This window comes from Pseudonocardia terrae, assembly GCF_021343995.1.
Classification (GTDB): Bacteria; Actinomycetota; Actinomycetes; order Mycobacteriales; family Pseudonocardiaceae; genus Pseudonocardia; species Pseudonocardia terrae.
Genome location: NZ_JAJTTE010000049.1, coordinates 1 through 49,216 on the forward strand (window position 1 = coordinate 1; position 49,216 = coordinate 49,216).

Genomic DNA, 49,216 nt, shown 5'->3' on the forward strand with positions numbered 1-49,216 from the left:
ACCGTTGCCCGCCGGTTCTGTCGGCTCCGCGGTCGCAGGCGACGATCACGCCGGGCGTCATGATCGCCGTTCAGGACCGAAAGCGGCCGCGGGTGGCCGGGTGTGGTCCCCACCGGTGATCACGGGTAGAGCCGAGCCTGCGGTCGGGATGAGCTCGCTGCCGTCCTGGACCGCTCGCTGCCGTCCTGGACCGCTCGCTGCCGTCTTGGACCGCTCGCTGCCGTCTTGGACCGCTCGCCGCCGTCCTGGACCGCTCGCCGCCGTCCCGGACCGCTCGCCCCCATCCCGGACCGCTCGTCGCCGTACCGGACCGCTCGCCGCCGGATTCGGCCGGTTCCGGTCCCGGCGATCATGAGCTCCCCGACGCGACCGCCGGCCGTCGGAACACCCCGACGGCCGGCGGATCGTCTCAGGGTGTCACCAGGTCACGGGCAGCTCGGTGACCCCGCCGGTGAGGTGGTCGGTGCGGACGCCGATCTCGTCGAGACCGGCCCTCAGGCGCAGGCCGGGCAGCCGGCGGGCGAGGGTGGCGAAGACGGTCCGCAGCTCCACGCGGGCGAGGCTCGCGCCGATGCAGAAGTGGACGCCGTGGCCGAAGCCGAGGTGGGAGTGCTCGTCCCGGTCGGGGTCGAAGGTCTCGGCGTCGGCGAACGCCGAGGGGTCCCGGTTCGCGGAGTTGATCGACAGGATGACGGCGTCGCCGCGCCGGATCGTCACGCCCGCGACGTCCAGGTCGGTGTGCGCGTAGCGCAGCAGGCCGAGGTCGCCGGGGGCGCCGAGCCGCATGATCTCCTCGACCGTGGCGTTGACCCGGCCGTCCGGGTCGGCGGTGAGGTGGTCCCAGTGCTCGCGGTGGGTGAGCAGGAACAGGGTGCCGAGCCCGATCCGGTTGACCGTGGTCTCGTGGCCGGCGAAGAGCAGTCCGACCGAGAGCCGGATCATCTCCCCGTGGTCGAAGGCCTCGTCGGCGGCCTGGGCCTGCACGAGATCGGAGATGACGTCCTCGGTCGGGTTCGCGCGCTTGGCCTCGGCCAGCCCGGCCATGTACCGGCCGAACTCGGCGCGGGCGCGGTGGGCGTCGCCGTCCTCTGAGTAGGTGGCCATCCGGTCGGACAGCGACCGGAAGTGCTCACGGTCCTCCTCGGGCACACCGAGCAGCCGGCAGATCACCGCGACCGGGAGCGGGAGCGCGAGCTCGGTGTGCATGTCGACCGGCTCGCCGGCGTCGTGCAGGGCGATCATGCGGTCGATGTAGCCGTCGACGAGCTCCTGGACGTGGTCGCCCAGCCGCAGCATGCGCTTGGCGGAGAAGGCCGGGGTCAGCAGCCGCCGCATCCGGGTGTGGTCGGCCTGCTCGGTCTCGTAGGAGCCGGTCGGCCCGTCCTGGACGGCGGCATGGGAGATGCGGGCCGCGCGTTCGGGCTCGGGGTGCGAGCGGCCGAGCCGCTTGTCGCCGAGCAGCGTGCGCACCTCGTCGAACCGGGTGACCAGCCAGGCGGGGTCGCCGGCGGGGGTGGTCACGGCCGCGACCGGGGCCTCCCGCCGCAGCACCTCGTACAGCGGCGCGAGGTCGAGGATGTTGGGGCGGGCGAAGGGCAGTCGGCGGTCCGGGCGGTCGCGGTCGGCGTGGTCCGTGGTGGGCGGGGCGGCGGCGGTCATGGGTCTCCTTCCGGAAGGACGCACCCCCGACCGTACGATTTTATGGCAGTGCCTGCCAATTAAAGGACGCCAGGGACGTGCCGGACACCCCCGTAGGCTGGCCCCTCCGCGACGGATCCGGAGGCGTCCATGGGGGTGACGGAGCCGCGGGTCGGCACCCGCCGGGGCCGGCCGCCGGTCAGCGAGGAGCGGCGCCGCGCGCAACGTCTCGAGATCTCCCGGCACGCCGTCCGGCTGTTCCGCGCGCACGGGGTGGCGGCGACATCGGGGGAGCAGATCGCCCGGGCGGCGGGCGTCTCGGAGCGCACGCTGTGGCGTTCGTTCCGCAGCAAGGAGAGCTGCGTGGAGCCGCTGCTGTCCCAGTCCCTGGAGGCCTTCCAGGCCGTACTGGTCACCTGGCCGCCCGGCGTCGCCCTCGCCGATCACCTGCGCGACGGATACATGGTGGTGCCCGAGGACTCGTGGGCGGACCTCGACGCCGTCCTCGCCGTGGTCCGCCTGACATGCGACGAACCCGCCCTCCGCGCCGTCTGGCTGGTACTGCACGAGCGCGCCGAGCCGGCCATCGCCGCCGCGCTCGCGGGGCGGTTCGGGCTGCCCGCCGACTCGTTGGAGGTCCGGGCGCGGGCCGCCGTGGTCAACGCGGCCCTGCGGGTGGCGACCGACGACCTCGCCCGCGCCGCCGAGGAGGGCGTCGAGGTCGTGCACCGGCACCGGGGACTGGTTGCCGAGGTCCTGCGCCTCGTCGACCGTCCCGACGCCCGCTGAGTCCGTCTCGGACTCCCGCTATCTCAGGAAGCTTGATATCGTGCCGGGGTCGCACCGAAAGCGGAACCCGGAGGACACGTGAACATCGACCGGCTGGTCGCGATCGACGTGCACACCCATGTCGAGCAGGACGGACACGGCTGCTTCTCGCTGGACCAGGAGCTGATGGACGCCTCGGCGCAGTACTTCCGCGCCGACCAGGACCGCACCCCGACCGTCGCCGCGATCGCGGAGCACTACCGCGAGCGGAACATGGCCGCCGTCGTCTTCACCGTCGACGCGGCCTCGGGCACGGGCCACCCGGCGCTGTCGAGCGAGGAGATCCTCGACGGCGCCGCCGAGTTCCCGGACGTGCTGATCCCGTTCGGCTCGGTGGACCCGCACGCCGGCAAGGCCGCCGTGACCCGGATCCGCGCGCTCGTCGAGCGGGGCGCCCGCGGCTTCAAGTTCCACCCGTCGTTGCAGGCCTTCGGGCCCAACGACTCGCGCTACTACCCGCTGTACGAGGCGATCGCCGAGGCCGGCGTGCCGGCGCTGTTCCACACGGGCCAGACCGGGATCGGCGCGGGCCTGCCGGGCGGGCACGGGATCAAGCTGAGGTACTCCGCCCCGATGCTGCTCGACGACGTCGCCGCGGACTTCCCCGACCTCACGATCGTGATGGCGCACCCGTCGGTGCCGTGGCAGGACGAGGCGATCTCGATCGCCACGCACAAGGCCAACGTGTTCATCGACCTGTCCGGCTGGCGGCCGAAGTACTTCCCGCCGCAGCTGGTGCGGGCGGCGAACACGATGCTGCGGTCGAAGGTGCTGTTCGGGTCGGACTTCCCGGTGATCACCCCGGACCGCTGGCTGGCCGACTTCGCGGACCTGGAGATCAAGGACGACGTCCGGCCGCTGATCCTCAAGGACAACGCCGTGCGGGTCCTCGGGCTCGGCTGAGTCACCGTCGGTGGAGCGTCAGAGCCCGTAGAGCCTGCGGGCGTTGCCGCCGGCGATCATCGCGGCGACCCGGCGCGCGTCCGGTCCGGTGGCCTCGTCCTCGGCGACCCAGCCGCCCAGCACCCGGCCGACGGCGCGGCGGAAGGCGCGCGCCGCGACCAGGTACAGCTCGGGCAGCCCGAAGGCGTCGGAGGAGTAGAGGAGCTTGCCGAACGGGCCGATCTCCAGCGCCTCGGCGAGCACCTCCGCCGCGCGGTGGCCCACGTAGGTGGAGGCCAGCCCGACGTCGAACCAGACGTGCGGGAACACCTGGGCCAGCCAGGCCGCCTCGCGGTGGTACGGGTAGCAGTGCAGCAGCACGATCGGCGTGCCGACGGCCGCGGTGGCCCGGCAGAAGGCCGTGAGCAGCACCGGGTTCGCCCGGTGCAGGTCCTCGTCCGGGTCGCCGAACCCGGTGTGCAGCTGTAGCGGCAGCCCACGGTCCACGCCGCACCACAGCGCGTGTCGCAGCAGGACGGGATCGGTGAGTCGGCCGCCCTCGCGCAGCCAGCCCTGCGCGGCGGCGGTGACCTCGACGGCCGCGGGCCGGTGCGGCGGCACGTCGAACCCGTGCCGGTAGGCCAGGATCGACTTGCAGGCGACCGCGTCCGCGGTGCGCCGGGTGAGCGCCTCGACGAGGACGTCGGCGTAGTCCGCGGGGACCACGCGGGACCGGACGACGTCCTCGGCCACGGCCTCGAGCCGGACGACCTCGGCGACGGGTGCGCCCGCGGCCGCGGACAGCGCGTCGAGCCCGAGCAGGTCGGAGGCGCGCAGGCCGTGGTCGACGAGCAGCGCGTCCGTGCCCGTCGCGGCGAGCAGTCGCCGGGTCGCCTCGGCCGCGCCGAGCTCGCGGCGGCGGGCCAGGTACTCGGGGGGCGGGGCGTGCCGCGCGAGATCGAGGACCGGTGCGCACTCCCTGCGCACGGCGAGGCCGAGCATCGAGTCCCACGGGTCGTGTGCGGGCACGGGAGCCTCGGTGAGCAGGGCGCCGAAGGCCGCCTCGTCGAGCTCGTCGGGGACCACGCTGTGGCAGTGGTGGTCGACCAGCCGCAGCTCCTCGGCCCAGCTCGTCATCACTGTCGTCACCACCGCCACCGGGTCGCGTCGATGATCTCCGCGGCGGTGCGTCCGACGAGCGCGCCGGCCTCGGCCCGCCGGACCGCGAGCAGCGTCTCCGTCAGCGACGGGCCGAAGGCCGCGGTCAGGGCCGGCTCGGCCTCGAACGCCGCGGCGGCGGTGGCGAGATCGGTGGGCAGCCGTTCCACGGCGAGGCGCGCCCGCTCGTCGTCGGACAGGCCGGCCGGGTCGGCGTGCACCGGCTCCGGCAGCGTGCCGCCCTCCTCCAGGCCGGCGAGACCGGCGGCGAGCAGGCCCGCGACCAGCAGGTACGGGTTGGCCGCCTGGTCCATGCACTTGATCTCGACGTTGGCCGCCGTCGGCTCCTCGCCCTGTGAGCCGGTCACCAGGCGGACGGCCGCCTCCCGGTTCTCCCGGCCCCAGCAGGCGTAGGCCCCCGCCCAGTGCGAGGGCAGCAGCCGCAGGTAGCTCGCGACGCTCGGCGCGCCGACGGCGAGCAGCGCGGGCAGGCGCCGCAGGATCCCGGCGGTGAACGCCTCCGCCTCGGGGGTGAGGCCGAACCGGCCTGCGCCGCCGGCGAAGACGTTGCGGCCGTCCTGGGTGAGGGACAGGTGCACGTGCCCGCCGTTGCCGACGCCCGGGTCCGCGACGCTCGGCGCGAAGGACACGGCGAGCCCGTGCCGGGCGGCGACCGCGCGGATGGTGGTGCGCACGAGGACGACGGTGTCGGCCGCGGCCACGGGTGCCTCCGGGGCGACCGACAGCTCGAACTGGCTCGGCGAGTACTCGGGGTGGAACTGCCGGACGTCCACACCCTCGGCGGCGAGGGCGCGCAACAGGTCGACGCCGTAGTCCGACAGCTCGACCAGCCGGGACATGCCGTAGGCGGGACCGGTCGCGGCCGGTTCGGGCCCGTGCGCCCCGTCCCGGTACACGACCCACTCCACCTCGAAGGCGCTCCGGGCGGTCAGCCCGGCCGCGGTCAGGCGGTCCACCGTCCGGGCCGCGAGCAGCCGCGCGCAACCCGGGTGCGGCTCGCCCTCCTGGGTCCAGCGGTCCGCGGGGGCCCACGCCCACCCGGGTTGGGCCGCGAGCGCGACGACCCGGTCCAGGTCCGGCAGCAGCCGCAGGTCCCCGGTCGGGTTCGCCACCGGGGTGGCGGCGATCGAGTCGTCGTGGCCGAAGGCGTCGAACACCGGGGTGGCGCCGACGCCCCAGGCCGCCGCGTGCTCGAACGCCGCGAGCGGCACGCCCTTCACGCGGGTGATCCCGGCCGTGTCGACGAAGGTCAGCGCCACCGCGGCGATCTGCTCGACGGCCATCCGCTCGGCGAGGCTGCGCGCCCGCGCCGCCCGCTCCTCGCGCTGGGCGAGGTCGAGCTGTCCGGTGTCCATGCCCGACGATCGTGCCAGCTCAGCGGCGGTTGCGGTCCCCGTTCGCACCGCCGGGATGCAGCCCGCGGCCCGCGGTCACCGCCGCCACCGGCTGCGGCTCGGCATCCGCGACCGCGGGGGTCACCGGCGGAGCGGCTGCTCAGGCGTCAGGGGCCGGGGGCGCGAGCCGGCGCCGGCCCTCGGCGAGCGAGGACAGGTCGCCCTCCTTGAGTGCGGTCCAGAACCGCAGCGCGGCGTGCTCCATCTCCAGGCCGAGCTCGAGGGTGAGCATGCGCGGCCGCAGGGACTCGTCGCCGCCGAAGCGCTCCTTCATGTCCTCGTAGACGGCGATGCGGTCCTCGTGCTGGCGGATCTGGTCGCGGGCCAGCGCCGAGACGTCCCCGGGGTCGCCCGCTTCGTTGAAGAACAGCTTGAGCTCGGCGATGTCCCGCATCTCGAAGTGTTCCTCGGTCGGCGAGGCCAACCAGGTACGCAGGGTGCGGCGGCCCTCCTCGGTGAGCGAGTAGGTCTTCCGGCGCCGCCCGGCGTCCTCCGTGGACAGCTCGAGCAGCCCGAGGGCGGCGAGCCGGTCGGGCTCCGAGTAGAGCTGCGCGTGCGGGAAGTTCCAGAAGTAGCCGACCGAGTGCGCCACGCCGCGCTTGAGGTCGTAGGGCGTGGACGGCCCGCGCAACGCGATCATCCCGAGTACGACGTACGAGGTCGGCGACAGCCTGATCCCGCCGCCCCCACGGCCCGACGCGCGGGTCTCGCTCACCGCACCCCACCTCCGCCCGGGCGGCGGCCCGTCCACCGCTCGGATCGATCCAGCCTACGGACCGGCGAGCGCGCAGCCGCCGACCCCGGCTTGTCCAGAGACCATGTGAACTGTACCGTATGTTTCAGATGGTCATGGAGGATCGATGGATCTGTCGACGGCGTTGCGATGGACCGCGGAACGGTTCCCGGATCGGCCCGCCGTGCGGGGCGAGGGTCGCCACCTGACCTACCGGCAGTGGGACGCGCGGACGAACCAGCTGGCCAGGGCCCTGCAGGGCCGCGGGGTGGGGCCGGGTGACCGGGTCGTTCTCGTGCTGCGCGGCGGGGAGCCGCTCGCGAGCCTGCACCTGGCGGTGCAGAAGCTGGGCGCCACCTCGGTACCGCTGTCCACCCGCTTCGCGCCCGAGGAGCTGCGGTACTGCCTGGGCGACAGCGGGGCCGTGCTGCTGGTCGTCGACGAGCCGCACGGGGAGCGCGGGGCGGTCGCCGGCGGGGCGGCCGGGGTCGTGCTCGCGACCGTCGACGAGCTCGACCGGACCGCCGCCGGCGAGCTGGACTCCGACCTGGGAACCACGCCTGCGGAGTCCGCCACGAGCGTCGTCCTGTACACCTCCGGGACCACCGGGCGGCCGAAGGGCGTGCCCCGCACGCACCGCGCCGAGCACGCCGCCGCCGTCGCCCACGCCGTGCAGACCCAGCAGCGGCTCGGCGAGGTCGTGCTCGGGGTCATGCCGATGTTCCACACGATGGGCCTGCGGACCCTGCTGGCGAGCATCGTGGTCGGCGGGACCTGGGTCGGTCAGTCCACGTTCGACGCGGACGGGTCGCTCGGGCTGATCCTCGCCGAGGGCGTCGGCTCGCTCTACCTCGTCCCCACGATGTACTGGTCGTTGCTGCGCACCGGCCGCCTCGGCGAGGCCCGCTCGGTGTCCCGGATCGCGTACGCCGGCGCGGCGATGGCCCCCGCGCTGGCCGAACGCCTCGCGGCCGAGGTGCGGCCCGCGTCCTTCGTCAACCACTTCGGCAGCACCGAGATCTACACCTTCACGATCAACCCGGACGTCCCCGCCAAGCCGGACTCGGCGGGCCGGGCCGGGAGCTTCTCCCGGGTCCGGCTGGTCGCCCCCCAGGTCGGTGCACCGCCGGACGCCGTCGTGGCCGACGGCGAGCAGGGCCAGGTCATCGTGTCGCTCGACAGCCCGGAGGCCTTCGGCGGCTACTGGAACCGGCCCGATGCCGACGACAAGGCGATCCGGGACGGCTGGTACTACACCGGTGATCTCGCCGTGGCGGACCCCGACGGCGACCTGCACGTCTCCGGCCGCGTCGACGACATGATCAACTCGGGGGGCGAGAACCTCTACCCGGACGAGATCGAGGCCGTCCTGGCCCGGTGCCCGGAGATCGACGACGTCGTGGTGGTCGGGCTGCCCGACGAGCGGTGGGGGCAGGCGGTGACCGCCTTCGTGGTACCGGGCCGCGGGACGGACGCCGCGGCGGCCGCCGAGAAGGCCCTCGCCTTCGCCCGCACCGCGCTGCCGTCGCTCAAGCGGCCCAAGAAGGTGATCGCCCTCGACGCGGTGCCCCGCTCCGCCGTCGGCAAGACGCTGCGCCGGGTCCTCGTGACCGGCGACTACGAGGCGAAGGGGGAGGCCCGTGCCTGACCTCGGCCGCGAACGGCCCGCACCGGTCGACAGCGCCGCGGACCGCTGGGTGCCCGCCCGCATCGAGGACGCCGCGCTGGTCAGCGGCACCGGCGCGTTCCTCGACGACCTGGATCCCCTGCCCGGCACCCTGGTCGCCGCGGTGGTCCGCTCCACCCAGCCGCACGCGCGGTTGGTGTCGGTCGACCTCGGCCGGGCCCGCGCGCACCCGGGCGTCGCCGCCGTCATCGGGCCGGACGAGGTCCGCGCCGCGGTGCGGCCCTTCCCGCTGTCGACCGCGACCCCGATGCCCTATCTGCCCACTGCTGTGGACAAGGTCCGCTACGTCGGCGAGCCGATCGCCGTCGTCGTCGCGACGGACCGGTACACCGCCGAGGACGCCGCCGAGCTCGTCACGGTGGACTACGAGCCGCTCGCCGCGGTGGTCGCGCCCCGCCCGGCGCTCGCCCCCGACGCACCGCTGCTGCACGAGGACGCCGGCAGCAACGTCGGGACGGACCGCACCTTCACCTTCGGCCCGGTCGAGGAGGCGTTCGCCGCCGCGGCGCACGTCGTCGAGCAGGACTACGACTTCCCGCGCTACTCCTCGGTGCCGATGGAGTGCTACTCGGTGATCGCGCAGTGGCGCGACACGGGCGACGGCCCGACCGTCGAGGCGTGGGCGAACTTCCACGGCCCGTTCACCATGGTCCCGGTCATGGCCGGTGCGCTCGGCCTGCCGACCTCCCGGGTGCGGCTGCACGTCCCCGCGGACATCGGCGGCAGCTTCGGGATCAAGGCCGGCATCTACCCCTACGTGGTGCTCATGGCGCTCGCGTCGAAGCACGCCGGCACGCCGGTGCGGTGGACCGAGGACCGCATCGAACACCTGCTGGCCAGCTCGACCGGCGCCGACCGGGCGATGCACTGCGCGGCCGCCGTGGACGCCTCCGGCACCGTCACCGCGCTGACGGTCGACCTGGTCGACAACGTGGGCGCCTACCTGCGCCCGCCCGAGCCGTCCACCCTGTACCGCTGCTTCGGCAACATCACCGGCCCGTACCGGATCGGCGCGGTCGGGATCCGGGCGCGCGCGGTCGTCACCAACACCATGCCGACCGGGCTCAACCGCGGCTTCGGCGGCCAGCAGCTCTACTTCGGGCTGGAACGGCTGATGGACGCGGTGGCCGCTGCGACCGGCCTCGACCCCGTGGAGGTGCGGCGGCGCAACCTGGTCGACCGGTTCCCGTACGAGACGCCCAGCGGCGGCGTCTACGACTCCGGCGACTACGCGGCGGCCCTCGACCTCGCACTGAAGAACGCCGACCTCGACGAGCTGCGCGCCCGGCAGGAGGCGGCCCGCGCCGACGGCGTCCACTACGGCATCGGGGTCGCCCTCGTCGTCGACCCGTCCGGCACGAACATCGGCTACGTCGGCCTCGCCACCCCCGCCGAGCAACGCAGGCCCGGGCGGGACAAGTCCGGGTCGACCGAGCACGTCCGGATCGCGGTGGACATGCAGGGCCAGGTCACGGTGATGCTCGGCAGCGTTCCGCAGGGCCAGGGCCACGCGACCGTCGCCCGCTCCGTCGCGGCCCGGCGGCTGGGTCTCGCCGAGGAGCAGGTGCGCGTGGTGGTCGACATGGACACCGCCACGACCCCGTGGACGGTCACCTCGGGCAGCTACTCCTCCCGGTTCGCCCCCCTGGTGACCAGCGCGGTCGTGGAGGCCGCCGACCGGATCGCGGCGACCGTGCGTGCCGCCGGCGGGGTGCTGCTGGACCTGCCGGCCGAGGAGCTCGAGCTGGCCGACGGGACGGTCCGGCACCGCAGCGACCCGGAGCGGGCCGTGCCCTTCCGGCACGCCACCGGCGTCGTGCACTGGGACCCGGGAGCGCTGCCCGAGGGGGTGCCGGCGCGGCTGTACGAGGAGGCCGCCTTCACACCCCGGCAGGCGCGGGCCGCCACCCGCGACGACCGGATCAACTCCTCGCTCTGCTACGGGCTCGTCGCCGAGGTCGTGGCGGTACGGATCGATCCGGACACCCTCGAGATCACGGTCGACCGCGTCTCGTCGGTGCACGACTCGGGCACGGTGCTCAACCAGACCCTGCTCGAGGGCCAGGTCCACGGTGCCCTCACGCACGCCCTCGGCGGGGCGATGTACGAGGAGTTCACCTACGCCGACTCGGGCCAGCCCACCGCAGGCACGTTCCTCGACTACCTCTGCCCGACGAGCGCCGAGACGGGCGGCGCGTTCGCGGACCTGCGCACCGACCACGTCGTCAACCCCTCGCCGGTGACGCCGCTCGGGGCGAAGGGCTGCGGCGAGGGTTCGTCGATGAGCTTCCCGGCGGCGTTCGCCAACGCCGTCGCCGACGCCCTCGCCCCGCACGGCATCACGCTCACCCGGCTGCCGGTGCACGGCGAGGTCCTGCACCGGCTGTTCGGGACGACCAGCACGAAGGAGACCCACTGATGGCGCTGACCGGCGGAGACGTCCTCCTCGAGCGCAGCGGCGACGGCCGCGTCGCCCACCTGACCCTCTCCCACGGCAGGTACACCGTGGTGACCTGGGAGATGCGCCGGCTCGTCGCCGAGCGGTTCGCGGAGATCGAGGCGGACCCGCAGGTCCGGGTCGTGGTCGTGCGCAGCGACGGCCAGCACTTCACCTCGGGCGGCGACATCGCGGGTTTCATGGAGGTCGACCCCGTCGACTTCACCGACCTCGGCCACAACGTGACCGCGGCCGCGCGCAGCACCCGGCCGGTGATCGCGGCGATCGACGGCTACTGCTTCGGCGTCGGCCTCGAGCTGGCGCTGTCCTGCGACATCCGGCTCGCCACGCCCCGCAGCCAGTTCGCGCTGCCCGAGATGAACCTCGGCATGATCCCGGGCTCCGGCGGCACCCAGCGGCTGACCCGGCTCATCGGGCTCTCCCGCGCCAAGTTCCACATCCTGACGGCCACCCGGATCCAGGCGCAGCAGGCGCTGGACTGGGGCCTGGTCGTCGCACTGCACGAGGATCGGGAGGCCCTGTACGCCGCCACCGACGAGCTCGCGCGGACGATGGCGGACTTCTCCCCGGCCGCGCAGCGCACCGCCAAGGAAGTCCTGGACAAGGGTGTCGACGGGCCGCTCTACACCGGCATCGAGCTCGAGCGGAAGGCGTACGCCATGCTGCGCTCCACGCACGACTTCGCCGAGGGCGTGAAGGCGTTCGGGGAGAAGCGCAAGCCGGAGTTCACGGGGCGCTGAGATGAAGGCCGCGCCGTTCGCCTACGTCCGGCCCGCCGGGGTCGACGACGTCCTGGCCGAGCTCGCCGACGGCACCGGCAAGGTGCTCGCCGGCGGGCAGTCGCTGGTCCCGGTGCTCGCCATGCGCCTCGGCCGTCCGGCCACGCTGGTCGACATCACCGCGGTCCGCGAGCTGCAGGACCTGCGGGCGCACCCCGACCGGCTGCGGATCGGGGCGGCCGTGCGGCAGCGGACCGTCGAACGCGCGGCGCAGGCCCGCGCGGTGCCGCTGCTCGGGCTCGCCCTCCCCTTCGTCGGGCACCGGGAGCTGCGCAGCCGCGGGACCGCGTGCGGCAGCCTCGCGCACGCCGACCCGGCCGCGGAGCTCCCCGCGGTCGCGTGCTGCCTCGGGGCGACGATCGAGGTGGCGGGCCCGCAGGGCCGGCGGGCCGTCGGTGCGCGGGAGTTCTTCCGGGGCGCGATGACCACCGCGGCCGGCCCGGAGGAGGTCGTCGTCGCCGCCGAGTTCCCGGCCGCCGGGCCGGGGGAGGGCTTCGGGTTCGGCGAGATCGCCCGCCGGCACGGCGACTTCGCCCTGGCCGGGGTGGCCACCGCGGTGCGCGTCGGCCGCGACGGCGCCCTGGCGGACGCGCGGCTCGCGGGGTTCGGGATCTCCGACCGGCCGGTGTTCCGCGACGTCACCGCGCTCCTGCGGGAGGCCGGCTCTCCGGTGGAGGCCGACGCGCTGCGGGAGGCGACGACCGTGCTGGCCGACGAGATGGTCGACACCGGCGGCGACGCGCACGGCTCCACCGGCTACCGGCGCCGCCTGTTCGCCGTGCTGGCCGCCCGCGAGCTCGCCACCGCGCTGCGCCGCGCCACCCCCCAGGAGTGATCATGACCCAGCTCGACGACCGTGCCACCACCGGCGCCCGGTATCCCGCTCCGCGCCCGCAGCGGGTCGAGGCCGGCGAGCTCGCCGAGGTCACGCTGACCGTCAACGGCACGGAGACCACGGTGGCCGTGCCGGCCCGCATGCACCTGGCCGACGTCCTGCGCGAGCGGCTCGGCCTGACCGGCACCCACCTCGGGTGCGAACACGGGGTGTGCGGGATGTGCACTGTGCTCGTCGACGGCGAGGCCGCGCGCGCCTGCCTGCTGTTCGCGGTGCAGTGCGACGGCGCCGAGGTCGTGACCGTCGAGGGGCTCGGTACCGCCGACGACCAGCACCCCCTGCAGCGAGCCTTCTCCGCCCACCACGGCCTGCAGTGCGGCTTCTGCACCCCCGGCATGCTCATGAGCAGCTACGACCTGCTTGCGAACCCGCCCGGGGAGACGGGGGAGGGGCCGGCCGAGCAGATGTCCGGCGTGCTGTGCCGCTGCACCGGGTACCGCGGCATCCTCGCCGCGGTCGCCGACGTCGCCGAGAGCTGTCCCGACGGCCCGCCGCCACCGCGCAACTGCGGCGCGCGCACGCTCGTCGGCCGGAGCGCCGTGCCTCCGGTCACCGGTTCCGGGACGGTCGCGGGTGGCGTGCCCGAGGTGCCGGAGGAGATCCGGGAACCGGGCGGCGCCCCCTCCGCGACGGTGACGGTGGCGAGCACGCTGCGCTCGCCCGTGGAGGAGGTGTGGCGGGTCCTCGCCGACTTCGACCGACTGGCCCGGTGCCTGCCGGGCGCGCAGCTCGTGGAGACCCTCGACGGGGATCGCTACCGCGGCCGGGCGACGGTCGCCCTCGGTCCGGTGCGGCTCGCGTTCGAGGGCCTCGCCCAGGTCGTCGAGCGCGATCCGAAGGCGCACCGGATGCGCGTGCTCGCGCAGGGGGCCGACACCGGCGGCAGCGCCACCCGGGCCGTGATCAGGCTCGCGGTCGACCCCGCCGACGGCGGGGCGCTCCTGCGCGCCGACGCCGACCTGCACCTCTCGGGCCGGATCGCCCAGTTCGGCCGGGCGCTCGCCGGGGACGTCGGGCGGCGGATGTTCGAGCAGTTCGCCGAGGCCGTCGACGAGACCGCGCACACCGGCCGCGCCCCGGAACTCCGCGCCGGGCCGAGCCCGGTCGCCCTGGCCGCCGCGGCGCTGCGGGACCTCTCCCGCCGCGCCCTCCGCGCCGGACGCGACCGCGTCACCACCTGGTTCCACGCCCGCCGCCGACACCCCTGACCGCCCTCGGTCCCGGGCACCGCGAGTGGGCGGGCGCGGGCCGGCTCAGGCGTGTCGGTACGGCCGGCGGGGTGATCGGTGGACCGCGTCTCACGGGGAGGCCGCGGGCTGGCCGGACGGGACGAGGGCCGCCGGCCGCCACCCGCGCAACGAGCTGACCAGCGCGAGCTCGTCGGCGCGGAGCAGGTCGCCGGGCCGCAGCGCCCGCTCCCGCAGCCGGCCCGCGGCCACCAGCAGCCCCCGCTCGACGCCGGGCAGGCAGCCGCCGCCGAGCGGCGGGGTCCACCACTCGTCGTCGAGCCGGACGGCGAGGTTGGCGGTGCAGGACTCGGTGACCTCGCCGCGCTCGTTGACGAGCAGGACGTCGTCGGCGCCGGGGTGGCGAGCCAGCCGCACGGAGTAGGGCTCGCGCCGGCTGGTCTTGTGGTGCGGCCAGCACTGCGTCGCGTCGACCGGCTCCGGGTCCACCACCAGCCGGACCGGCCCGACGCCGGGCGCGGGGAGGTCCTCGACGTCGACGCCGACCGTGCCGTCGCGGTAGCAACGCAGCCGGACGCGGGCGTCGGCGCAGCCGGTGAGGCGCGCGATCAGTTCTCCGCGGACGGCGGCCTCGTCGAACCGGAAGCCGAAGTACGTCGCGGAGTCGCGCACGCGGGCGAGGTGGGCGTCGAGCGAGCGCAGCCGGCCGGCCTCGTGGCGCATCGTCTCGATGAGGTGGAAGTCCTCGGGGCGCGCGTCGAGCACCCGGGCCTTGGCCTGCAGCTCGGCGTACTCGGCGGCCGGTTCCGAGCCCCACGTCACGCCGCCACCGGTGCCGTAGGTCGCCGTGCCCCGCTCACGGTCGACGACCACGGTCCGGATCGCGACGGAGAAGCGGGCGCGCACGGGCTGCTCGGCCGGCGCCACGACACCGATCGCTCCGCAGTAGACGCCGCGCGGGCTCGCCTCGACCTCGCGGATCAGCTGCATGGTCCGGGCCTTCGGCGCCCCGGTGACCGAACCGCACGGGAACAGGGCCCGGAAGGTCTCCGTGAGCCCGACGCCCGGACGCAGCTGCGCCGTGACGTCCGACGTCAGCTGGTGGACGGTGGGGTACCGCTCGGTCCCGAGCAGGCGCGGCACGGTCACGGTGCCCGGGCGGGCGAGCCGCGCGAGGTCGTTGCGCACGAGGTCGACGATCATCACGTTCTCGGCCCGCTCCTTGGCGCTGCCGCGCAGCCGGGCCACGGCCTCGTCGTCCTCCGCGGTCGTGCGGCCGCGCGGGGCGGTCCCCTTCATGGGGCGCATCAGGATTCGATCGCCACGGGTCTCGAAGAACAGCTCGGGGCTGGCGGAGGCGACCACGAACCGGCCCGTGTCCAGGTAGGCGTGGTGGGCGCCGCGCTGGCCCAGCGCCAGGTCGCGGTAGAGCCGGGTGAGGTCGCCGGAGACCGGCGTGGTCAGTCGCGTGGTGAGGTTGCACTGGTAGGTCTCGCCGGCGGCGATCCGCGCCCGCACGGTCTCCACGGCGGCCCGGTGCGCCGCGGCGTCCCACTCCGCGACCCAAGGTCCCGCGGCGTAGGGAACCCGCGGGCCGTGCGTCACGACCGGCGCGGTCTGCGCCTCGCGGGTCAGCCCGAACCACGCGAGCGGCAGCCCGTCGACGGGCTCGCGGGTCGCCAGCGTCGGGTCGAGCCCGCCGGCGGCCTCGTACGTCACCATGCCGAAGGCCCACCAGCCGGCGTCGGTGCGCCGCTCCACCTCGTCGAGGACGCCCGCGACCTCCGTCGGCCGCCATGCGACCAGCTCGGCCTCCGCCCGCGGGAAGAGCCGGGCGGTGCCCGCGACGAGGTCGTCGACGCGGGCCCAGGGTCCGGACACGGGCGGGCCTCCTCGGAGGATCGGACGGGCGTCCAGCATGCCGCGCTCCCTCGCGCGGCCCGGCCCGGGCTCCCCTACGCTCGCGGGGCGTGAGCCGGACCGTGGCCGACCAGATCATCGAGGTGCTCCGCCAGGCCGGGGTGCAGCGCATCTACGGGCTCGTGGGGGACAGCCTCAACCCCGTGGTGGACGCGCTCCGGCGCACCGAGGGCATCGAGTGGGTGCACGTCCACAACGAGGAGGCGGCCGCGCTCGCCGCGGCGGCGGAGGCGCAGGTCACCGGGCGTCTCGCGGTCTGCGCGGGCTCCTGCGGACCCGGCAACACGCACCTGATCCAGGGCCTCTACGACGCCCACCGTAGCGGGGCCCCGGTCCTCGCCCTGGCCTCGCACATCCCGTCGACCCAGATCGGGACGGGCTACTTCCAGGAGACCCATCCCGAACGCCTCTTCGTGGAGTGCAGCGCCTTCTGCGAGCTGATCGCGCGGCCGGAGCAGCTGCCCCGGCTGCAGCGGATCGCGATGCAGACCGCGGTGGCCGAGCGCGGTGTCGCGGTGATGGTGCTGCCCGGCGACATCGGCGCGCTCCCGGCGGCACATCCGACCGGGTTCGGCGACGTCACCCCGCCCGATGGGGTGGTCACGCCGGCGCGGGAGCGGGTCGAGGCGCTCGCCGAGAAGATCAACGCAGCCCGCAGCGTGACCCTGTTCGTGGGGGCGGGCGTGCGCGAGGCCCGCGGCGAGGTCATGGAGCTGGCCGCGCGGGTCGAGGCGCCGATCGGCCACTCCCTCGCCGGCAAGGAGTGGATCCAGTACGACAACCCGTACGACGTCGGGATGAGCGGCCTGCTCGGGTACGGCGCCTGCTACGAGGCCACCCACGAGGCCGATCTCCTGCTGCTCCTGGGCACCGACTTCCCCTACGACGCCTTCCTCCCCGGGTCGCGCACGGTGCAGGTCGACCGCGACGCGCGCCGGCTCGGCCGGCGCACACCGCTCGAGCTGGGCGTGCACGGCGACGTCGGTGCCACCCTGCGCGCCGTGCTGCCGCTGGTGCGGGAGAAGACCGACCGCACCTTCCTCGACCGCATGCTCCGCGAGCACGCCGCCACGCTGGAGAAGGTGGTCGCCGCCTACACCTCGCGCGTGGAGGACCACCGCCCGATCCATCCCGAGTACGTCGCCGCGGTCCTCGACGACGAGCTGGCCGAGGACGCGGTCGTCACCGTCGACACCGGCATGTGCAACGTCTGGGCCGCCCGCTACATCACCCCCAACGGCCGCCGCCGGATCCTCGGCTCGTTCCGCCACGGCACGATGGCCAACGCGCTGCCGCACGCGATCGGCGCGACCTATGCCGCGCCGGGCCGCCAGGTCGTGTCGATGTCCGGCGACGGCGGGCTGACCATGCTGCTGGGCGAGCTGCTCACCGCGCACGAGCACCGGCGCCCGCTCACGGTCGTGGCCTTCAACAACGGCAGCCTCGGCATGATCCGGCTGGAGATGATGGTCGCCGGGTACCCGTCGTTCGAGACCGACCACGGCGTGGCCGATCTCGCCGCGATCGCGCGCGCGTGCGGTGTCGAGGCCGTGGCCGTCGAGGACCCGCGGGAGCTCCGCTCCGCCCTGCGGTCCGCGCTCGACCATCCCGGACCGTCCCTCGTGGACGTCCGCACCGACCCGAACGCCCTGTCCATCCCGCCGCACATCACGGCGAGCCAGGTCCGGGGCTTCGCCCTCGCCGCCACCCGCACCGTGCTCGACGGCGGGGTGGGGAAGATGCTGGAGCTGGCCCGGAGCAACCTGCGCTCGATCCCGCGCCCCTGATCCCGACCCTCACACCAGCTCGGAGTCCCGGACCTTCTGGAAGCCCCGGGCCATCCGTCGCTTGGCCGGCGGGAGGTGGTTGACCACCCGCAGGGCGGTGCGCTGGGCCAGCACGCTCAGCGGGCCGACCACGGGGCGGCGGGCGGTGCCGTCGTCGTTCATGAACTCCAGGGACTCCTCGACCGCGAGCGCGGAGTACCGGCGCATCAGCTCCTCGTAGCCGCCGACGGCCTCGTCGCGGGTGAGCTCGCCGTCGCGGACCCGGACGAGCCGGTCCCGCAGCTCCCGGGCATCGCGCAGGGCGGTGTTGGCGCCGGCGCCGCGGCCGGGCGTCATGGTGTGGATCGCGTCTCCGACGAGCGTGACGCTGCTCGGCCGCCACGCCGGCACCGGCTCCGACGTGCGGATGCTCAACGCCAGGGCCGCGCTCGGGTCGGAGGTGGCGACCAGTTCGCGCCAGCGCGGGTCCCAGTCCTCGGTGAGCGCCAGGGTCGTCGCGTGCAGGTCCTCGCCGCGGCGGTCGAGGACATCGGCCGGCGCGAGGCTGCGCGAGGTCGACAGGCCCCAGGACAGGTAGTCCGTGGTGTTGTCGTAGCGCAGGCCCGGCCAGCGCTCGATCAGCGCGGCGTCGCTGGCGCCGAGGCCCTCCCGCGGGGCGCCGTCGTACCACGGCAGCCGCATGGCGTGCACGATCCCGAACTGGCCGCGTCGGTCGAACAGCATCGACATGCCGTTCCTCGCCCGCTCCGGCAGCAGCTCGGCGTTCCGCTCGGTGAGCGCGACCTTCCCGCCGATCGCGACCAGCCCGGTCTCGACGTGCCGCGCGTGCGGCAGGTACTGCGTGCGGACCCGCGAGTTCGCGCCGTCGGCACCCACCAGCAGATCGCCCGTGGCGGAGTCGCCGTCGGCGAAGTGCGCGGTGACCGTGCCGTCGTCGTGCTGCTCGAAGTGCGTGAACGTCTTGTCGAACGTGATGACGTCCTCCATGCCGGTGAACAGCACCTGGCGCAAGGTCATCCGGCTGACGTTGTGGTCGCGGTCCTCGGGTCGGTCCCCCGTCTGCGGCAGGTCCTCGAACCGCATCCCGACCAGCTCGCGGAACCGCTCGGTGTACATCGTGAGGTACGTGTACGGCAGTCCCGTGGTGGCGACGAACGTGGCGAACAGGTCCTGCGGCAGGCAGGCCTTCAGCGCCCGGGCGCCGTTGGGCGAGATGCCCACCCGGTAGCCGTTGAGGCCGCCCGTGCGGGTGCGGTCCCGCTCGTAGACGGCGACCTCCAGGCCGGCCTGCCGCAGGCCGTGGGCCAGGCACATCCCTCCTGTGCCCGCCCCGATCACGATGGTCTTGAGTGTCGTCGACATGGCTCCCCCCGGAGTCGTCGCTCAGGTGTCGTGTCTCAGGTGTCGTCGTTCTGGTGACGACGATCTGGTGTCGATCAGGCGTCGTCGAGCTGGCGTTGTCGAACCGGCGTCGACGGTCCGATGTCGACGGTCTGGTGCCGATCAGGTCTCGTGCGTCTCCGGCTCGAACTTCGCGGCGAGCTCGAGCAGGTCCTCCCGGTTCCAGGTCAGCGCCCCGCTGCGCAGGTCGTCCACGACGTCGGCGACCCAGCGGACGTCCGTCTCGAGGAGGGCGACGGCGTACTCGCCCTCGATCAGCACGAGCCGGGGCAGGTGCCCCGCCTCGGCCAGGTCGGCACGCAGCTGCTCGAGCTCGGCCCGGCGGCTCGCGAGCCGGATCTCCAACGCCCCGAGTGCTACTTCCGGCGTGATCAACGGCAGGTAGGCCAGTGCCGCGGTGAACTCGGGGAAGTCGCGGCGCGGGGCCGCGAGCATCTCGACCGTCCACTCCACGGCCGTGCGCACCCCGGTCTCGGTCGCGGCGTACACGGTGCGCTCCGGCCGGGCCTGCTCGCGCTCGGTCGCCCGTTCGACCAACAGGCCGTCGCGCACCAGCCGGTCGATCGTCTTGTACAGCTGGGACCGCTGTCCGATGTTGATCACCTGGTCCTTGCCGCGCTCCCGGATCAGCTGCTGCATGCGGTACGGGTGCATCGGCCGCTCCGCCGCCAGCGCGAGCACGGCGAGGGCGAGTCCGGACCGCTGGGTCATAGTGGCGACGGTACTAGTGTCGGTGCCACTAGGCAAGGTCGAGTCGGCCTCGGGCCGCGGGGAGCCGGCTGGGACCGGGAGAAGTCATCGTGGCGAGGTCCGGGTCAGCTGTGATCATCGGCGATGGACGGGGAGGGTCGGAAATCGACCGTCCCCGTCCACGACCCGTGATCACGAACGAGCGGAGGCCGTTGATCGCCGGCCACGGACGACACGGCGTCGGGTCTGAGGGTGCGCCCCGTGTGTTCGGCACCCACGGAGGGATCACGGCCCGGAGGGCCGCGGCAGTGCCATGATCAAGGGCAGAGGAGGGCTTTCGGCACTTCCGGGCACACCGTTCCGTCCGTGATCACGGGTCATGGACGTGGACGGTCGGAATTCGACCTCTCACGTCCACGAGTCACGATCATGGTGGGGTCGGCGCGAGCTGACCGCTGGTCGGAGGGCAGGTCGGTGGCCAGGGCTGACCCGACCGAGATCGTCGGTCGTGGACGTGAGAGGTCGGAAATCGACCCTCCCCGTGCACGACGGTTGATCATGGTGTCGGGGCAGCCGTGATCACGGACGGAGTGGTGCTCCGCGCCCCCCGCACCCCGGACGGAGTGGTGCTCCGCGCACCCCCCGCACCCCCTTTGCCCTTGATCACCGGGGATGGACCGGGAGGAGCAGCCTCAGCCCGCCTCACCCTCCAGCGACAGCACGTGCCCCATCCGCTCCTGCTTGGTGCGGAGGTAGCGGAGGTTGTGCGGGGAGGGGCTGGCGGGCAAGCCCACCCGCCCGACGATCTCGAGCCCGTAGCCGTCGAGCCCGCCGTACTTGGCGGGGTTGTTGGTGATCAGGCGGAGCCGGGTGATGCCGAGGTCGGCGAGGATCTGGGCGCCGACGCCGTAGGAGCGGGAGTCGACCGGCAGGCCCTGGGCGGTGTTGGCGTCGACGGTGTCGAGGCCGCTCTCCTGCAGGGCGTAGGCGCGGATCTTGTGGGCGAGCCCGATCCCGCGGCCCTCGTGCCCACGCAGGTAGACGACCGCCCCGGCGCCCTCGGCGGCGATCGCGCGCAGGGCCTGTTCGAGCTGGGCGCCGCAGTCGCAGCGCAGCGATCCGATGATGTCCCCGGTCAGGCACTCGCTGTGCACCCGCACCAGCGCGCCCTGGGCCGCGCGACTCGCCGCGGCGGCGTCGCCGTACACCAGGGCCAGGTGCTCGGTGCCGTCGAGCGTGGAGCGGTAGGCGACGGCGCGGAAGTCGCCGAACACGGTCGGCATGGCCGAGGTGGCGACGTGCTCGACGAGCTGTTCGGTCGCCCGCCGGTGCCGGACCAGGTCGGCGATCGCGAGGACCGGCAGGTCGTGCTCGGCGGCGAAGGCGCGCAGCCGCTCGCCGCGGGCCATGGTGCCGTCGTCGGCGACGATCTCGCCGATCACGCCGACCGGTTCCTGCCCGGCGAGCCGGAGCAGGTCGACGGCGGCCTCGGTGTGCCCGGCCCGGACGAGGACGCCGCCCTCACGGGCGCGCAGCGGGAAGACGTGCCCCGGTCGGCGCAGCTCGTCGGGCCGGGTCGCCGGGTCGGCGAGGGCGCGCAACGTCCGGGCGCGGTCGGCGGCGGAGACCCCGGTGCCCGCGTCGAGGTGGTCGACGGTCACGGTGAACGCGGTACCGTGCGCGTCGGTGTTGTCGGTGACCATCGGCGGCAGGCCCAGCGCGTCGGCCCGCGCGGCCGGCATGGGTGCGCAGACGATGCCGGTGCTGTGCCGGACCACGAACGCGAGCTGCTCCGCGGTGGCGGTCGCGGCGGGGAGGATGAGGTCGCCCTCGTCCTCGCGGTCGGCGTCGTCGGTCACGATCACCATCCGGCCGGCGGCCAGCGCGGCCACGGCCCGCTGGACGGCCCGCGTGCCGGGGAGGGCGGGGGTCGGAGACGTCATCGTCAGTTCCTCACGGTCGGATCCTCACCCGGGACGGGCGGAATCGTCGAGCACACGATGACGGTAGGAGAGTGCGGGCCACCCCGACTATCCGATGTGAGCCGACTCCTATCCGTGGAGCGCGGGCCGTTCGGGGGAGACGCCGGACACAGGCGCGTCGCGGCTGTTCGCCGGCGGTCCTCGGATATCGGCTCCCGCGCCCGGCGGCCTACCTCCGTCGGCATGGACGACACGACGCACACCGAGGTGCCGGCGGCGGTCCCGGCGGGGCGCATGCGCGAGGTACTGGGCCACTTCGCCTCCGGCGTCGTGGTGGTCACGGCGGTCACCGTTCCCGGGTGGTGGCCACACGATCGTCGTCGGGCGGGTGCAGGACCTGGGAGCCGGCCCGTCCCCTGCGCCGCTCCTGTTCCACCGCGGTGCCTACGGCATCTCCGCATAGGGCTCACAGCGGACGGGACGCGGCCGTGAGCGTCGCCTTACACCCGTTCATGCCGGTCACACGATCAAGAAATACGCGCTCCGTATACCGATTTCATGACCTCGAGCAAACGCGCCACCATCTACGACGAGATCGGCGGAGCCGACGCCGTCGCCGCCGCCGTCGACCGGTTCTACGTCCGGGTGCTCGGTGACCCGGCCCTGGTCGGCTACTTCGACGGCATCGACATGAAGCGGCTCAAGGCCCACCAGCGCAGCTTCGTCGCCGCGGCGATCGGCGGCCCGGAGCTGTACTCGGGCCGCCCGATGAAGGAGGCCCACGCCCGCTTCCGCATCCAGCCCGACCACTTCGACCTCGTCGTCGGGCATCTCGTCGCGACCCTCACCGAGCTGGGGGTTCCCGCCGAGACGATCGGCCAGATCGGGGAGAAGCTGGCCCCGCTCAAGTCCGAGATCGCGCCGCCCGAGAACGCGCCGGCGGCCGCTCCTGCCCGGCGCCGCTGGTTCGGCCGGAAGGCGGGCTGACGGTCAGCCCCGACTGCGTACGGACGTGCGGCCGCGCGGGCGGTTCGGGCCGCCCGCGCGGTGCAGGCCGCTCGGCAGCTCGTGCCCGACGGCACGCTCGGCGACCCGCGCCGCGTGGAGCGCCGCCGTGAGGTCGAGCCCGGTGCCCACGCCGGACTCCTCGAGCAGGTAGACGACTTCCTCGGTCGCGATGTTGCCGCTCGCGCCGGGGGCGAACGGGCACCCGCCCAGCCCGCCGACCGACGCGTCGATCTTCGTGACCCCGGCCTGGGCCGCCGCGAGCACGCAGGCCAGACCGGCGCCGCGCGTGTCGTGGAAGTGCACACCCACGTCGACGCCCGGTACGGCCTCGCGCACGGCGTCGAGCAGCTCCACGACGCGGCCGGGCACGGTGGTGCCGATGGTGTCACCGAGGCACAGCTCGTCGGCGCCGAGCTCGACCGCCCGGCGGGCCACCTCCACGGTGCGCTCCACCGGGGTGCGCCCGTCGAACGGGCAGTCCCAGGCCACGGCGATGATCGCCTCCAGCCGTCCGCCGGCGCCGTGGGTCAGTGCGGCGATGTCGGCCACCGCCTCGACGGCCTCCTCGGTGGTACGGCGGGCGTTGGCGAGGCTGTGCCCGTCGGAGGCCGAGACGACGTACTCGATGTTCGCCATCCCGGCCTCGACCGCGCGGCGCGCGCCGCCACGACCGGCGACGAGCGCCGAGAAGTGCAGCTCGGGCCAGCGGTGCAGCTCGCCCGCGACCTGCTCGGCGTCGGCGAGCGCGGGCACGGCCTTCGGCGAGACGAACGACGTGACCTCGACCCGGCGCACCCCGGTGGCGGCGATCGCGTCGAGCAGGGCGAGCTTGGCGTCGAGCGGGACGGGGGCCTCGAGCTGCAGGCCGTCGCGCAGGCCGACCTCGCGCAGGTCCACGGAGCGGGGCAGGGAGAGCACGGTCACCTCCGAATCAGCGGGCTCAGACGACGCCCGCGGCGCGCAACGCCTCGAGCTCGCCGACGTCGAGACCGAGCAGCCCGGTGTAGACCTCGGCGTTGTGGGTGCCGGGCTCCGGCGGACCGGCCCACCGGACGCCACCCGGGGTACCCGTGAGGACGGGCATCACCCCGGGGCCGAGGACGTCCTTGCCGATCGCCTCGTCGTAGTGCGGCACCAGCATGTCCCGGGCCCGGAACTGCGGGTTCGCCACCACCTCGGCCACGGTGTCCACCGACCCGACGACCACGCCGGCCTCCTCGAGCAGCTGCGTCAGCTCGTCGGTGTCGTGCCGCCCGGCCCACTCGGCGACGATCGCGTCGATCTCGTCCTGGTGCTCGCCGCGGGGCACGTGCGTCGCGAAGCGCGGATCGGACACCAGGTCCTCCCGGCCCATCGCGGTGCAGAGCCGGGCGAACACGGTGTCCTGGTTGGCCGCGATGATCAGCCAGCGGCCGTCGCGGCTGCGGTAGAGGTTCGACGGCGCGAGCTTGTCCAGGCGGGTGCCCGACGGCTGCCGGACCAGGCCCGTGGCGTCGTAGTCGGGGATCACCGACTCCAGCATCGCCAGGCAGGCCTCGGCCAGCGCGACGTCGACGACCTGGCCCTTCCCTTGCCGAGGGCCCTGCTGCCCGCGGGCGTAGAGCGCCGCGAGCACGCCCTGCATCGCGAACATGCCGGCCAGCGAGTCGCCGAGCGACAGCGCGGCGCGCGGCGGCGGCCCGCCGGGGAAGCCGTTGAGGTAGCGCATGCCGCCCGCGGCCTCGGCCACCGACGCGTAGCCGGGCCGGCGGCTGAGCGGGCCGGTCTGCCCGTACCCGGAGACCCGCGCGAGGACCAGGCCGGGGTTGCGGGCGGAGAGCACGTCGTAGCCCAGGCCCCAGCGCTCCAGGGTGCCGGGCCGGAAGCTCTCCAGGACGACGTCGGCGGTGTCGACCAGGCGCAGGAACAGCTCGCGGCCCTCGTAGCGGCGCAGGTCGAGGGTGATGCAGCGCTTGTTGCGGGCGTGCACCGTCCAGAAGAAGTGGTGGCCGTCCTGCTCGGCCTGCCCCCACACGCGCAGCGGATCGGGCCGGTCCGGGGCCTCGACCTTGATCACGTCGGCGCCGTGGTCGGCGAGCAGCCGGCCGCAGAACGGGCCGGCGATGAGGGTGCCGAGCTCCAGCACCCGCACACCGCTCAGGGCGCCGGGCACGGGCTCGGGGGTTCCGTCGTCGGGCACGTCCGTGACGGTAGGAGGCCCGCGGCGGGCGGGCTATCCGGAGACGGTGACCGGATATCCGTGCAGTGCTATCCGGCGCGTTCCCGCAGGGTCTCGCGCGGCAGCTCGCCGAACCGCTCCCGGTACTGCTGGGCGAAACGGCTCTGGTGGAAGAAGCCCCAGCGCAGCGCGACGTCCGTGACCCTCGTCGACGCCGGGTCGCAGCGCAGCAGCTCGGCGCGGACGTGGTCGAGGCGGATGCGGCGCAGGTGGTTCATCGGCGACTCGCCGAGCTCCTGCTGGAAGGTCGCGTGCAGGGTGCGGACGCTCATGCAGCCCACCCGGGCGAGCTCCTGCGGGGTGAGCGGCTCGTCGGCGTGCTGTTCCATGTAGTCGAGGACCGGTCGCAGCCGGCCCGAGCGGGCGGGGTCGGCGGGCGCGAGGAGGGCGTCGGTGTACTGGTGGCGGCCCGCGTGCAGCAGCTGCGTCATCACGAACGCCTCGTACTGCTCCCGCGCGATCGGCATGTCGGCCAGGCCGCCGGGACGGTCGAGCTCGCGCACGAAGAACTCCACCGACGCCAGCAGGGTGCGTCCGGCGGCCGTGGTCAGGTCGATCCCGTAGTCGAAGTCCAGCACCTCGTGCACCGGCCGGTTGAGCTGCTCGCTCAGGTGGTCCTCCAGGCTGCGGCGCGGGATCTTGAGGATCAGTTGCTCGGCGTCCGGCGACCAGCGGACGGTGTTCTCCTGGTCCGGGAGCAGCACGATCCCGCTGGTCCGCGCGGTGGTGGTGGCGCGCCCGCCGTCCGTCCGGTTGGCCTCGGTGCGGCCCTCGGTCGTGAGGTTGACGTGGTAGCAGTCCTCGGTCGGCGGCATGACGAGCTTGGCCGCGGACTTGTAGGTCAGGTAGCCCAGCGTGAACAGCCGGTCCGAGGTGGCGTTCAGCGTCATCTCGAGCCGGTCGTCCGGCGCCGTCAGGTCATGGTCGAGGTACACCCGGGTCACGGCCTCGCGGGCCTCCTCCAGGCTGCGGGTGTCCAGGATCGGGTACCGCGTGAGACGGGCAGGGACCTGCACGGGCTCGGCAACGGCCTCCATCCGGACACCTCCTCGTGTCGTGGGCGCGGCGCGCTCCCTCACCGCGCTGCGGGCGGCGGGGCAGCCGCCCGATCAAGGCGCCTCCGACAGTAGGGAACCGCGGGCGGCCGCTACTAGCCCGAGAGCGCATCGCGCTATCCGCTGAGTGCAGGGCCGGGCGGCGGCGTTGTGCCCCTGATCTCGCACGGAACGGATCAGCGCCTGCGGTCCGCGGATATCGGCGGCCCCCGGCGGATCCCTACCGTCCCTCGTCATCCGCCGCCGGATCCGCGGCCGCACCCCGAACCAGTGGAGAAGGAGAGGTCGATGACGACATCCCTCGAGGAGCTGAAGCTCTTCATCGGCGGCAAGTCCGTCGACGCCCGCTCGGGCCGCACGTTCGAGTCGCTCAACCCGTACACCGGCGAGCCGTGGGCCCGCCTCGCCGACGGCGGCCCGGAGGACGTCGACGAGGCCGTCGCCGCCGCTCGCGCCGCCTTCGAGGGCGAGTGGGGGCAGATGACCGGCTTCCAGCGCGCCGCCATCCTGCGCAGGTGCGGCGATGCCATCGCCGCCAACGCCGAGCGGCTGGCCCGCCTGGAGGTCAACGACTCCGGCAAGCTGCTGCGCGAGATGCTCGGCCAGCTCACCTCGCTGCCCCAGTGGTACTACTACTTCTCCGGGCTGGCTGACAAGGTCGAGGGCCGCACGGTCCCGCCGGTCAACCCGAACTACTTCGGGTTCACCACCCGCGAGCCGGTCGGGGTGGTCGGGGCGATCACGCCCTGGAATTCCCCGCTCCTTCTGCTGACGTTCAAGCTGGCCCCCGCGCTCGCTGCTGGCTGCACGATGGTCGTCAAGCCGTCGGAGCACGCACCCGCCTCGACGGTGGCGTTCGCCGAGATCCTGCACGAGGCGGGGCTGCCGGCCGGGGTGCTCAACGTCGTCACGGGCTGGGACCGGTCCACCGGCGAGGCCCTGTCGACCCACCGGGGCGTCGACAAGATCGCGTTCACCGGCTCGTCGGCGACCGGGGCCAAGGTCGCGCAGGCCGCGGTGGCCAACTTCAACCGGGTCACCCTGGAGCTGGGCGGCAAGTCCCCGCAGATCGTCTTCCCCGACGCCGACCTCGACGCCGCGGCGAACGGCCTGGTCGCGGGCGTGTTCGCGGCCACCGGGCAGACCTGCATGGCGGGCTCGCGGCTGATCGTGCACGCCGACGTGCACGACGCGCTGATCGAGAAGGTGGTCTCACGAGCCAACGAGATCAAGCTCGGCGACCCCACCGAGGCCGACACCGAGATGGGGCCGGTTGCCAACCAGCCGCAGTACGAGAAGGTGCTCGGCTACCTGCAGGGCGCGGCCGCCGAGGGGGCCACGTTCGCCTGCGGCGGCGAGCCGGACGCCGAGCGCGGCGGCCTGTTCGTCAGGCCGACGGTCGTCACGAACGTGACGCCGGAGAACACCATCGTCCGCGAGGAGGTGTTCGGGCCGGTGCTGGCTGCGTACACCTTCACCGACGAGGACGAGGCCCTGAAGCTGGCCAACGACACCCCGTACGGGCTCGCCGGCGCGGTCTGGACCAAGGACGTGCACCGGGCCCACCGGGTCGCCGCGAAGCTGCGCGCCGGCACCGTGTGGATCAACGCCTACCGCGTGATCGCCCCGAACATGCCCTTCGGCGGCTTCGGCGCCAGCGGCCTCGGCCGCGAGAACGGCGTCGACGCGATCAACGAGTACACCGAGAACAAGTCCGTGTTCGTCGAGCTCACCGGCGGCACCCGCGACCCCTTCCAGCTCGGCTGAGCCGGCACCCGCCGACGACCAGGAGACGACCATGACCGTGACCGCCAACGAGCGCCTCGGCCTCGCCCCCACCGACCCCCGTCCGGCGAGCGAGACCCGGCCCGCGCAGGACCGCACCGAGACCAACCCGCTGTTCGGCGACCAGAAGATGAAGCTGGGTCTGTTCGGCACCAACTGCTCGTACGGGCTGATCATGAGCCACGCGCCGTCGAGCTACGAGATCACCTGGGAGCACACCAAGGAGATCGCGCAGCGCGCCGACCGGCTCGGGTTCGACGTCCTGGTCCCCGTCGCCCGCTGGAAGGGCTTCGGCGGGTCGACGAACTTCAACGGCAACTGCTTCGAGACCTACACCTGGGCGGCCGGGGTCGCCGAGGCCACCGAGCGGATCGCGGTCGCCGCGACCAGCCACCTGCCGACGATGCACCCGATCGTCGCGGCCAAGCAGGCGACCACGGTCGACCGCATCTCCGGCGGCCGGTTCGCGCTGAACATGGTGATGGGCTGGGTGCCGCCGGAGATGGAGATGTTCGGTTCCGAGCAGCGCGAGCACGACGAGCGCTACGCGTTCGGCCAGGAGTGGCTCGACTTCGTCAACAAGCTCTGGACCGAGGAGGGCACCTTCGCGATCCACTCGAAGTACTTCGACGCCGAGCTGCTCGAGGCCTATCCGAAGCCCCACCAGGGCCCGCGGCCCGCGCTGCTCAACGCGGGCAACTCGCCGTCGGGGATCGAGTTCTCGGCGCGCAACGTGGACTTCAACTTCGCCTCGCTGGACACGCTGGAGAACATCAAGGCGTACGTGGAGAAGGTGAAGTCCAAGGCCCGTGACGACTACCAGCGGGACATCCACGTGATGACCTACGGCCTGGTCGTCTGCCGCGACACCGAGGACGAGGCCAAGCGGGCCTTCCAGCAGGTCGTCGACGAGGGCGACTGGGGGGCGGCGGGCAACGTCATCAAGATCGCCGGATCCGGTGCGTCACAGTCGTTCGACCATGCGGTCAAGGAGATGCAGGAGCGGTTCATCGCCGGCTGGGGCGGTTACCCGATCGTCGGCACCCCCGAGCAGGTCACCGAGGAGCTCGGCAAGCTCAACGAGGCCGGCATGGAGGGCATGATCTTCGGGCTGATCGACTACAACGAGGAGCTCAAGTACTTCGGCGAGAACGTCATGCCGCTGCTGAAGGAGGCGGGGCTGCGTCACTGACCGAGGTCGCCACGTGGACCGAGCCGCCCCGGCCCGTGCCTGGCGGGTGGTTGTGCCGGGCGGCCGGTTGTGATGGGGGCCGGTCGCTTGGGGAGGCTGGGTGTGGTGGGCGGCCGGCCGTGGTGGAGATGCGGGCCTTGTTGGGGCGGCCGGCCGTGGCAGCACCGATGATCGTCGTGAGCGGCACAGGTTGGTCGTCCGGGGAGCACTGGTGTCACGCTCGCAGTGATCATGGATGCGGACGGTGCTGTTCCGACGCCGAGATCAGTGTGAGTGGCACGTCGTGGCACCGCCGGAAGCGCTGGCGTCACGCTCGAAGTGATCATGAGTGCGGGCGGTGCTGTTCCCGACGCCAAGATCAGCGTGAGTGTCACGTGGTGTTCCCCCGGGAGCGCTGGCGTCACGCTCGTCGCGATCATGCTGTCGCGAGCGGCACAGCACGGTCATCCCGGGAGCGCTGGCGTCACCCTCGTCGCGATCATGCTGTCGCGAGTGGCACAGCACGGTCGTCGCGGGAGCGCTGGCGTCACCCTCGCAGTAGTCGTGGGAGCGGTGGGCGATCTGGCGTGTCGGTCCCCGTTCATGATCGATGGCCGACGTAGCAGTCCTGCCGACAGCGCTGACCGCGCGCTCTTCGCGATCACGGAAGCGCGGCTGACGAGTTGACGTGTCGGCCCCGGTTCATGATCGATGTGAGCGTGACGTAGCAGTTCTGTCGAGAGCGCTGATGGCGCGCTCGTTCCGATCATGTCGTCGCGAGCGGCACAGGATGGTCGTCCGGGAAGCGCTGGTGTCACGCTCGCCGCGATCATGGATGCGGGCGGTGCGGTTCCCGACTCCAAGATCAGTGTGAGTGTCACTTGGTGGCCCCGCGGGGAGCAGTGGCGTCACTCTGACCGCGATCATGGGCGCGGCCGGCGAACTCAGCGTTCCGCCGGCCCATGATCGGTGTGAGTGTCACGTGGTGGCCCCGGCGGGAGCACTGGCGTCACGCTCGCCGCGATCATGAACGCGCGGCGAGCGATCTGAGCGCGTTGGTTCGGTTCATGATCGTTGTGAGCGAGACGCGACGGTCCGCCCGACAGCACTGACGACGCCTTGGTGACGATCTTGGTGATCTCGGCGGCCGGGGCGGGCGATCTAGCTCTTGCGACTAGCCTCGGAGACGTGGCGGTGCGGCGGCCGGGGCCGGCTCGGTGGGTCTGGTACGCGGTCGGCGGGCGGTTGCCGGGGCGGTACCGCGAGTGGGTGCTGTACGACGCGACCTGCCCGACCTGGGTGGCCCGGCACCTGCTGCGCACAGCGGTCCCGCTGGTGCTCGTCTCGGTGCCGATCGTGCTGTTCGTGCCCGGCCCGCTGTGGGTGCGGCTCTGCGGGCTGCTGCTGGGCTGGCTGGTCTCCGCCCAGTTCGCGATCTTCCTGCTGCACGACTCGGTCGACCACCGCGTGCGCAAGGCCGGCTACCCGCCGGGCCACGCGCAGGCCGTGCGCGACGCCGCGGTGCGGGCGGTCCGCGAGCAGGCCCGGGCCCGCTACGACTCGCGGTACCGGTAGGGAGGCCGCGGCGATCCGGCCGCGCTGCTGGACCGGACCGTCGCACGGGGTCAGAACGGGCTGCCGGGCACCATCGGCGGGGCGGGTGGCGCGGGCGGCACCCCCGGAGCGGTCGGTGCGCTGAACCCGCCGACCGGGCCGCAGAGTCCGGCCGGAACGGGCGCGCTGGCCTGCCCCACGGCCACACCGGTGCCGAGGCCCGGCAGGTTCGTGCAGGTCACATAGGTGGGCGGGCTGAACTGGGCGAGGGCCGGTGCGGCCCCGCCGACCCAGACCAGCACCCCGCTGGCGGCGAGGATCAGGCCGGCCCGCAGCGCGGTGCGGGGACGCCGGGAGAACGTGCGACTCATCCGAGGAGCTCCTTCGTCGTGTGGGTGTCGGTGCGGATGGGGGCGGGCAGGAGGGTGGCCACGGCGAGGCACACCAGCAGCGGCAGCGCGGGGACGTGCCAGAGGAAGTCGAGCGCGCTCTGCGTGGCGAACGCGCCGAGGACGGCGAGCGCACCGGCCGCGCCCAGCGGGAGACGACGGCCGGTGCGGGTGGCGGGCCCACCCGAGCCGAGTGCGCCGGCGCCGCCCCGCGGCCGGTGGCCGTTGCGGGTGGCGGGCGCACCGGAAGCGGGTGCGCCGGCGTCGGCCGGCGGGAGGCGGCTGTCGGTTCGGGGGGCGGGCGCGCCGGCGACGAGTGCGTCGGCCGCGCCAGGCGCGAGGGGGTGGCCAGGTCGGGTGGCGGGTGCGCCGGCTTCGAGTGCGCCGGTCGCGCCCAGTGGGAGGCGGCGACGGGTCCGGGTGGCGAACGCGCCGGCTGCGCCCGGCGGGGGACGGCGGTCGGTGCGGGTGGTGAGCGCGTCGCCGACGAGTGCGCCGGCGCCGGCCAGCACGAGCGCCAGGCCGACGAGCCCCGTCTCCGCGGCGATCTGCAGGTACTCGAGATGTGTGAACCAGGCGTGCACCAGTCGTCCGGCGTGGTCCACGTAGGTCAGGTCCAACGATCCGGGGCCGACGCCCGTCAGCGGGGCGGAGGCGAAATGCGCCAGCGTCTCGCGGGCCAGGTCGACCCGGTCCGCCGAGGCGCCGCTCAGCCGGGTCTCGGCGATGGCGTCGACGGCCACGCCCGGGTCGCCACCGGTCGACGAGCCGCTGACGAGGTCGGCCAGGCCGAGGAGCAGGGCGGCCACAGTCGCGCCGCCCGCAGCCCGGCGCCGTCGCCCTGCCGCGAGCAGCACGGCGGCGCCCGCCGCGAGCCCCGCGAGCGCGAGCAGCGGTCGTGACGGCGACCCCTCGGGCAGGGCGGGCAGCAGCGCGGCGCACGGCAGCGCAACGGCCGGGAGTACGGGCAGCAGGCCCCGGACGCTGCGACGCCCGGCGGCGGTCGCGAGCAGCACGGCCAGCCCGACCGCCAGGGCCAGCACGGCGCCGCGGCTCATCGCGACCGCGAGCCCGAGCAGGAGGGCGGCGACCACGGCCCGGCGGAGCAGCGGGCGGTGTGCGGGCGCCGCGACCAGCGCGAGCAGCAGACCGGTGACCAGCGCGGCGCCGGCCGCGTTCGCGTAGGTGATCGTGGCGGCGGCGCGCCACAGCCCGGCGGAGGGCATCGAGAGTGGGGACAGGTGCAGCGCCGTGCCGACCCACCCCGAGGCGGCGACGACCACGACGAGCGCGATCGCGACCGTCTGCAGTAGGCGCCGGCCCTCGCCGCCGAGCCCGGCCGCGACCCGCAGGGCGACGGCGAGCAGCAGCGCGACGGCGACCGTCGGGACCGCGGCGGCCACGGTGCCGTCGAGCTGGGCCCGGAGCAGCGCCCACAGCGCGAAACCGGCCCAGCAGGTCGCCCCGAGCGAGAGCGGTCGGGGGACCCGGTGAGCGCGGTGGAGGAGGGCGAGGAGACCCGCCCCGGCGACGAGGCCGGCCACCACCGTGAACGGACCGGCGTAGAACGCGCCCTGGGCCAGCACCGCGACGCCGAGGGCCGTGCCCAGCAGCGCGGCACGGCCGTCCCACCCGGTGGCCGGGTGGACGAGTGGGTCGGCGACGGCGGTCCGTGGCGCGGCGACGATCATGACGTGTGCTCCCTCACGAACCGGGAGCGTGCACCGTCCGCAGCGGCAAGGCCCTTATCGGACAGCGCTTCCACACGACCGTGTGGCACCCGGCCGCGTGGTCGGCGACGCCTCGTGAGCGACGCGCCGGACCGCTGTCGCTCAGCGTGACGGGCGCGGGGTCAGCCGACCGCCTTCCAGAACGAGTGGGTCACCGCCGAGCCCGCGGGGTCGGGCCACATCACCTGGGTGAGCAGGATGCCGGTGAGGTCGCGGGCGGGATCGTTGCGCCAGGAGGTGCCGAGGCCGCCGTCCCAGCCGTAGCGGCCGTCGGCCTCGACGGCCATACCGAGGCCCCAGCCGGAGCCGTCGAGGAAGATCCCCGCGCCGGCGCGCTGCTCCTCGGTCAGCCGGTCGTAGGTCATGGCGGCGACCGTCTCCGGGCGGAGCACGGGATCGCCGCCGCGGCGGAGCATGCGGGCGAAGGCCAGCAGGTCGTCGAGCGTGGACACGAGCCCGCCGCCGCCGGACTCGAATTCCGGAGGCCGGGCCCACTGCCCGTCGACCGGGTCGAACACCGTGCCGGCCCGCCACTCCGGCTGGAACCGGTGCCGCTTCCCGACCGGGACCGTGAACCCGGTGTCGACCATGCCGAGCGGGCCGAGGACGCGCTCGGTCAGCAGCGCGCCGAGGCTCGCGCCGGCGACCCGCGCGAGCAGGACGCCCAGCGCGTCGGCCCCGGTGTGGTAGAGCCAGCGCTCGCCGGGCGGGGCCAGGAGCGGGAGGGTGCCCAGCCGGCGCGCCCACTCGTCGGGAGGCGGTACGGGGTGCGAGCCGGGCGGGCCGTCGCCGCCGAGCCGGGCCTCGGCGTAGGCGCGCTGCCAGGGCAGCGTGCCGGGGGCGAGCGGCGGGACGCCGAGGCCGGACCGGAAGGTCAGCAGGTCCTCGACCGTGATCGGGCGCGGCGCGGGCACGGTGTCGGTCGGTTCGGCGGTGTCGGACCGCAGCACCCGCCGGTCGGCGAGCTCGGGGAGCAGCCGGTCCACCGGCTCGTCGAGCCGGATCGTGCCGTCCTCGACGAGGGCCATCGCGGCGACGGCCGTGATCGGCTTGGAGATCGACGCGATCCGGAAGATGGAGTCGCGGCGCAGGGGCGGACCGCCGGGGCCGGTCCCGCCCAGCACGACGACCTCCAGCTCCCTCCCGCGCTCGACGGCGGCGACGACGCCGGGGATCGAGCCGTCGTCGACGGAGGGGGCGAGGACGTTCTCGAGGCTGCTCATGCGGGGCTGACCGGGGGGACGGCCGGGACTCATCGGGTGGCGTGCACGGTGAGCACGAGGTCGTCCGGCCCGGGCGGCGCGTCCGAGTGTCCGGAGCGGACGGTGACCTCGGAGAACCCGGCCGCCCCGACCGCCGCCGAGATCGCCTCGGGCGTCCAGAACCGGCGCACCCAGTTGTTCAGCTCGGTGTGGACCAACACGCCGTCGACGAACAGCTCGTAGATCCCCACCCCGCTCTCGAGGCCGGTCACGGGGTCGATCCGGTTCCCGCCGCGCGCGGTGATCACGGCGCCGTCCGGGCGGGTCCACCACAGCACGCCGTCGGGCGCGCCCGGTGGCCCCGGCCCCGTCTCGACCTCGAAGTGGAACGCGCCGCCCTGCAACAGGTGCGCCCGGACGGCCGCCAGGGCGCGGGCGACCTCGTCGTCGCCGGCGAGGAGCCCCCAGGACCCGGCGGCGCAGAACGCGGCCCGGTACCGGCGGCGCAGCCGCAGGTCCTCCGCGCGCTGCTCGTACAGCCGGCCCGAGACGTCGAGCCCCCGGTCGCGGGCGTGCTCGCGGCAGGCGTCGAGCATGGACGGTGAGGCGTCCACCCCGTCCACGTCCACTCCGGTCGCGAGCAGCGGCAACAGGAACCGCCCGCTGCCGCACATCACTTCCAGCACCGGCTCCGCGGTCCCGATCGCGGCGAGGTGGAACGCGAGCTCGTCGGCCGGTGCCGACGGCTTGTCCAGGTCGTACGCCTGGGTGAGCAGGTCCCGGTACTCGGCCCGGTACCCCGTCGGCTGCGCGCTCGGCTCCACCCGGGCATCGTCGGGGCGCGGCGCCGTCCGCGTCACTCCGGCATCCGGAGCAGCGGCTATCCGACCTGCAGCCACACCGCCGTGTCCTGCGGGAGCAGCCCGTCGTCGGTCAACGGGCCGCTGGCGAGGAGCACCTCGGCGCCCTCGGGGAGGGCGAACGGCACGGCGTCGACGTTGAGCAGCAGCGCGAACCCGGGGTCGCGGGCGAAGCCGAGGGCACCCGGCGGTACGTCGAGCCAGGTCAGCGGCCCGTCGCCGAGCGCAGGGGTCGCGCGGCGGACCCGCAGCGCCCGCCGGTACAGGGCGAGCATCGACTCGGGGTCCTTGTCCTCGCGTTCGACGGTGAACCGGGAGAACCACTCGGGCTGCGGGAGCCAGGGCTGGTCGTCGCCGGGGCCGAAGCCGAACGGCGGCCCGTCCCCGGACCAGGGGATCGGGACGCGGCAGCCGTCGCGGCCGCGCAGGGTGTGCCCCGACCGGCGCCAGGTCGGGTCGTCCAGCGACGCCTCCGGAAGGTCCTCGACCTCGGGGAGGCCCAGCTCGTCGCCCTGGTAGACGTAGGCGCCGCCGGGTAGCGCGAAGATCAGCAGCGCGGCCGCGCGGGCGCGGCGCAGGCCCAGCTCGAGGTCCGGCGGCAGGTCGATCATCGAGTCGAGCGAGGTGCCGAGGCCGGCGGCGGGGTCGCGGGCGAGGCGGGAGGTGTGCCGGGCGACGTCGTGGTTGGACAGCACCCAGGTCGGCGGTGCCCCGACCACGGCGTGCTCGCGCAGCGTGCGCTCGACGGACTCGCGCAGCGCCGGGGCGAGCCAGGCCGCCTTGAGGAAGTCGAAGTTGAAGGCGGTGTGCAGCTCGTCGGTCCGCAGGTAGCGGGCGAAGCGGTCCGCCTCGGGCACCCAGGCCTCGGCCACGAACACCTTCGGCGGGTCGTAGGAGTCGGCGACCGCGCGCCACTCGCGGTAGACGTCGTGCACCTCGTCGCGGTCCCAGTGCGGGTGCGGGCCGGGGTCGTGGTGCTGGCGGTCCCCGACGTCCGGGAGCCCCTGCTCCTTGACCAGCGAGTTGGCGACGTCGATCCGGAAGCCGTCCACCCCGCGGTCGAACCAGAACCGCAGGGTCTTCTCGAAGTCGGCGCGGACCTCCGGGTTCTCCCAGTTGAGGTCGGGCTGCTCGACGTCGAACAGGTGCAGGTACCACTCGCCGGGCGTGCCGTCGGGCTCGGTGACGCGGGTCCACGCGCCGCCGCCGAACATCGCGCGCCAGTCGTTCGGGGGCTCGTCGCCGGCGGGGCCGCGGCCGGGCCGGAAGAGGTAGCGCTCGCGTTCGGGGGAGCCGGGGCCGGCGCGCAGGGCCGCGCGGAACCACTCGTGCTCGCTCGAGGTGTGGTTCGGGACGATGTCGAGGATGATCCGCAGGTTCCGCTCGTGGGCCTCGCGGACGAGGGCCTCGGCCTCGGCCAGCGTGCCGAAGCGGGGGTCGATGTCGCGGTAGTCGGACACGTCGTAGCCGGCGTCGGCCAGGGGCGACGGGTACCACGGGTTGATCCAGATCGCGTCGACGCCCAGGTCGGCGAGGTGGTCCAGGCGCTGCCGCAGGCCGGCGACGTCACCGATGCCGTCGCCGTCCCCGTCGGCGAAGCTGCGGATGTAGACCTGGTAGATCACGGCGCTCCGCCACCACGCGGCCGTGTCGGACATGGAACCTCCCGATGGTGTTGCCTGTTGTTCCATACTGTTCCACAAGGACGGCGGGGAGGCGGGATGGACGGGCGACGGGCCAGCATCCGGGACGTCGCGCGCCTCGCCGGCGTCGCGCCGTCGACGGTCTCGCGGTCGCTGTCGGGCACCTCGTACGTCGCGGCGGAGACCCGGGAGCGCATCCGGCGCGCGGTGGCGGAACTCGCCTACCTGCCGCCCGAGCGCCCGGTCCGGCGCGCCGCCCCGCCCGCGGTCGCCGCGCTCGCCCGCTTCCCGTCGGCCTGGTTCTTCGCCGAGGCCGTCGGCGGGGTGGAGAAGGTCCTGCGTTCTGGCGGGCACCAGCTGCTGCTGCACAACGTCGGCGACCCCGAGGGCCGCGCCCACGTCTTCGCCACGCTGGAGCGGTGGGCCGTCGCCGGCCTGATCGTCGTCGCGTCGTCGTTCACGGACGCCGAGCGGGAGGTGCTGGAGCGGCTCGCGGTGCCGATCGCCGTGGTCGGCGGGACGTTCCCGGGAAAGCCGCGGGTGGGGATCGACGACCGGGCCGGGGCGGCGACCGCGGTGCGGCACCTGGTCGGGCTGGGACACACGGAGATCGGGCTGCTGTCCTTCGACCCGGACGACACCGTCGGGCGGGACACCACGGACGCCCGCCGCGCGGGGTTCATCGCGGCGCTCGAGGAGGCCGGGCTGCCGCTCCGGCCGGAGTGGGTGATCCCGGCGGGGCACGACGCCGCCGCCGGCGCCCGGGCCGTCGAACGGCTGCTCAGCGGGCCCCGCCTGCCCAGCGCCCTGCTCGCGATGTCCGACGAGATGGCGCTCGGGGCCCTGCGCACGCTGCGGCGGGCGGGACTCGACGTGCCGGGCCAGATGTCCGTCGTCGGGTTCGACGACCAGGCGGTGGCCGAGTTCGCCGACCTCACCACCATCGCCCAACCGGCCCGTGAGCAGGGCGAACGCGCCGCGGCGCTGCTGCTCGACGCGCTCGGCGGGCGGCTGGCGGGGGTCCCGGACGTCGACCTGCCCACGCGGTTGGTGGTGCGGGGGACGAGCGGGCCACCGCGTTCCTGACCGGTTCCTGTCGGTGGTGTGTGCTGCACTGCACGTGACCGCGGAAGGGAGGCCGCGATGTTCGTGCATGGTCACCCCCGCGGGTCGGGGTGGGTGAAAGGGCACTACCGCCCGCCCAACTCGCCCACGGGAGAACAGCTGGGGCTCGACCTCGAGGTGGAGTTCGTCGTACCGGAGATCCCGCGGCCCCGTGAGGAGCCGGACCCGGCTGCCGGGTCCCCTGTGACGGAGGATCAGCCGGCGAGGTCCCGATCGCGCGTCTCGGTGAGCACCAGCACGCAAAGCAGGCTGATCACGGACATCAGCGAGAGGTAGAGCCCGATCGTGGGGTACCGGGAGTCGCTCGGGTTCGAGATCGTCGCGCAGGACGACGGCCGGCGCGCCCACCCCGCCGGCCCGCAGCCGGGCGGCCCTGAGCAGCTACGCCCGGTACTGGTCCTGCCTGATCGCGGAGCCGGCAAACCCGCTCTCCAGCGAGGCCGCCACGAGCGGCGGCGCCGCGCCGCCGGGCGCACCGCCGAGGCTGGGGCATGGGCCGCCAGGGCGGGATGCGGGCTCCGGGGCGGCGGGCTGCGGGGCGGCGGGCTGCGGGACAACGGGGTGTGAGGCGGCGGGGCGGTGGGGTGTGCGGCGGCGGGACGGTGGGGTGTGAGGCGCGCGGCGCGGCCTCGCCGGTCGCGCTCCAGCGCTGCCTGCGCCGGCGCTGCACAGCATCGACCGCGGGGGCGGCGATGATCGCGTGTTCTGGACGGAAAGGGTCGGTTTCCGACCGCACAAGTCCAGAAGAAAGGATCTTGCGGAAGCTCGGCCCGCTTGGTCACCGCTTGTGGACGGGGAGAGTCGATTTCCGACTCTCCAGCTCCACGGTCGATGATCTTGGGTGGCGGTCTGACGGTGAGGGAGTCATGTTTCTCTGTGCGGCTGCCGGGCCCACGGACGTGCGAGCCGCACTCGTGGCGCCGCTTCTTGATCATCGCTTATGGACGCGGAAGGTCGGATTTCGACCCTCCCGCTCCACAGCTCGTGATCTCGGCCGGCGTTCGACCGTCCCGCTTCACAGTCCGTGATCTCGGCCGGCGTTGGGCTGCATGACCACCGGTTGGATGTGGAGGGCAGATATCCGACCGTCCCGCTCCACAGTCCGTGATCTCGGCCGGCGTAGGGCTGCATGACCACCGGGGGTGGAAGTGGGGGGCAGATTTCCGACTCTCCCGTTCCACGGTTCGTGATCTTCTCGGCGGTCGGCCGGGCAGATCGCCGATCGCGGGCACGGAGGATCGTTCAAGGACGTGTCGCTGCCCGGCGCCCACACCGGCGTCGAGCGGCACCCAGTACGGGTCGGGCAGCATCAACCGATCCGGCCCTCCCGCTTCACGACGAGTGAACTTGCCTGGCGTCGGCCGGCATGATCGCCGGTCGTGGGCGGGGAAGGTCGGATTTCGACCGTCCGGCTCCACAACCGGCGATCTTGCACCGGGTCGCTCCTGGGCTGCCGCTCAGGCCAGGTGGTCGGGGCGGAGGTCGACGCGGCGGAGGAGCTGGGCGTTGGCGGCGACGACGATGGTCGAGAGGCTCATCAGGATCGCCCCGACCGCCGGGGGCAGCACGAATCCGACCCCGGCGAGCACGCCGGCGGCCAGCGGGACGCTGACCAGGTTGTAGCCCGTGGCCCACCACAGGTTCTGCAGCATCTTGCGGTAGCCGGCGCGGGACAGCTCGATCACCGACAGCACCGCCCGCGGGTCGTCCGAGGCGAGCACGACGCCGGCGGACTCGATGGCGACGTCGGTGCCGGCGCCGATCGCGGTGCCGACGTCGGCGCGGGCCAGGGCGGGTGCGTCGTTGACGCCGTCGCCGACCATCGCCACCGTGTGGCCCCGCTCCTGCAGCCGCGCGACGGCCGCGTCCTTGTCCTCGGGCAGGACCTCGGCGAACACCTCGTCGACCCCCACCTCCGCGCCGACGGCCCCGGCCACCGGGCGGGCGTCGCCGGTGACCATGACCGCGCGGACGCCACGGTCGTGCAGGGCGCGAACGGCGGCCTTCGACTCGGGCCGGACCGCGTCGGCGAGGGCGAGCGCACCCAGCACCACGCCGTCACGCAGCACGTAGAGCACGGTGCTGCCCGCGGCGGCCCACTCCTCGGCCTCGTCCGCCACCTCGGCCGGGACGTCCGCCCCCGACTCGCGGAGCAGGCCGGGCCCGCCGACCGCGACCTCGACGCCGTCGACCGTCGCGCGGACGCCACGGCCGGTCAACGACCGGAAGTCGGTCGCCTGCGGCGACGCGCCCCGGCCCGCCGGCACGGTCTCCCGCGCCGCCGCCACGATCGCCCTGGCCAGCGGGTGCTCGCTGTCGGCCTCGACGGCGGCGGCCAGCGACAGGGTCTCCGACGCACCTGCCGTACCGACGACGGCGGGTCGCCCCGTGGTCAACGTGCCCGTCTTGTCGAACAGCACGGCGTCGACCTTGCGCATCCGCTCGAGGGCCAGCCGGTCCTTCACGAGGATGCCGGTGCGGGCCGCGCGCGCCGTCGAGATCGCGATGACCAGCGGGATCGCCAGGCCCAGCGCGTGCGGGCAGGAGATCACCAGCACGGTGACGGTGCGCTCGACGGCGGACGAGACGTCGCCGAGCAGGGTCCACACCAGGAACGTCACCACGGCGGCACCGGAGGCGAACCAGAACAGCAGCGCCGCCGCGCGGTCGGCCAGCGCCTGGGCCCGCGACCTCGAGGTCTGGGCCTGCTCGACGAGCCGGCGGATGCCCGCCAGCGCGGTGTCCTCGCCGACCTTGTCGACCCGCACGCGGATCGCGGAGTCCGTGGCCACCGTCCCGGCGACGACGCGGTCGCCCGGCCGCCGCGTGACGGTCCGGGACTCGCCGGTGATCATCGACTCGTCGACCGCCGCCTCGCCGTCGACGACCACGCCGTCGGCGGGTACCCGGCCGCCCGACCGGACGAGCACGGTGTCGCCCTCGGCGAGGGCGTCGAGCGGGACGGCCTCCACGCCCGAGTCCGTGACGCGGTCGGCGGAGTCGGGCAGCAGGGCGGCGAGCGCGTCGAGGGCGCCGGAGGCCTGGCCGAGCGCACGCATCTCGAGCCAGTGCCCGAGCAGCATGATCACGACGAGGAGTGCGAGCTCCCACCAGAAGTCGAGCATCAGCAGGCCGGCCGTGGTGAGTGCGCTGGCGACGAACGCGACGGTGATCGCCAGCCCGATGAGCAGCATCATCCCCGGCTGCCGGGCCCTGATCTCCGCCCAGGCTCCGGTCAGGAACGGGGCACCGCCCCAGAGGAAGACGACGGTGCCGAGCAGCGGCGAGATCCACCACGTCCAGCCGGGCGGCGAGTAGCCCAGCAGGTCGGCGAACATCGGGCTGAACGCCACCACCGGCACGGCCAGGGCGAGGTTCCACCAGAACCGGTCGCGGAACTGTGCCGCGTGATCCCCGTGCCCGCCGTGGCCCATGTGCGCGGCGTGCCCGCCGGCCACGCCATGCCCACTGTGTGTCTCGAGTCCGACCTCCTCGGCGCGCTCCCCGTGTCCCGTGTGCTCCGCATGCCCGATGGGCCCGTTCGACCGCTGCTGCTCCATCGACGCCTCCGTGTCCGCGCGAGCAGTTCGTGCCGGGCACCAACCGCATACCCCTGTGGGGTATTCCCGCGACCCCGCCCGCCACGTATTCCTGGGGGAAGCTGCTGGGCCTCCGAAGGGCGTCGACGTCTGCGACCCACCATGCCGAGGCCGACACCGACACCGTGCCGGGCGTGGCGAGCTGCGTGATCTGCGTGCCGGCGACGACACGTGCTGCGGCACTACCGGTCGCTGCCCTTCCGTGATGCGCTGGACGCACGACAGGTGCCGCGGCCCGCCTCGGCACCCGAGTTCGCGGCCTGGCTGGAACGGATGGAGCTCATGACCGGAGACGGGCGGATCAGGGAACTGGGCGCGGAGACGTCCGCACGGCAGGCGCTCACGGCGGGTGTGCGATGAGCTCGTCGGACCGCGCGGTCGCGTGGCAGCGGCGGGCGGAGGCGGCGACGGGCTCGCGACCGGTGGGTCCGCGGGAGGGGCCCGGAGCCGGGGTCCTCGACGACATCGACGCGCTCCTCGCCGAGGAGGACATCGACTCGGCGTCCCCGGACTCACCGAACGGTGCGGGCGACCGGGAACCACCGCGGTAACGATCCCCGCGCCGGAGGGACCGGCGCGTGGCTCCGTGCGGCACTCGCGTGCGTCGTCCGGGCCGCGCCGGTGACACCCCGCCGACCGCCGAGCCGGTGAGGCTGCCGACCGCCGAGCCGGTGAGGCTGTCGAGCGCCGGGCCGGTGAGGCTGCCGAGCGCCGGGCCAGTGGAGCGGGGGGCCGCGGCATCACCGTCGCGGCTCTCGCGGGGTCCTGCCGGCTGCGGCTCTCCGGATCCGGCTCGGGGGCGGACCCGGCGCCGGACTACCGGATCGTGCCGCGCGAGGCGAGCTGGCACACGGCGATGAGCCGCAGCGTCGCCCAGTCCGTGGGGCGCCAGATCCCGTTCTGCGGCAACGCGATCGTCGCCCCGCTGCGGCGCTGCTCGTCGAGCAGGGAGCGGGCGTAGGAGGCCAGCCGCACGGCCCCGCCGGCGGTGGTGTGCGTCGGGACGAGGGTGGCCACCGAACCGCCGCCGGAACGGCGCATCCCGTCCCGCACGATGTCCCGCACGGCTGCGGCGTGCTGATCGACGACGGCCGCGAGACCCGGCTCGGCCGCGACGGCCCGGAGCCCGGGCCGGCCGACGGTGTCCATCAGGCGGCGGAGGTGGCGGTGGGCGTTCCACTCGACGACGGCGGCGCGTAGATCCCGCAGCAGGCTCACGCGCAAATCGTAGCCAGCGGTTTCACTAGATCGGGTGATTCGTGAGCTGATCGGTCGGCGTGGCGCGCCCGTCGGAGATCCGCTCCGGTCGCCGGTCCGCCCCGCCGTTCGGCTCTCCGTGCGCCTCGATCCCGATGACCCGCAGCAGGGCGAGGGCCTCGGCCTCCGGTGTGCCCGGGGCGGCCGAGTACACGAGCAGCATCTGGTCGTCGAAGGCGTCGCGCAGGGTGTCGCAGTCGAGGGTCACGTCGCCGAGCTGGGGGTGCCGGATCTTCTTGCGGTCGCCGTGCCGCACCCGCACCGTCCGCTCGGCCCACATCCGTGCGAACCGCTCGCTGCCCTTCTCCAGGGTCGCGATCAGCCGACGGAGGCCGGGGTCGTCGGGGTAGCGGGCGGAGGCGCCCCGCAGGTCCGAGACCAGCGCGCGGTCGAGGCGCTCGCGCTCGGCGTCGTCGTCGGTGACGACCCGGTTGCCGGGACCGAGGAAGGCCCGCCAGGCCGTGTTGCGCTCCGCAGGGGGCACCGCCGACAGGTCGCCGAGGAGCGCGGCCGCCATCGCGTTCCAGGCCAGGACGTCCATCCGGGCGTTGAGCAGCAGCACCGGCAGGTCGGTGAGGCGGTCCATCAGCCGCAGCAGGCTCGGCCGCGGCTCGGCCGGGATCGTCCCCGGCGCCGGCGCCCGCACCCCGCCGAGGGCGAACAGGTGGTCCCGCTCGTCCGTGCTCAGCCGCAGCGCGCGGCCGAGCGCGCCCAGCACGGCGTCGGACGGGTGGGGGCCGCGGCCCTGCTCGAGCCGCGTCAGGTAGTCGACGGAGATCCCGGCGACCTGGGCGACCTCCTCGCGCCGCAGGCCCGGCGTGCGGCGGCGGGTCCCGGTCGGCAGGCCGAGGTCGGCGGGGCGCAGCCGCTCCCGCCACGTGCGCAGGGTCCTGCCGAGTTCGGTCCGGTCCACGTCCCCAGCATGCCGGGCACCGGACCGCTCAGCCTGGTACCGCGGGTCCCACGATCCGCCGGACCTGGTCGTCCCCCGGGGCCGGGCGCACGGTGGGGTCATGAGCGAGAACACGATCGCCCTGGTCACCGGGGCCAACAAGGGACTGGGCCGGGAGACGGTCCGCCGGCTCGCCGCGCTGCGCTGGACCGTGCTGCTGGGCTCGCGGGACGCCGGGCGCGGGGCCGCGACCGCCGCCGAGCTGGCGGGGGAGGGCCGGGTCGAGATGTTGCCGATCGACGTCACCTCCGACGAGTCCGTGCAGGCCGCCGCCAAGGAGGTCGAGGAGCGCTTCGGCCGGCTCGACGTGCTGGTCAACAACGCCGGCATCGTCGGCCCCCGCGTCGAGGTGCGGGAGACGGGCGCCGACGCGATGCGGGAGGTCTTCGAGACCAACGTCTTCGGGCCGGTCCGGGTGACCCGCGCCTTCCTCCCGCTACTGGAGCGCTCGGAGGCGCCGCGGATCGTGATGGTGTCCAGCGGACTCGGGTCGCTCGCGATCACCGCGGACCCGCAGCGGGTCGAGTCGCAGATCCGCTCCTTGACGTACCCGTCGTCGAAATCGGCGCTGAACATGGTCACGGCGCAGTACGCCCGGGCCCTGCCGCGGTTCCGGGTGAACGCCGCCGACCCCGGCTACACCGCCACGGACCTCAACGGGCACAGCGGCCCGCAGACCGTGACCGAGGGGACGGACGCGATCGTCGCGCTGGCCCAGGTCGGCCCGGACGGGCCGACGGGCGCCTACCGCGACCGCGCCGGTGAAATCCCGTGGTGACCCGCGCCTGCGGCCACTAGCGTCCGCCGGGTGATCCAGCAGCTCTACGGCTGAACAGGCCCGCGACGACCCCGCCTCCCGCGCGGGGTCGTCCGCACGCCCGTCGTATTCGTCGAGTTCCTGGAGTCCCTTTGTCGCACCTCCTCATGGCCGGCGCCGGCGCCCACGGCCACACCAACCCGCACCTGGGCGTCGTCGCCGAGCTGGCCGAACGCGGCCATCGCGTCTCCTGGGTGATCCCCGAGTCCTTCGCGGCGACGGTCACCGCGGCCGGCGCGACCCCGCTCGTCGTCGATTCCGTGGTGCCCGACGAGTCGAAGGGCGAGTCGTGGCCCGAGGACCCGGTCGCCGGCATGTCGCTCTTCCTCGCCGAGGCGGAGCACGTGTACCCGCAGGTCGAGAAGGCCCTCGCCGGCGATCCGCCCGATCTCGTGCTCTACGACATCGGCGGCTACCCCGGCCGCGCTCTCGCCGAGCGGTGGTGCCTGCCGCTGGTCCAGCTCTCGCCGTCGATGGTGGCGTGGGAGGGCTTCGAGAAGGACATGGGCGAGGCGCTGGCCTTCCGCGACACCCCGGACCACGCCGCCTACCAGCGCCGGTTCCAGGCCTGGCTCGACGGGCTCGGCATCGCGCTCACCCCCGACGAGTTCGCCGGACGCCCGCCGCGGTGCCTCGTCGAGATCCCGCGCGTCATGCAGCCGAACGCCGACCGGGTCGACGAGCGCGTGTACACGTTCGTCGGCCCGGCGCTGGACCGGCGCCGCGAGGAGTGGCAGGCCACCGGCGAGGAGCCGATGGTGCTGGTCTCGCTGGGCTCGAACTACACGCGGCGGCCGGACTTCTACCGGGCCTGCGCGGAGGCGTTCGCGCCGTTGGGCTGGCGGGTCGTGATCGCCGCAGGCGCCCACGTGACGCCCGAGGAGATCGGGCCGGTGCCGGCGGGAGTCGAGATCCACCGGTGGGTGCCGCAGTTCGCGGCGCTCGGCCATGCCCGCGCATTCGTGACGCACGCGGGCTCCGGCGGCTGCTCGGAGGCGCTGTACCAGGGCGTCCCGATGATCGCGGTGCCGCAGGCCGTCGACCAGTTCGGCAACGCGGCGCTGCTGGAGGCGCTCGGGGTCGGCCGGCACGTCCCGCGGGAGGAGGCGACGCCGGAGCGGCTGCGGCAGGCGCTGATGGAGCTCACCGGATCGGAGGTGGCGGCCCGGTGCGCCGCCCTGCGCGCAGAGGTCCGGGCGGAAGGCGGCGCGCGGGCCGCGGCCGACGCGGTGGAGTCGCTGCTGCCGGCCTGAGGCTCGAGCAGTATGGATCCACAACGCGCTGGAGCCGAGCTCGGTCGAGCGTTATCAATCCATAACGCTGTCGGGTCGGGCCTTGGTGAGCGTTGTGGATCCACGACGCTGTCGGGTCGGGCTCTGGGGAGCGTTGTGGATCCATACTGCGGCCCGACGGGCGTCTCACCCGCGGGAGACCATCCAGCGGTGCCCGGCCGGGTCGACGACGACGCCGCCGCGCCCGTAGGGCGAGTCCGTGACCGGCCGCTCCAGGTGGGCCCCGTGGGCGACCGCCCGCGCCACCACGGCGTCGGGGTCGGCGACCTCGAGCCGCAGCGACACCGACACCGCGCCCGGCTCCGGGGCCCGCAGGCCCAGCTCGGGGAACTCCTCGGCGAGCATCACGACCGAGTCGCCGAGGGCGATCTCGGCGTGCCCGACCCGCCCGTCCGGCATCACGATCGGGTCGCCGCGCCGGACCGCGCCGAACACCTCGACGTAGAAGTCGAGCGCGGCCGCGGCGTCGGGCACCGCGAGGTACGGGGTCAGGGTGTGCAACGGCAGGGCGGCGGCCTCGGTGGTCGTCGCCGGCGCGTCGGTGGTGGTCACGGTGGTCACGGTGTCCTCCTCGGTCTCGGGCCCGAGCACCAGCCGTTCGAGGCGTTCGCGCAGTCGCGCGGCGAACGCCGGATCGGGAGGTACGGGCCGGATCGGCTCGCGGAGGACGTCCAGCGGATCGGTCATGCCGGGCCTCCTTCCGCGGGCCGCTCGGAACTGTCGGTGTGTGCGACGTAGCTGCGTCGGAACGCGCTCCGCGCCCGCACGAGCAGGGCTTCGGTGGCGTGCACGGTCCGGCCCAGCACCTCGGCGACCTCGGGGACGGAGAGCCCGTCGAGGTAGCGCAGGGTCAGCGCGGCCCGGTGCTGCGGGGCCTGCGCGTCGAGGACCTCGCGGGCGAGCAGCGCGTCGAGCTCGGCCTCCCACGGATCCTCGGCCTCCGGGGCCTCCAGGACCCGCAGTGCGCGGTCCCGGATCTCCAGCGACCGCCAGTGGTCGACGAGCTTGTGCCGGGCGATCCCGACCAGCCATGCCGTGCTGACCTGTGGCGTGCCGGACCGGCACGCCGCCACGGCGGCCAGGAACACCTCGGCCGTGAGGTCCTCGGCGAGCGCCCGCCGGCCGCAGCGGGCGAGCAGGTAGCCGTGGACCTCGGGCAGCGCGGAGTCGTAGAGGGCGAGCAGGGCGAGCCCCGGATCGGGCTCGACCCCGCTCGGGGATCCCGGTGGTCCGCTCACACCCCTCCATCGGGCGGGGCGGCGGGACTCCGACGGTGGTTCACCCGTTCGTCGTAGTCGGCCGCCGACGGTCAGGTCGCCGCGAGGAAGCCGAGGAGGACGTCGGTCCAGCGGTCCGCGGCGTCGACGTGCGGCCCGTGCCCGCTCCCGTCGAAGATCTCGACGGTGACCCGTCCGCCCGCCGCGGCGTACGCGTCGAGCACCGCACGGATCTGGCTGACCATCGGCTGTGCGGGGAACGCCTCCTCGCCGGGCCAGCCGGGCACCGCGCCGCTCGCGCCGAGCACGCCGAAGTCGAGCGGCGAGGCGTCGGACACGACGAGGTCCGCGCTCCCGTGCGTCCACAGCACCGGCGGCTTCGGGTCGAGGTCCACGAGGTCCGCCCACCGGCAGTACTTCGGGGACAGCGCGTTGAGGATGCCGCGCGTGCCCGGGGCGACGCCCGGCCAGTGGGGCGAGGTCACCGTGTCGCCGGGGTAGCCGTCGTCGCCGACGAGGGTCTTGAGCACCTCGGCGACCAGGACGTCCTCGCGGTCGGCGGGCAGCCGGTAGGCCGGCGACCAGTACAGCGCGCGCATGACGTTGCGGATCGAGAAGGCGCTCTCGTCCGACGCGTCCTGCGCCGCGAGCCGTGCGACGACCTCGGGGTTCGCCGTGCCCCCGCCGGAGCCCGCGACGTCGGGGGTGACGGGCGAGCCGTCGGCGCGGGCACCGCCGTAGCCGTACGGGGAGACGGGGTCGAGGAAGGTCAGCGAGGCGACCGGGTGGTCCTTCGCGTACGCGGCGATCGCGGCGCCGGCGGTGGACCAGCCGACCAGGTGCGGCGGCCGGTCGATCCCGAGCGCGCGCAGCAGGGCGGCGGTGTCGTCGGCCCAGTCGTCCAGGCCGCGGGTGGCGTCGAGGGCCTTCGGCTCGGTGTCGCCGAAGCCGCGCATGTCCGGCGCGATCACCCGGTACCGCTCGCCCAGTCGCGGCATCAGGTGCTCGAAGAAGCGACTGGTGGAGAGATTGCCGTGCAGCAGGACGAGCGGCTCGCCGTCCGCCGGCCCCGACTCCAGCACGTGCATGCGGAGGCGGTCGGTGTCGACGGTGGCGGACCGCACCCCGGGCAGCAGCGTCATGGCGTGATCGTCGGGGGCCGGTGGTCCGCGGTCAATCCGCCGTCCGGCAGGGTCGGGCGCGTGCGCGTCGTCCTGGCCACCCCGCTCGACGAGGACCTCTGCCGGCTCGTCGAGGAGCGGGAACCCCGTCTCACCCTCATCCGCGAGCACGCGCTGTTGCCGCCCATGCGCTGGCCCTCCGACCACACCGGCGACCCGGAGTGGCGGCGCACGCCCGCGCAGCAGCGGCGGTTCGAGGAGCTGCTCGACTCCGCCGACGCCCTCTACGGCATCCCGGGCGAGCACGATGCGGCCGCACTCGCCCGGACCGTCGCGGCCAACCCCCGGCTGCGCTGGGTGCAGGCGATGGCGGCCGGGGGAGGGGCCACGGTCCGCGCGGCGGGGCTCACCGCCGCGCAGCTCGAGCGGGTCGTGTTCACGACGACGGCGGGCGTCCACGGTGGTCCGCTCGCGGAGTTCGTCGTGTTCGGACTGCTCGCGGGGGCGAAGACGCTGCCGCTGCTGCAGGCCCGGCAGCGCGCGCACGAGTGGGGGCCGCGGTGGTTCATGGGACAGCTCGCCGACCAGGTGGTGCTCGTGCTGGGCCTGGGTGGGATCGGCCGCGAGGTCGTGCAGCGGCTGCGCGCCTTCGGGTGCCGGGTGATCGGGACCGCGCGCCGGCCCGGCCCGCCGCCCGAGGGTGTCGACGAGCTGGTGCACCCCGCGGACCTCGCCGCCGTCGTCGGGCGGGTCGACGGGATCGTCGTGACGCTCCCGGCCACGCCGGCGACCGAGCGCATGATCGACCGGGAGGTCCTGGCCGCGGTGCGCCCCGGCTGCACGCTGGTCAACGTCGGGCGTGGGTCGGTGATCGACGAACCGGCCCTGGTCGAGGCCCTGCGCGACGGGCGGATCGGGTTCGCCGCCCTCGACGTGGTCGCACACCCCGGCGGATTCTCCCGGGCGGAGTTCCCCTGGGCGTGGTCTCCTGAGCAGCGACTGAGAGCAGTGCTCTTGACGAGGAGCGGCAGGCGCTCCATTCTGTGAGCACTGCTCACGAAGGAGATCTGATGTCCGCCACGCTCGCCTCGCCGTCCACGGCCCGCACCGCTCCGGACACCTCCGCGCTCCGGGGCTCCGGCCTCGTCGCCGCGGGCGCGCTCTTCGTCGCCTACCCGGCCCTGCGGCCCTACGGCGACGCGACGGTCGACGGGATGGCGGCCGCCTTCGCCTCCCCGGCGTGGCTCGTCGCGCACCTGGCTGCGGTGGCCGGGTTCGTGCTGGTCGGCCTGGGGATCCGGCCGCTCTCACGGGCGGCCGCCACGGTGTGGTGGATCGGAGCCGGGATGGTCCTGCCCTACTACGGCGCGGAGGCGTTCGCCCTGCACGCGCTCGGCCTGCGCAGCTCCGGCGAGGCGCTGGCCGCGGCCGCCGACGCGGTGCGCAACGGGCCCGTGCAGCTCACCGTGTTCGGGGCCGGGCTGCTCCTGCTCGCGCTGTCCGCGGTGCTGGTCGCGGTCCGCGGGCGTGCGCTCGCGCTGCCGTTCGCGGTGGCGATGCTGCTGTTCCTGCCGCAGTTCTTCCTGTCGCCGGGACTGCGGATCGCGCACGGCGTGCTGCTCGGCGTCGGCTGTGTGCTGCTGGCGGTCGCCGTGCGCCGGAAGGCCGCCTGACGCCCACGATCGGCCCCCCGCACACGAGCCGTAGCTCCTGCGCGGGCGCGACCGTGTGTGCGGAGCTAGATGATCGATTCCTTGAAGGTGGCGTGTCACTCAGCCAGGAAATAGAGGAGGACGTCCATGATCGACTGTGACGAACGACCTGGACGCCCTCCTGACCGC

General features: G+C 74.2%; 41 protein-coding genes. 19 read left to right on the forward strand and 22 right to left on the reverse strand.

Going from position 1 to position 49,216, the window contains the following annotated elements:
• Positions 1–417 precede the first annotated feature (417 nt).
• The gene (locus LWC33_RS26510) at positions 418–1,659 is read right to left on the reverse strand and encodes a cytochrome P450 (RefSeq protein WP_233307402.1); all 1,242 of its coding nucleotides are present in this window, start codon (positions 1,657–1,659) and stop codon (positions 418–420) included.
• A 129-nt stretch (positions 1,660–1,788) separates the two neighbouring features.
• Between LWC33_RS26510 and LWC33_RS26515 the strand changes: the two genes are divergently transcribed.
• A complete protein-coding gene (locus LWC33_RS26515) occupies positions 1,789–2,427 on the forward strand; it encodes a TetR/AcrR family transcriptional regulator (RefSeq protein ID WP_233307403.1) in 639 nt (212 codons plus the stop codon).
• Between the two features lie 78 nt (positions 2,428–2,505).
• Positions 2,506–3,369, forward strand: coding sequence for a 4-hydroxyphenyl-beta-ketoacyl-CoA hydrolase (couO, locus tag LWC33_RS26520; protein WP_233307404.1), 864 nt, complete (start codon positions 2,506–2,508; stop codon positions 3,367–3,369).
• 18 nt (positions 3,370–3,387) lie between these two features.
• On the opposite strand, the gene LWC33_RS26525 is transcribed toward couO, so the two are convergent.
• The 3 genes from LWC33_RS26525 to LWC33_RS26535 all read right to left on the reverse strand — a co-directional run bounded on the left by LWC33_RS26525 (position 3,388) and on the right by LWC33_RS26535 (position 6,636).
• Positions 3,388–4,485: an amidohydrolase family protein gene (locus tag LWC33_RS26525; RefSeq protein WP_233307405.1), complete on the reverse strand. Its 1,098-nt coding sequence runs from the start codon at positions 4,483–4,485 to the stop codon at positions 3,388–3,390.
• An 8-nt stretch (positions 4,486–4,493) separates the two neighbouring features.
• Positions 4,494–5,882: a type I glutamate--ammonia ligase gene (locus LWC33_RS26530; protein ID WP_233307406.1), complete on the reverse strand. Its 1,389-nt coding sequence runs from the start codon at positions 5,880–5,882 to the stop codon at positions 4,494–4,496.
• 139 nt (positions 5,883–6,021) lie between these two features.
• Positions 6,022–6,636, reverse strand: a complete 615-nt coding sequence (locus LWC33_RS26535) for a PadR family transcriptional regulator (RefSeq protein WP_308191012.1) — start codon at positions 6,634–6,636, stop codon at positions 6,022–6,024.
• Between the two features lie 145 nt (positions 6,637–6,781).
• Here LWC33_RS26535 and LWC33_RS26540 point away from each other — a divergent pair, with 145 nt between their 5' ends.
• From LWC33_RS26540 to LWC33_RS26560, 5 genes are read left to right on the forward strand one after another with little or no spacing between them, the layout of a single operon-like run.
• Positions 6,782–8,302, forward strand: a complete 1,521-nt coding sequence (locus tag LWC33_RS26540; protein WP_233307407.1) for a class I adenylate-forming enzyme family protein — start codon at positions 6,782–6,784, stop codon at positions 8,300–8,302.
• On the forward strand, positions 8,295–10,760 hold the full coding sequence (locus LWC33_RS26545) for a xanthine dehydrogenase family protein molybdopterin-binding subunit (protein WP_233307408.1): 2,466 nt from the start codon (positions 8,295–8,297) through the stop codon (positions 10,758–10,760). Before LWC33_RS26540 ends, LWC33_RS26545 begins: the two co-directional genes overlap by 8 nt.
• Positions 10,760–11,539, forward strand: a complete 780-nt coding sequence (locus LWC33_RS26550) for an enoyl-CoA hydratase/isomerase family protein (protein WP_233307409.1) — start codon at positions 10,760–10,762, stop codon at positions 11,537–11,539. The genes LWC33_RS26545 and LWC33_RS26550 overlap by 1 nt, the downstream gene beginning before the upstream one ends.
• Before the next feature lies 1 nt (position 11,540).
• On the forward strand, positions 11,541–12,413 hold the full coding sequence (locus LWC33_RS26555; RefSeq protein WP_233307410.1) for an FAD binding domain-containing protein: 873 nt from the start codon (positions 11,541–11,543) through the stop codon (positions 12,411–12,413).
• A 2-nt stretch (positions 12,414–12,415) separates the two neighbouring features.
• The gene (locus tag LWC33_RS26560; RefSeq protein ID WP_233307411.1) at positions 12,416–13,681 is read left to right on the forward strand and encodes a xanthine dehydrogenase family Fe-S subunit; all 1,266 of its coding nucleotides are present in this window, start codon (positions 12,416–12,418) and stop codon (positions 13,679–13,681) included.
• Between the two features lie 90 nt (positions 13,682–13,771).
• Here the strand turns inward: LWC33_RS26560 and pabB are convergent, their stop codons facing one another.
• On the reverse strand, positions 13,772–15,541 hold the full coding sequence (gene pabB / locus LWC33_RS26565; RefSeq protein WP_233307412.1) for an aminodeoxychorismate synthase component I: 1,770 nt from the start codon (positions 15,539–15,541) through the stop codon (positions 13,772–13,774).
• 89 nt (positions 15,542–15,630) lie between these two features.
• Here pabB and LWC33_RS26570 point away from each other — a divergent pair, with 89 nt between their 5' ends.
• Complete coding sequence (locus tag LWC33_RS26570; RefSeq protein ID WP_233307413.1) at positions 15,631–17,367, forward strand: pyruvate dehydrogenase; 1,737 nt, start codon at positions 15,631–15,633, stop codon at positions 17,365–17,367.
• 9 nt (positions 17,368–17,376) lie between these two features.
• Here the strand turns inward: LWC33_RS26570 and LWC33_RS26575 are convergent, their stop codons facing one another.
• The 3 genes from LWC33_RS26575 to LWC33_RS26585 all read right to left on the reverse strand — a co-directional run bounded on the left by LWC33_RS26575 (position 17,377) and on the right by LWC33_RS26585 (position 21,401).
• Complete coding sequence (locus LWC33_RS26575) at positions 17,377–18,729, reverse strand: FAD-dependent oxidoreductase (RefSeq protein ID WP_233307414.1); 1,353 nt, start codon at positions 18,727–18,729, stop codon at positions 17,377–17,379.
• A gap of 141 nt (positions 18,730–18,870) precedes the next feature.
• Positions 18,871–19,479, reverse strand: coding sequence for a PadR family transcriptional regulator (locus tag LWC33_RS26580; RefSeq protein WP_233307415.1), 609 nt, complete (start codon positions 19,477–19,479; stop codon positions 18,871–18,873).
• Between the two features lie 671 nt (positions 19,480–20,150).
• The gene (locus LWC33_RS26585; protein WP_233307416.1) at positions 20,151–21,401 is read right to left on the reverse strand and encodes a bifunctional 3,4-dihydroxy-2-butanone-4-phosphate synthase/GTP cyclohydrolase II; all 1,251 of its coding nucleotides are present in this window, start codon (positions 21,399–21,401) and stop codon (positions 20,151–20,153) included.
• A gap of 537 nt (positions 21,402–21,938) precedes the next feature.
• On the opposite strand from LWC33_RS26585, the gene LWC33_RS26590 reads away from it, so the two are divergent.
• A complete protein-coding gene (locus LWC33_RS26590) occupies positions 21,939–22,367 on the forward strand; it encodes a group I truncated hemoglobin (protein ID WP_233307417.1) in 429 nt (142 codons plus the stop codon).
• Between the two features lie 3 nt (positions 22,368–22,370).
• On the opposite strand, the gene LWC33_RS26595 is transcribed toward LWC33_RS26590, so the two are convergent.
• The 3 genes from LWC33_RS26595 to LWC33_RS26605 form a co-directional block, all read right to left on the reverse strand.
• Positions 22,371–23,312 (reverse strand): hydroxymethylglutaryl-CoA lyase, encoded by a 942-nt coding sequence (locus LWC33_RS26595; RefSeq protein WP_233307418.1) that lies wholly within the window; start codon positions 23,310–23,312, stop codon positions 22,371–22,373.
• Positions 23,313–23,328: 16 nt separating this feature from the next.
• Positions 23,329–24,567 (reverse strand): CaiB/BaiF CoA transferase family protein, encoded by a 1,239-nt coding sequence (locus LWC33_RS26600; RefSeq protein WP_233307419.1) that lies wholly within the window; start codon positions 24,565–24,567, stop codon positions 23,329–23,331.
• Positions 24,568–24,635: 68 nt separating this feature from the next.
• A complete protein-coding gene (locus LWC33_RS26605; RefSeq protein ID WP_233307420.1) occupies positions 24,636–25,643 on the reverse strand; it encodes an AraC family transcriptional regulator in 1,008 nt (335 codons plus the stop codon).
• A gap of 306 nt (positions 25,644–25,949) precedes the next feature.
• Between LWC33_RS26605 and LWC33_RS26610 the strand changes: the two genes are divergently transcribed.
• From LWC33_RS26610 to LWC33_RS26620, 3 genes are all read left to right on the forward strand, one after another.
• On the forward strand, positions 25,950–27,428 hold the full coding sequence (locus LWC33_RS26610; protein ID WP_233307421.1) for an aldehyde dehydrogenase: 1,479 nt from the start codon (positions 25,950–25,952) through the stop codon (positions 27,426–27,428).
• 31 nt (positions 27,429–27,459) lie between these two features.
• Positions 27,460–28,638 carry an LLM class flavin-dependent oxidoreductase gene (locus tag LWC33_RS26615; RefSeq protein WP_233307422.1) on the forward strand — a complete coding sequence of 393 codons (1,179 nt, stop codon included), beginning with the start codon at positions 27,460–27,462 and terminating at the stop codon, positions 28,636–28,638.
• A 1,167-nt stretch (positions 28,639–29,805) separates the two neighbouring features.
• Positions 29,806–30,192, forward strand: a complete 387-nt coding sequence (locus LWC33_RS26620; protein WP_233307423.1) for a DUF5313 family protein — start codon at positions 29,806–29,808, stop codon at positions 30,190–30,192.
• A gap of 50 nt (positions 30,193–30,242) precedes the next feature.
• Here the strand turns inward: LWC33_RS26620 and LWC33_RS26625 are convergent, their stop codons facing one another.
• The 5 genes from LWC33_RS26625 to LWC33_RS26645 all read right to left on the reverse strand — a co-directional run bounded on the left by LWC33_RS26625 (position 30,243) and on the right by LWC33_RS26645 (position 36,010).
• The gene (locus LWC33_RS26625; protein ID WP_233307424.1) at positions 30,243–30,542 is read right to left on the reverse strand and encodes a hypothetical protein; all 300 of its coding nucleotides are present in this window, start codon (positions 30,540–30,542) and stop codon (positions 30,243–30,245) included.
• Positions 30,539–32,251, reverse strand: coding sequence for an O-antigen ligase family protein (locus LWC33_RS26630; RefSeq protein ID WP_233307425.1), 1,713 nt, complete (start codon positions 32,249–32,251; stop codon positions 30,539–30,541). Before LWC33_RS26630 ends, LWC33_RS26625 begins: the two co-directional genes overlap by 4 nt.
• 161 nt (positions 32,252–32,412) lie before the next feature.
• A complete protein-coding gene (locus LWC33_RS26635) occupies positions 32,413–33,513 on the reverse strand; it encodes a serine hydrolase domain-containing protein (RefSeq protein ID WP_233307426.1) in 1,101 nt (366 codons plus the stop codon).
• A gap of 29 nt (positions 33,514–33,542) precedes the next feature.
• Positions 33,543–34,316 (reverse strand): class I SAM-dependent methyltransferase, encoded by a 774-nt coding sequence (locus tag LWC33_RS26640; RefSeq protein WP_233307427.1) that lies wholly within the window; start codon positions 34,314–34,316, stop codon positions 33,543–33,545.
• A gap of 56 nt (positions 34,317–34,372) precedes the next feature.
• Entirely contained in the window at positions 34,373–36,010 is a 1,638-nt protein-coding gene (locus tag LWC33_RS26645; RefSeq protein WP_233307428.1) for a glycoside hydrolase family 13 protein, read from the reverse strand.
• Positions 36,011–36,073: 63 nt separating this feature from the next.
• Between LWC33_RS26645 and LWC33_RS26650 the strand changes: the two genes are divergently transcribed.
• The gene (locus LWC33_RS26650) at positions 36,074–37,081 is read left to right on the forward strand and encodes a LacI family DNA-binding transcriptional regulator (RefSeq protein ID WP_233307429.1); all 1,008 of its coding nucleotides are present in this window, start codon (positions 36,074–36,076) and stop codon (positions 37,079–37,081) included.
• Between the two features lie 324 nt (positions 37,082–37,405).
• Complete coding sequence (locus LWC33_RS26655; RefSeq protein WP_233307430.1) at positions 37,406–37,687, forward strand: hypothetical protein; 282 nt, start codon at positions 37,406–37,408, stop codon at positions 37,685–37,687.
• A gap of 890 nt (positions 37,688–38,577) precedes the next feature.
• On the opposite strand, the gene LWC33_RS26660 is transcribed toward LWC33_RS26655, so the two are convergent.
• A complete protein-coding gene (locus LWC33_RS26660) occupies positions 38,578–40,680 on the reverse strand; it encodes a copper-translocating P-type ATPase (RefSeq protein WP_308191013.1) in 2,103 nt (700 codons plus the stop codon).
• Positions 40,681–41,075: 395 nt separating this feature from the next.
• On the opposite strand from LWC33_RS26660, the gene LWC33_RS26665 reads away from it, so the two are divergent.
• Complete coding sequence (locus LWC33_RS26665; RefSeq protein WP_233307431.1) at positions 41,076–41,270, forward strand: hypothetical protein; 195 nt, start codon at positions 41,076–41,078, stop codon at positions 41,268–41,270.
• Positions 41,271–41,535: 265 nt separating this feature from the next.
• On the opposite strand, the gene LWC33_RS26670 is transcribed toward LWC33_RS26665, so the two are convergent.
• Entirely contained in the window at positions 41,536–41,937 is a 402-nt protein-coding gene (locus LWC33_RS26670) for a DUF6401 family natural product biosynthesis protein (protein WP_233307432.1), read from the reverse strand.
• A gap of 25 nt (positions 41,938–41,962) precedes the next feature.
• Complete coding sequence (locus LWC33_RS26675; RefSeq protein WP_233307433.1) at positions 41,963–42,889, reverse strand: helix-turn-helix transcriptional regulator; 927 nt, start codon at positions 42,887–42,889, stop codon at positions 41,963–41,965.
• 100 nt (positions 42,890–42,989) lie between these two features.
• Between LWC33_RS26675 and LWC33_RS26680 the strand changes: the two genes are divergently transcribed.
• On the forward strand, positions 42,990–43,706 hold the full coding sequence (locus tag LWC33_RS26680) for an SDR family oxidoreductase (protein WP_233307434.1): 717 nt from the start codon (positions 42,990–42,992) through the stop codon (positions 43,704–43,706).
• Positions 43,707–43,837: 131 nt separating this feature from the next.
• The gene (locus LWC33_RS26685) at positions 43,838–44,998 is read left to right on the forward strand and encodes a macrolide family glycosyltransferase (protein ID WP_233307435.1); all 1,161 of its coding nucleotides are present in this window, start codon (positions 43,838–43,840) and stop codon (positions 44,996–44,998) included.
• A 165-nt stretch (positions 44,999–45,163) separates the two neighbouring features.
• Here the strand turns inward: LWC33_RS26685 and LWC33_RS26690 are convergent, their stop codons facing one another.
• From LWC33_RS26690 to LWC33_RS26700, 3 genes are all read right to left on the reverse strand, one after another.
• Positions 45,164–45,724: a VOC family protein gene (locus LWC33_RS26690; RefSeq protein ID WP_233307436.1), complete on the reverse strand. Its 561-nt coding sequence runs from the start codon at positions 45,722–45,724 to the stop codon at positions 45,164–45,166.
• Entirely contained in the window at positions 45,721–46,275 is a 555-nt protein-coding gene (locus LWC33_RS26695) for an RNA polymerase sigma factor (protein WP_233307437.1), read from the reverse strand. Before LWC33_RS26695 ends, LWC33_RS26690 begins: the two co-directional genes overlap by 4 nt.
• 71 nt (positions 46,276–46,346) lie before the next feature.
• A complete protein-coding gene (locus tag LWC33_RS26700; protein ID WP_233307438.1) occupies positions 46,347–47,396 on the reverse strand; it encodes an alpha/beta fold hydrolase in 1,050 nt (349 codons plus the stop codon).
• Between the two features lie 60 nt (positions 47,397–47,456).
• Between LWC33_RS26700 and LWC33_RS26705 the strand changes: the two genes are divergently transcribed.
• Positions 47,457–48,422 carry an NAD(P)-dependent oxidoreductase gene (locus tag LWC33_RS26705; RefSeq protein ID WP_233307439.1) on the forward strand — a complete coding sequence of 322 codons (966 nt, stop codon included), beginning with the start codon at positions 47,457–47,459 and terminating at the stop codon, positions 48,420–48,422.
• 23 nt (positions 48,423–48,445) lie between these two features.
• Entirely contained in the window at positions 48,446–49,048 is a 603-nt protein-coding gene (locus LWC33_RS26710) for a hypothetical protein (RefSeq protein ID WP_233307440.1), read from the forward strand.
• Positions 49,049–49,216 lie beyond the last annotated feature (168 nt).

Coding starts and splice junctions, on each gene's coding strand:
- LWC33_RS26650 (WP_233307429.1), top strand. CDS start 36,074: ATGGACGGGCGACGGGCCAGCATCCGGGACGTCGCGCGCCTCGCCGGC.
- LWC33_RS26530 (WP_233307406.1), bottom strand. CDS start 5,882: ATGGACACCGGACAGCTCGACCTCGCCCAGCGCGAGGAGCGGGCGGCG.
- LWC33_RS26665 (WP_233307431.1), top strand. CDS start 41,076: ATGAGCTCGTCGGACCGCGCGGTCGCGTGGCAGCGGCGGGCGGAGGCG.
- LWC33_RS26690 (WP_233307436.1), bottom strand. CDS start 45,724: ATGACCGATCCGCTGGACGTCCTCCGCGAGCCGATCCGGCCCGTACCT.
- LWC33_RS26625 (WP_233307424.1), bottom strand. CDS start 30,542: ATGAGTCGCACGTTCTCCCGGCGTCCCCGCACCGCGCTGCGGGCCGGC.
- LWC33_RS26540 (WP_233307407.1), top strand. CDS start 6,782: ATGGATCTGTCGACGGCGTTGCGATGGACCGCGGAACGGTTCCCGGAT.
- LWC33_RS26710 (WP_233307440.1), top strand. CDS start 48,446: ATGTCCGCCACGCTCGCCTCGCCGTCCACGGCCCGCACCGCTCCGGAC.
- LWC33_RS26615 (WP_233307422.1), top strand. CDS start 27,460: ATGACCGTGACCGCCAACGAGCGCCTCGGCCTCGCCCCCACCGACCCC.
- LWC33_RS26575 (WP_233307414.1), bottom strand. CDS start 18,729: ATGTCGACGACACTCAAGACCATCGTGATCGGGGCGGGCACAGGAGGG.
- LWC33_RS26515 (WP_233307403.1), top strand. CDS start 1,789: ATGGGGGTGACGGAGCCGCGGGTCGGCACCCGCCGGGGCCGGCCGCCG.
- LWC33_RS26585 (WP_233307416.1), bottom strand. CDS start 21,401: ATGACGTCTCCGACCCCCGCCCTCCCCGGCACGCGGGCCGTCCAGCGG.
- LWC33_RS26525 (WP_233307405.1), bottom strand. CDS start 4,485: ATGACGAGCTGGGCCGAGGAGCTGCGGCTGGTCGACCACCACTGCCAC.
- LWC33_RS26660 (WP_308191013.1), bottom strand. CDS start 40,680: ATGGAGCAGCAGCGGTCGAACGGGCCCATCGGGCATGCGGAGCACACG.
- LWC33_RS26510 (WP_233307402.1), bottom strand. CDS start 1,659: ATGACCGCCGCCGCCCCGCCCACCACGGACCACGCCGACCGCGACCGC.
- LWC33_RS26555 (WP_233307410.1), top strand. CDS start 11,541: ATGAAGGCCGCGCCGTTCGCCTACGTCCGGCCCGCCGGGGTCGACGAC.
- LWC33_RS26590 (WP_233307417.1), top strand. CDS start 21,939: ATGACCTCGAGCAAACGCGCCACCATCTACGACGAGATCGGCGGAGCC.
- LWC33_RS26645 (WP_233307428.1), bottom strand. CDS start 36,010: ATGTCCGACACGGCCGCGTGGTGGCGGAGCGCCGTGATCTACCAGGTC.
- LWC33_RS26610 (WP_233307421.1), top strand. CDS start 25,950: ATGACGACATCCCTCGAGGAGCTGAAGCTCTTCATCGGCGGCAAGTCC.
- LWC33_RS26580 (WP_233307415.1), bottom strand. CDS start 19,479: ATGACCCAGCGGTCCGGACTCGCCCTCGCCGTGCTCGCGCTGGCGGCG.
- LWC33_RS26560 (WP_233307411.1), top strand. CDS start 12,416: ATGACCCAGCTCGACGACCGTGCCACCACCGGCGCCCGGTATCCCGCT.
- LWC33_RS26700 (WP_233307438.1), bottom strand. CDS start 47,396: ATGACGCTGCTGCCCGGGGTGCGGTCCGCCACCGTCGACACCGACCGC.
- LWC33_RS26605 (WP_233307420.1), bottom strand. CDS start 25,643: ATGGAGGCCGTTGCCGAGCCCGTGCAGGTCCCTGCCCGTCTCACGCGG.
- LWC33_RS26635 (WP_233307426.1), bottom strand. CDS start 33,513: ATGAGCAGCCTCGAGAACGTCCTCGCCCCCTCCGTCGACGACGGCTCG.
- LWC33_RS26550 (WP_233307409.1), top strand. CDS start 10,760: ATGGCGCTGACCGGCGGAGACGTCCTCCTCGAGCGCAGCGGCGACGGC.
- LWC33_RS26680 (WP_233307434.1), top strand. CDS start 42,990: ATGAGCGAGAACACGATCGCCCTGGTCACCGGGGCCAACAAGGGACTG.
- LWC33_RS26630 (WP_233307425.1), bottom strand. CDS start 32,251: ATGATCGTCGCCGCGCCACGGACCGCCGTCGCCGACCCACTCGTCCAC.